The organism is Alteromonas sp. MB-3u-76 (assembly GCF_002831605.1).
Taxonomy (GTDB): domain Bacteria; phylum Pseudomonadota; class Gammaproteobacteria; order Enterobacterales; family Alteromonadaceae; genus Alteromonas; species Alteromonas hispanica.
This window is the reverse complement of sequence record NZ_CP025115.1, coordinates 3,344,258-3,401,928: the sequence shown is the minus strand read 5'-3', so window position 1 is coordinate 3,401,928 and position 57,671 is coordinate 3,344,258. Positions and strand designations below refer to the sequence as shown.

Below are 57,671 nucleotides of genomic sequence, written 5' to 3'. Positions count from 1 at the left end.
ACTACCGCAATGAAGAAGGGCAGTTTGCAGGCTGTAACCGTATTGCCGAGTTAATGACAGGTAAGACTGAGCAAGAGCTGCTTGGGCTAACCCCAGAAGATGTCTACGAAGAAGAGTTAGCACGACAAATTGTTGCTAGTGATAACGAAGTACTTGAGACAAATGCCAGTATTACCGAAGAATTGTGGCTTAAATTTGCCGATGGCAGACGTCGTTACTTCGAAATGAAGCGCGTTCCTTTCTTCGACAAAGAAGGTAACAGACTGGGTTTGCTATCGTTTGGTCGAGATATGACCGAGCGCAAACAAGCGGAAAATGCAGCAGCAAAAGCCAACACAGATAAAACTCGCTTTATTGCCACCATCAGTCATGAGCTACGAACGCCGCTTAACGGCATTGTGGGCTTAAGCCGCATGCTTCGCGATACCGAACTCTCGGAAGAACAATTTAGCTGGGTAAGTACTATTTACGCTAGCGCTATAACATTGGGTAACATTTTCAACGATATTATCGACTTAGACAAACTTGGTAGAGACAAACTAGAGCTGAGTTTGAAAACCATATCGTTAAAAGACTTCACCGAAGAGCTCAGCAGTATTATTCGATTACTTGCTGGAGATAAACAGCTCGAGTTGAAAACGACTATAAAAGAGCCATTGCCTCGTTTAGTTGAAATAGACGGCACGCGACTGCGCCAAATATTGTGGAATATCCTTTTCAATGCGGTGAAGTTTACTCAAAAAGGCCATGTAAGCCTGTCGGTTTCTGCCACCAAGCCTGAAAATGACAAAGCCTTTGTTACCTTTATTATTGAAGATACCGGCGTGGGTATTCCTGAAAGTGAAATAGACAAAATTTTTGCCATGTATTATCAGGTTGATCACCCAGATCACCAATCGGCTACCGGTACCGGAATAGGGTTGGCAATCTGTAAGCAGATGGTCGATTTGATGAGCGGTGAAATTAACGTTACCAGTACCGTAGGTAAGGGCACGCGCTTTGAAATTATTCTTCCGGTTCAAATTTCTAATAGCCCGATGAAAGTGGCAGAGCTTGAAGTAACAGGCTTAAACATATTACTGGTAGAAGATATTGAGCTGAATGTGATGGTAGCTAAAGCGCTGCTTGAAAAGCTCGGCCAGCGAGTTGACGTGGCCATGACCGGCCAAGAAGCCTTAGATAAAGCCAGAGAAACACAGTACGACCTAATCTTGCTCGATATTCAGCTGCCCGATATGACAGGGTTCGATGTAGCCAGCACGCTGATTGAAGAAGACCTGGTGATGCAAACGCCCATAGTTGCACTAACCGCTAACGTAATTAAAAAGCGTGATGAGTATTTAGAAAACGGTATGGACGACGTTATTGCCAAGCCTATTAAAAAGTCTCGAGTGATTGAGGTATTTAATGATCTATTCCACGCTCCGCCAGCGCCGTTAGAAATAGAGGGGCAGGTTGAGCGCGCGCCCAACAAAACATTAAGTAACATTTTAGATATGGACTTGTTGGAGATGTTAGTAGATACCATAGGGGATGACATGGTTCGGGCGAGTGTAAAAGTTTTCCAAGAGAAAATGCCTGAATACATGGAAATACTGCAGTTGAGTTTAACCGCTGACGAAAAGTCAGAAGTATGTTCTCAAGCCCATAAAATTAAAGGGGCTGCGGGCTCGGTAGGCTTAGCTAGAGTGCAGCGTATTGCTAATCAAATTCAACAGGGCGATCACCCTACGTGGTGGGAAAACGTTCACGACTGGGTTGAAGAGTTGCAGATGGCGGTACAGCACGATATGAAAGGGTTGAATAGCTGGCTAAACGAGCAGCAGTTTGACGACTAGCGCTTTGAGCCTGCATTGCAAAATTCACTCTACAAGGAATAGGTAAATGTTTTCAGCCTCAAACACAGGAGGGTTTTCTAACGAACCCTTATCTCAGGATGACCTTCCGGCGTTAGAGGCTTTACCACTAACTCCCGTTTCAAAAAAATATCGCCTTATAAATTTAGGTGTAAGCGCCACTATTACGCTACTTATACTTAGCGTTATTACTACAGGGCGATACCAAACATTCTTCAGCATACCCGATGAGTTGAAGCGAATATTTCCCTACGTCTTTGCTGTTGTAGCAATTTTAGGGGTGTTGTGGTTTACCTATCATTTCTTTGCCGATAAAAAAATCAAGTTTGCGGTAAGAGAGCAGGATATCAGCAAGCAATCGGGATTGGTGTTTCGTCAGTTATCCTGTCAGCCCATACTTCGTGTGCAGCACGTTGAGCTAAAACGCGGCCCTCTTGCGCGCTGGGCCGGGCTTGCATCGCTGCAGGTGTTTTCAGCTGGTGGCGAGATGCATACGTTTGAAATACCTGGTTTGGAAGTGGATGACGCAAACCGAATAAGGCAGTTCATACTGGATCATAAAGATGTGAGTGCGCGCTAGTGGACACCAAATCTGTTGAAGAAATAAAAGCTGATGCAGAGGTAAAAGCTGGCGTTGAAGTAGAGACCGGTGATGCTTGGCAGAGGCTCGCTTTAATTGCCATACTGTATTTTTCAGTGCGAAATATAAAAAATTCTGCTCAAGGCCTTATTTACATTATCCCCGCTTTGGCCATTGGTTCTAACATTCTCAGTAATTTAAATTCACCAGAGGCGTACATAACCATAGGTGTATTGGTTAGCACAGCGGTGATAAGTGGTTTAATCAGCTTCTTTATGTATACGTTTCGAATACACAACCAGCATGTAGAAATTCATACTGGCGTGTTTCAGCGTCGCTACACCAATTTACCCTTCTGGCGTATACAAAACGTAAAAATAGAACATCCTTTTTATTATCGTCCCTTTGGTTATGCTCTGGTGGTGCTAGATACAGCAGGAAGTGGCAAAGAAGAAGCCAATATTGTCGCTGTACCTTTAGCGTATGCAAATGCATTACGTAAGCAGGTATTGGCAGAAAAAACAAAAGACGATGGCGGTAATCATCACCAAGCTCCTGTAAGCGATAGCGAAATTAATGAAGCAGATAATGCCGGGTCTTATCAAAATAACACTAACGAGCACGACGAAGAGGTGCTTAACACCCGTTCGATTGGCGATATTGTTATTCACGGCATTACCAACAATCGAGTATGGATAATACTTGGTGCTGCGGCACCCTTTTACGACGATGCTATTGGCTTAGTCTCGGAATGGCTGGCCGACAAAGGACTTCAACTCAATCAGTTGGTGGGTGAGCAGACTGTGGCATGGTGGCAGTTCGGGCTTTACGCCTTTGTAATTCTTATGATGCTTATGGCCGCTATGGCACTGCTCAGTGTGGGTGGAGCACTATTTACTTTTTATGGCTATACCTTATCTCGTAGTGACGACCGGTATATTCGCCGCAGCGGGTTGCTTAATAAACAAGAAGTCAGCATGCGAGCCTCCCGTATTCAAATGATCACCGCTAAGCAAGACTGGCTGGATAAAGTACTCAAACGAGTCAACTTGTACTTTGAACAAAACTCCACGGCAGGTCAACAAGTTCAAGAGCTCATGTCGCCAAATAAGCTTATTGTGCCATCGGTTACAGAGCAAGAAGCGGTTGCACTTAGTCAAGAAGTGATGCCGAACTGCCAGCTACATCGAAGCGATTACCTTGGTATCAGTAAGCGATTTATTCTTCATTGGTTACTTACGGCGTGGAGTATCCCAGTCTCAATATTATTGCTCATTGGCACTGTATCCGCGGAGCTCGATATTTTGCTCACGTCTTTAGGATTGTTGATATTGGCAAGCTTGCTTCTAACGCTGCGATGGTGGCGTTGGGGGATCGCTTCTGATAGCCAATATGTTTACATAAGACGCGGTCGAATTGGTGTTGATTACCTGTGCTTTGAGCCTTACAAAATACAGCAGGTTATTGTTAAGCAGAGCGTGTTTATGCGAAGACGAAAACTGGCTTCAATCAAGTTCGTTTTGGCTTCAGGCTCGGTTACAGTGCCTTTTTTACCAGAGGATTATGTAAAAACACTCGCCAATAATGTGCTATTGGAGGTTGAGTCTACGCGGAAGTCTTGGATGTAACACCGGGCTCTTCCGCTTTTTCACTATGTGAATAAAAAGAACAGCATATGAATTTTTTAGATTATTTTGTGGTCATCGGTTACCTAGGTATTCTGCTTTACATGGGTTTCGCCATGCGCGTTCAAGAGAATAAAGGTGACTATTTTCTTGGCGGAAGGTCATTAGGTTGGAAGCCCCTTGCATTATCCGTCATGGCCACCCAGCTATCTGCAATCAGTTTTATATCTGCCCCTGCTTTTGTTGGTCTTCGCGACGGTGGCGGGATGATTTGGTTATCTTACGAGCTGGGTATTCCCATCGCGATGATTTTATTATTAGGAACAATCCTTCCTACCCTATACAAATCTGGCGTAGTGAGCATTTATGACTTTCTAGAGCAGCGATTTGGACGCTCTACACGCCTTCTAATCAGTATCGTTTTTCAGTTTAGTCGCGCCTTCGCCACCGGTATTATGATTTATGCTGTGTCGATTATTTTGCAAGGCACTATGGGAATAGAGGCATGGCAAGCAGTAGTGCTCACCGGCATTATTACCGTGCTTTATTCGCTACAAGGCGGTATGAAGGCGGTTGTCTACGCGGACGCGATACAAATGGTCATCATTATATTAGGTACTATTGCTTGTATTGCCATTGGGCTGCATGCATTAGGCGGTCTAGGTGTGCTTGTTGAGCAAGCCCCTAAAGAGCGACTAACCGCAGTCGATTTTTCTTCATTCGGGTTTAGCGGTGATGGTTTTGGCTTTTTGCCCATGCTATTTGGTGGAATTGTGCTGTATGCGTCGTACTATGGATGTGATCAGACCCAAGCTCAGAGAGCTTTGTCTGCGCAAAATGAAGGCGACTTGCGGAAAATGATTGTGGCAAACGGTATTATTCGTTTTCCAATTACGCTGCTGTACTGTTTTTCGGGGCTTATTGTTGGCACGCTAGCCCTCACCAACGCTGAGTTCTTTAACAAAATCCCATCGGACAACCCAGACTGGTTAATGCCGACCTTTATTCTTAATTACTTGCCTCATGGTTTGATTGGCCTGTTAATCGTGGCAATTCTCTCGGCGGCAATGTCATCGCTAAGTTCAGCGATTAACTCCTTATCTGCGGTAACAATAGAAGACTACTGTCGCGTTACCAATAAAGAGTTGGAGCACGAAAGTTATTTAAAAATGGCGAAGGTGATTGGCTTAGTATGGGGCGGTATTACATTAATACTCTCTCTTTTTGCTGGAAATATTGCACCTACTATCATTGAAGCAATCAATAAGGTCGGTTCTGTATTTTACGGACCAATTCTCGCGTTGTTTTTACTCGCAGTCGCAAGCAAGGCGTTAAGCGGAAAACACGTCAATATTGGTTTAATTGCCGGCGTAGGTACCAACATCGTTGTTTGGCTTTTTATTCCCGATGTTTTCTGGTTCTGGTGGAACGTGATCGGCTTTGCAGTAACTTGTTGCGTGGCGTTAATAGCGCGTATTACTTGGCCAAATAATTCACGCGTACCAGAGCTAGAAAAGCTGAATTTTCATTCAATACTCACAGTAAAAGATGTCAGTATTCTTGTCGGCTTTTTCATTTTCATGCTAACGGTGTGTTTATTATTGCCTTCTCTTTTTGCATAGAGCGCTCAGCATGAAGCTTTGTAGCTCAAGCGCTTTTGCTTAAGAAACTTTTTGTGAAATATCTTGAGTGATGATTCGGTTCTTCCCTGTATTTTTTGCGGTATAAAGTCGGGCGTCTGCTGTTTCCAACTGAGCCTCTAGACTGGGGTGAGTTTCAGAGCTAACGCCTATACTGCAGGTAATATTTAGCTTATGCGGCGTGAAAACTGTTTGACGCACCGTATTCATAAACTCATATAGAGCCGAGTAATATTTTTCAGAGGGTTGCGTTGAAACTATCGTAAACTCTTCCCCACCGTAACGTACAACGAGATCGTTTGAAAAATATTTTTTAAGAAGAGATGCGAATTCCTGAAGGAAATCATCGCCTGCCTTGTGACCATATGTATCATTAACCTGCTTAAAATTGTCGGCATCAATCATAGACACAATGATATTGCTGCTGCGTTTTTTGTCGGCGTAAAGCTCGTCTGCGCGTTTGTGTAAATAACGTCGGTTATAGACCTTTGTAAGTGCATCAAGATTGGCTGAATCTTTGATGGTTTGGATCATGTCTTGTGAATCGAGGTTATGCATTATTCGGGAGAAAAACTCCTCGTGATGAAGTGGCTTGCCCAGAAAGTCATTAGCGCCACTCTTAATAAATTTAGATGTAAGAACGCTGTCTTTTGTTGCTGACAGCCCTATAAAAATAACATCCTGCATACCGCGTTCATGGCGTATTGTCTTGACCAGCTTGTAACCGTCCATAGATGGCAAATTATGAGCAGAAATTATCAGTTTTATATCGTTATGAATATCTAACTGATTGAGAGCATCTTCACTGCTGTACGCTTCGTTTACCTTAAATTGAAATTTTCTTAGCAGACTACAAATGTGGTCTCGGCTATCCTGCGAGTCATCAACCACCAGCACAGAAACAGAAATGTTCTTTCTAATTCTGTCTATGAGATTAGCTACTTGAACATAGGAGTAGGGCGATTCTTTTGTGATGTAATCGAGAATGCCCTTTTCTAAAAGTTGGTTGCGGGTAGATTCATCGAAATTCCCAGACAACACAATGGCGGGAACATTGTGGGAAAGTACCAGATCTACGCTTTCTCCGTTAGGTGCATCGGGTAGATTCAAATCAACAACAGCCACTAAGTACTCTGTGCTTTTACTCAATGCCCGCTGTGCCTCCGCATAGTTCTTACATAACTCGCAGGTAAAGTGCGGGTTATCTTCAATCAGTTTTTTGACGATCATGCGAACCGTTACGCTATCTTCAATTACCAGTATTTTATACATCGATGCAGCTTTTTTATTAGATACTAATAAATATACGCAGAGAATGTAAAAAAAGCCCTCTTGAAAAGGGCTTTCTAAACTAATGTATGAGAAAAAGCGTTGGGTATAAGGAAGCGTTATACCTGCGAGGGGGGAACTCTTACAGTGCCTTCCATAAGTACACGTGCACTTCTGCTCATGGTGGCTTGCTCTATGTGCCAGCCGCCATCTACAAATTGCGCTTTGGCACCAACTCGTAATGTGCCAGATGGGTGACCGAATACCACTGCTTCTCTGTCTACGCCACCAGCACTCAAATTAACAAGTGTTCCAGGAATAGCTGCTGCAGCAGCAATGGCAACCGCAGCTGTACCCATCATGGCGTGGTGTAATTTACCCATCGACATAGCTCTCACTAGAACGTCAACATCAGAGCCTAAAATATCCTTTCCGCTTGATGCTTTATAACCAGATGGAGGCGCAACCATGGCGACTTTTGGAGTGTGCTGACGATTTGCGGCTTCACCAACATCGTTGATCAAACCCATTTGAACGGCACCATAGGCTCTTATAGCCTCAAACTTGTTTAGAGCCTGCGGGTCGCTATTGATATCGTCTTGCAGTTCTGTGCCCGTATACCCAATGTCTTCAGCATTTATAAAAATAGTGGGAATACCGGCATTGATCATAGTGGCATGTAACGAACCAACACCTGGCACTTCAAGAGTATCCACCAGTCTTCCCGTAGGAAAAATAGCGCCCTCACCATCGGCAGGATCCACAAAAGCAACTTCTACCTCTGCGGCAGGAAAGGTTACGCCATCGAGTTCAAAGTCACCGGTTTCCTGAACCTCACCATTGGTAATTGGAACGTTAGCAATAATGGCTTTGTTGATGTTGACCTGCCAAATATGCACTACAGCGATGCCGTTGTCTGGAATTTTACTTTTATCGACCAAGCCATTGTTTATGGCAAACGCGCCCACTGCTGCGGTTAAGTTACCGCAGTTGCCACTCCAATCGACGAAGGGTTTATCGATGGCAACTTGACCGAAAAGGTAGTCAACGTCGTAACCTTCTTGTTCACTCCTGCTAATAATCACGGTTTTACTGGTACTTGATGTGGCTCCACCCATACCGTCGGTATGTTTACCGTAAGGATCTGGGCTTCCAATCACGCGCAGCAACAGGGCGTCTCTCTCGGCGCCAGGCTTTTGTGCAGCCTCTGGCAAATCCGTTAAATTAAAAAATACACCTTTACTTGTACCGCCACGCATATAGGTAGCGGGTACTCGAAGCTGTGGCGCATACTGTGTCATGTTTATTCCTTTTTCTTTTGAGTAAGGGAAAGTTTGATTGCGGTTTGAAACACGCGGTGAATACATCCATGTACGCTCCCCAGCCGCATCCATGCGGCTGGAGGGTTTCAAACCGAAATCAAACTCCCTCTAAAATAATTAAACATCGTTAGAGGAGAGAGGGTTTCAAATCGCAGCCAAACTCCGCGCAAAAACTACAGCCTCCATTAAAGAAGGCTAGTGAGTTAGGTTCAGGGCCCTCAATTCGCATGGATGCGAATTGGGAGCCTACAGGGACGTATTTACGGCGTGCCCTGCACCTAACTCACTTGCCTTCCTATCATGACGGCTGATTTGACCCGGCTTAGTGCTTTCTACCCAGTCAGCCAAATGTTAAGACCACTTAGCCAACCTCGGCTTCTAAGAAGTCTTTTGCAAAGCGTTGTAAAACACCGCCGGCGCTGTAAATAGAAACTTCTTCCATGGTGTCTAATCGACAGGTAACCGGTACTTCAAGTTGCTCACCGTTAGCACGATTTACCACGAGGGTAAGGGTAGCGCCTGGTGAAGGCTCACCTTTAACATCGTAGGTTTCAGTGCCATCTAGCTCGAGTGTTTTGCGGGTGGAGCCCGGTTTGAACTCTAGCGGAAGTACACCCATTCCGATTAAGTTGGTGCGATGAATACGCTCAAAACCTTCCGCCGCAATCACTTCAACACCTGCTAAACGAACGCCTTTTGCCGCCCAGTCTCGTGACGAGCCTTGGCCATAATCAGCACCGGCAACAATAATCAAAGGCTGTCTGCGGGTCATGTAGGTTTCAATTGCCTCCCACATGCGCACAACTTTGCCTTCGGGTTCAATACGCGCCAGCGAGCCTTGTTTCACTTCGCCATTTTCTTGCACCATTTCGTTATACACTTTTGGGTTGGCAAGCGTGGCACGCTGAGCAGTTAAATGGTCGCCTCGGTGGGTTGCATAAGAGTTAAAGTCTTCTTCAGGCAATCCCATCTTGGCTAAATACTCACCGGCTGCACTATTTGCCATAATCGCATTTGAAGGTGATAAATGATCAGTCGTGATGTTATCGCCTAAAATGGCAAGGGGGCGCATGCCTGTCATGGTGCGCTCTGCGTCCATAGCGCCTTCCCAATAAGGCGGGCGGCGAATGTAGGTGCTTTGCTCTCGCCATTCGTAAAGTGGGTCGATATGGCTGCCATAATCTACGCTTAAGTCGAACATTGGCTCGTACACTTTTCTAAAGTGCTCGGGCTTAACGCTCTCTGCCACAATGGCATCAATTTCTTCGTCACTTGGCCAAATGTCTTTTAACGTTACAGGGTTGCCGTCGTTATCAATACCCAATACATCTTTTTCGATATCAAAGCGGACCGTACCTGCAATGGCGTAAGCAACAACCAAAGGCGGCGATGCTAAGAACGCTTGTTTGGCATAAGGATGAATACGACCATCAAAATTTCGGTTGCCCGATAGTACTGCGGTGGCATATAGATCGCGGTCTATGATTTCCTGTTGAATCTTAGGGTCAAGTGCGCCACTCATTCCGTTACAAGTAGTACAGGCAAACGCCACGATACCAAAGCCTAAAGTTTCAAGCTCACTCAGCAAATTAGCCTCTTCAAGATAAAGCTTTACCGCTTTTGAGCCAGGCGCTAATGAGCTTTTCACCCACGGTTTACGGGTAAGGCCGCGCTGATTGGCGTTACGAGCAATAAGACCTGCAGCAATTACGTTTCGCGGGTTAGAGGTATTGGTACAGCTTGTAATGGCAGCGATGATTACTGCGCCGTCAGGCATTTTATCGTCTTCTTGTTCCCACTTAGCCGCAATACCGCGACTGGCAAGATCGCTTGTTGCCAAACGTGCGTGTGGATTAGACGGGCCTGCCATATTACGACCTACTGATGATAAGTCGAAGGTAAGCACACGCTCGTATTCAGCAGTTTTTAAATCATCAGCCCATAAACCCGTGTGCTTGGCGTAGTTCTCTACTAAGGCTATTTGTTTTTCTTCACGACCGGTAAGGCGCAAATAATCGATGGTTTGCTGGTCGATATAGAACATAGCCGCAGTAGCGCCGTATTCTGGTGTCATATTCGAAATGGTTGCACGATCGCCAAGGGTAAGGTGTGAAGCACCTTCCCCATAAAACTCTAAGAAGGCAGACACCACACGCTGCTTACGCAAGAATTCAGTTAGTGCCAAAACTACATCGGTAGCAGTAATACCCGGCTGTGGTTTACCGGTTAATTCTACACCCACAATGTCTGGCAAACGCATGTAGGATGCGCGACCAAGCATTACGCTTTCGGCTTCAAGGCCACCTACACCAATAGCGATAACACCAAGTGCATCTACATGAGGCGTATGGCTGTCTGTTCCTACTAAGGTGTCAGGAAACGCAACGCCATCGCGAGACTCAATAACTGGTGACATGCGCTCCAAATTGATTTGGTGCATGATGCCGTTTCCTGGGGGAATAACATCTACGTTTTTAAACGCCGTCTTTGTCCAATTGATAAAGTGAAAACGATCGTCGTTACGTCTGTCTTCAATGGCGCGATTTTTTTCAAAGGCGTCTTTTTCAAAACCTGCGTGCTCAACTGCTAAAGAGTGGTCGACAATTAGCTGGGTAGGAACCACTGGGTTCACTTTAGCAGGGTCACCGCCTTTTGCCGCTATCGCATCGCGCAAGCCTGCTAAATCAACCAGAGCAGTTTGGCCAAGAATATCATGGCATACAACACGAGCTGGAAACCAAGGAAAGTCGAGGTCGCGTTTGCGATAAATTAGCTGTTGTAGCGCTTTAGTTAGTTGCTCAGGTGGGCAACGGCGCACTAAGTTTTCAGCAAATACGCGAGAAGAGTAGGGCAGCTTTTCGTAAGCCCCAGACTCTATGGTATTTACCGCCTCGCGGGTATCGAAGTAATCGATACCCGCGTTTGGTAGGGGTTTTCGGTAATCAATATTCATAGCGTATTACCTTACGCTCGGTCAGCGATTGATGGCACTGGACGAAGCTCTTCACCGGTATAATCAGCCGATGGGCGAATAATACGGTTATCAGAACGCTGTTCCATCACATGTGCTGCCCAGCCTGTTAAGCGAGACATTACAAAAATTGGTGTGAAGAGTTTTGTAGGAATTCCCATGAAGTTATAAGCAGAGGCATGGAAAAAGTCTGCGTTACAGAACAGTTTCTTCTCGCGCCACATGACTTCTTCGCAGCGTACTGAAACTGGGTAAAGCACTGTATCACCCACATCGGCGGATAGCTTTTCAGACCACGCTTTTATAATGCCGTTACGAGGGTCTGAGTCGGCATAAACCGCGTGACCAAAGCCCATAATTTTTTCTTTGCGCTCTAACATGCCCATCATTTTTTCTTCTGCATCGTCGGCAGAGGTAAAGCCTTCAATCATTTCCATAGCGGCTTCATTTGCGCCACCGTGTAGTGGACCACGAAGTGAACCAATGGCACCAGTTACGCACGAGTGCATATCTGATAATGTTGATGCGCATACGCGAGCTGTGAAGGTTGAGGCGTTAAACTCATGCTCTGCATAAAGGATGAGCGAAACATGCATAACTTGCTCGTGAAGTTCGCGTGGCTTTTCGCCGTGAAGCATGTGAAGGAAGTGGCCGCCAATAGAATCATCATCGGTTTCAACTTCAACACGTACGCCGTCGTGAGAAAAGCGATACCAGTAGCAAATGATGCTAGGGAAACACGCGAGCATGCGATCAGTCACTTCTTGCTGCTCGTCAAAGCTCTTTTCCATTTCAAGATTACCTAACATGGAACAACCAGTGCGAAGCACGTCCATTGGGTGAGCATCTTTTGGAATACGCTCAAGAACTTCTTTAAGCGCGTCTGGTAAACCGCGCATGCCGCGAAGTTTTTCTTTATAGCTATCTAGCTCAGCCTGCGTTGGCAATTTACCTTTTAAGATAAGGTAAGCCACTTCTTCGAACTGGCATTTATTGGCCAGATCTTTTACGTCATAGCCGCGATACGTTAAACCTGAGCCTGATTTGCCTACGGTTGATAATGCTGTTTTACCTGCAACTTGGCCGCGTAATCCCGCGCCACTTAATTGTTTAGCCATCTTGTAATCTCCGGTCTTTTAAATTTGTAAGGTACGTTAGTAAAAAATCTATTATGAAAAAGGAACGGATTCCTTAGTCGCTGTTAAATGTAAACTTTTATAAGCGGGCTCAATGCATTGAAAAGTGGGGGCGGTACTTAGGTCGTTACCCCTGCGAGGCATGGAGGCCGAGCCGGAGCCCCCATGGATGGGTTCACGGCGTGGTAACGACCTAAGTACCGCTCCCGCTTCAATAGTACATTGCGTCCCAGTTACTGTTTAATGTGTTTAATTTAGTTTTTACCTTTAGCGAAAAGCTCATCTAGCTTTTGCTCGTAATCGTGGTAACCAAGGTAATCGTATAGTTCCATGCGGGTTTGCATGCTGTCGACAACAGCTTTTTGATCGCCATTCTCAAGAATAGACGTGTAAACCATTTCTGCAGCTTTGTTCATGGCTCTAAAGGCGCTTAATGGGTAAAGCACCATACTGGCTCCCCATTCACCAAGCTGTTCTTTGTTCCATAGTTCGGTTTGGCCAAATTCGGTAATATTGGCAAGAATAGGCACATCTAGTGCGTCGGCAAAGGCGCGGTAGTGTTCTTCGGTTTTTACTGCTTCAGCAAAAATGCCGTCTGCACCGGCTGCTACATAAGCTTTAGCGCGTTCAATCGCCTTTTCCAATCCTTCTTGAGCGAAGGCGTCGGTGCGAGCCATGATGAAAAAGTCAGGATCGGTTCGAGCATCTACCGCCGCTTTTATGCGGTCTACCATTTCTTCTGTGCTAACAATTTCTTTGTTAGGACGGTGTCCACAGCGTTTCTGTGCAACCTGGTCTTCCATGTGCACAGCAGCTGCTCCCGCTTTTTCCATATCGCGAATGGTTTTGGCTATATTGAAAGCTCCGCCCCAACCAGTGTCGATATCTACTAATAAAGGAAGATCGCATGCCGATGTAATACGCTGCACATCTACGATAACGTCGTTAAGCGAGGTCATACCTAAATCGGGAAGGCCGTAAGATGCATTCGCTACACCACCGCCAGAAAGATAAATAGCTTGGTGACCAATGGATTTTGCCATCATGGCCGAGTAGGCATTTATGGTGCCCACGATTTGAAGCGGTTTGTTTTTAGAAAGGGCGTCTCTAAATTTTTTTCCTGCACTCATTTTATTTACTCGCTTAACGTGAAGTAGGGTAGAGGTGAATGAAAGTTAAAAAAGCTTTATTACATTTATGCATTATGAAGCTTCTTCTCTATATTATTTTTTGAATAAAGAATGTGTCTGCGCATGAGTATTTCTGCTAACTCTTCATCTCGGTTAGCAATGGCGTTTACAATGTGTCTGTGTTCATCAAATGCCGTGGTTACCCGCGGGCCTGCCATGCCAAGCTGTACGCGATACATTCGTACTAAGTGATATAAGCCGTCTATCAATACGCTGATGAGATGGCTGTTTTTACTGCCAGTGACAATACGGTAATGAAAATCTACATCGCCCGCTTCTTGATAGTAGCTTTCGCCACCTTTTACTTTATTAAAGTGACTGTCTAGTAAACCTTGCATAGCAGCAATTTCTTCATCGCTCATGTAGCGAGCTGCAAGTCTAGCTGCCATGCCTTCTAAGGCTTCACGAACTTGATACAGTTGAACTAAGCCTTCAGGAGATAGTGCAACTACACGAGCGCCTACGTTGGCTTTTCGCTCAACAAGGTGACAAGTGGCAAGACGATTTATCGCTTCTCTTATTACTGCGCGCGACACTTCATATTTTGTCGACAACTCGGTTTCACTCAATTTACAGCCGGAAACGATCACGCCTTCGACAATGTCGTTTCTTAGCTGATAAAAGGTCTTATCTGCACTGGTAATAGGTTGTTCGTTATTGAGAGTCACTATGAAAAACTTATTTACTGATAATGTCGACAATATAGGCGTTTTAAAATTCAATATCAAATTTTAAAGGCTTAATTGTCGACAAAATAAGATTAAAGTCTTATGAGGAAGTCATTTAGGCGGGCTGTGGATTCAACTATTTGTTTTGGTTCAATGACTATGGAGGGGATAGAGAAATTACGAAGAAGCATGTTTTGGAAAAAATATTTCTTCTATTGGAAGACTGTAATGATTTAGCGATAGAGATGATGAGATAGAAATGGTCGTAAAAATCGCTATTTCCTGTCCACTTGGTCAGGTGGCTAAATTAATGTGGATGAGGTGTTTTTATGTTTTGATGCGTTTTGAGAGTGTAGTAATTTTTTGAATTTTAAGTTAAAAAAATGTTTTTCAAGTCGAGTTGGTTAGGTCTAATCAGTTAACCTATTGGTCTAGTTAGCGAATTTTAAATTTGGTGAAAAAATGATATTTATCTTTGCATGAAGCGCATAAGTCGGTATCATATCCGTCCAGTTTTGAGCCTGAATTTATCCTGAAATTTGGCGAAGACTGGTGTAAATATTTCTATTTACGTTCAGCTACTGCATGCATAGACATGCACGTCTTTGCCCCTTGTTATTTCAGCTCCAAATTTAAGTTCAATCGTTCCTTAGAAGAACGTTAAGCACCTGATTATACGCAGTTAATACCAAACACTCACGCAAAGGGGTTACACCACATGACGAATCGTACTGACGTGTCAAAGACACTCGCCAGTAAGCTTTCTCCTGTCGCTTTAGCAGTAGCGATGACCGTTCCAGCATTATCAAATTTTGCCGTTGCACAAGAAACACAAGATGTAGAAGCAACAGAAGAGCAAAAGTTTGAAGCGATCACAGTTACCGCAACAAAACGTCCACAAGTAATCTACGAAGTACCAATTGCCCTTAGCGCTTTTGATGGCGATAAGCTAGCTGCTCAAGGTATTACTGACTTAACTGATGTGGGTAAATTTGTACCTAACTTGAACGTTACTGGTTTCTCAGCAGGTCACACTTCATCAGTTAACCCGTTTATTCGTGGTATAGGTTTACAAGACCACCTTATTACCACTGATCCTGGCGTAAGTGTTTACGTTGACGGTGTCTACTTGGGGCGTCAGGTAGGTCAAAACTGGAGTCTGAACAACATACAGCGTATTGAAGTTTTGCGTGGTCCACAGGGTACACTTTACGGTCGTAACTCTATTGGTGGTGCTATCAACATCATTACTAAAGAGCCAGATCAAGGCGATGTGACCAAGGTCAATACAGAGTTTGGTACCCGCGGCCGTGTGAAAGCAGACTTGTTTGTTAACCACGCGCTTTCAGACACAGTAGCATTCAATGCAAACCTATCGTTTAACAAGCGTGATGGCTTAGGCGAATTTATTAACGTTCCAAATGCAGAATACGATGTAGGCGAGACAGAAGACGTATCTGGACGTGTATCAGTTAAGTGGGAACCATCAAACGATTTTCGTATGGTACTTACAGCTGACGCAAACAATGGCGACGGCGGCTTACGCCCTTACACTGTATTAATTGACGAAGTGGGCTCTGCTCGTTACTTCGGTGGTGGTAATGGATTAGGCGTTGAGCTACGTAACTCAGACGTTATTCCTGAAGGCACTGACCGTTACGACAACGCCACTGGCACAGAAGCGGTTACAGGTGTATCGAACGAAGCGCGCGGTATTGCACTTACCACCGAGTGGGACATTAATGAAGACTACACTGCTAAAGTTGTTGCTAGTCAGCGTACTTCAAAATACAAAGCTGGCCTAGACGATGACGGTACAGTTTTCTCACTAGACCAATTCCCTGAGCGTGGTGAAGCAGATCAAACATCTGTTGAATTCCAACTAAACGGGTACTTGAGCGAATACACAGATTTTGTTGCGGGTCTTTATTATTTCAACGAAGAAGGTAGCAACCGCCAAGGTGAAGACTCTAGCTTCGACGGTGGTGGTAACTTACTTGAGCTAGACCAAGAAACAACATCAAAAGCGGCTTACATTAACGTTCGCCACGACATCAATGATGAACTATCTGTATCGGGTGGTTTGCGTTACACCAAAGATGAGAAAGACGCTTCTGCAAACGTATTCTCAGCACTGGGCACTATTTTCGATTCCAACGACTGGAATGAATTAACGTGGGAATTAGCCACTAACTACACGTTCGAAAATGGTATGACGGGTTACGCGACTATTCAGTCAGGCTATCAATCTGGTCAATACCCAGCGCGTCCATACTGCCTAATTGGTCAGTTCTTTGGCGCTGGTGGCTTCGACGATATTGACGGTGCACAAGCTGCGGTTCGCGCTAACAACTGCTTTACTGCTTCTGACAATATTACGGCAACAAACTACGAAGTGGGTGTTAAAGGTCGTATCAATGAATATGTTGATATGAGCGTTGCGGTGTTTAACACTGAATTTGAAGATCTGCCTTATCAAGTAAGTCGTGTAAGTGAAGGTGGTTTCGACACAGCTAACTTAGTTGTTGAACAAACTTCTCGCGGTATTGAACTAGATACAACGCTTAACTTAGGCAATTTCAGCATGATGACCAGTATTGGTTATATGGATGTTGATGTGGAAGAGCAGGCAGGATTCAGACCTGTTGCACCACTTACTCCTGACCTAACGCTTGCTATTGGTCCGCAGTATACCTTCGAACTTGATGGCGGCGACTCAATTCGCGTGCGCGCTGACTACTCATACCGTTCAGAGATGTACGGCGAGCCAACATCAGCACCAGAGCGTATGACTGAATTAGATAGCCGAGAGCTGGTTAACTTTGATATTGCTTATACGCCAGCAAACGAAGCTTACACAGTAGCATTGTACGGTCGTAACATCTTTGATGAGCGTTATGATAATGCTCGTTTAAATACTGGCGATTATATTCTGCAAATACTTAGCAACGATGCGAGTGAGTTCGGTGTGAGATTTAGCACTGAGTTTTAATAAACGCTAGATTTTATCTGTGTGCTCGCGAAATGCGCTAGCGCCATAAAGACATTAGAAGCCGATCGTTTGATCGGCTTTTTTGTTTTTTTCGCTTTTTACTAGGTGTTTACACCGTTAAACATCTCATGGCACTTGATATATTAACCGCTTCTTATGATTAATTACGTTTATGAACTTGTTTTCATGTTCGTATTAGAATAGTTTTAAAGTATTACTAATGCGTAAGTAAATCTATTCTAAACGTGCAAATTAGCAGGCGCGCCGTGTAGATTTATTATTTTTGAATAAAAGGATTCGCAGGGTGGGGCTACTATCTAAGCTAAAGCGCTCGTGGACAGAGCGAAAATTTAAAAAGCACGACTGGCGAATCATTCAGAGCATTCCTTTTAACACTTTCGAAGAAACTATAGCCTCTCATGTTGATGATGGTTGGGAAATAGAAGAAGACTATTTGCCACTTAAAGCCTCTACAAAAAAGTGGAAATGTGAGCTAAAGAAAGGCACCAGTATTTTGGTGTGCACATGGTCTAGTGAGCACCAAGGTCAAATTGTGGGCCCTGAAAGGGTGGTAACAGGCCTGGCGTCTTCGCTCAATTTGCAGTCTTTCAATTCTCCCCAATAACAATTTTATTCTGTGATGTGCTTCAGCCAGCCTTTTTGCTGTGCTGCTCGAGCAGCATCAATGCGGTTTGTTGAGTTTAGCTTTGCAATAGCCTCTGAGAGATAATTTCTTACCGTACCTTAAGCTAAAAACTACGCGGTAGCGATATCGTGGGTTTTCATCCTCTGTGATGTAAGTTTAAACGCTGACATTTCTTTTTCAGAAAGTGGGCTGTTATCGTCTAACGCCATTAGCGCACATTCGGTAGAGATAACGACTTTTCCTAGATTCACCTCGAATACTTTATTGTAAGTCATAAAGGACGGGGATGCCCCAGCGCTGAGGTAAGTCACAAACATCTTCAATCTATAAAGCGAACAGGCAAGCAATGCCGAAGACGGCTTTGTAAACCAAATGGGCCTAGTTTCAGTATTCTACTGTCTTAGTAATACGCTTTTTAGTATCGTGTTACTTTGCCTGAGCGTGTTGGATGCACCAGAGAAAAATCACCAAGGCCTTTGTTAAGGTAATGAAAACTAGAAAGGAAAGTTTCATCTAATGAGCCTATTTTGGATCCCGATTTTATTACTCATCGGCACCCTTGTACCGAAAGCTACCGAAGGCCTCGGTAGAAGCGTATGCACTGCCATGACGATGCTCGCGCCCGCGGCATCATTGTCTATTATCGCGAGTTTTGCCCCCGCTATATTTGCTGGCGAAGTTATTACCGACTACATCGAATGGATCCCAGCGATAGGCCTTACACTGTCAATGAGGCTTAATGGCCTTGCACTGCTTTTTGCGTTTCTTATCCTAGGTATTGGCCTTTTAGTTATCTTTTACGCGCGCTACTACCTGTCTTCAAAAGAGCCCGTGGGGCGGTTTTATGGTTTTTTGATTTTATTTATGACCGCAATGCTCTCTATTGTGCTTGCAAATAATTTGCTGCAGCTTTGGATGGCGTGGGAAATAACCAGTATAAGCTCGTTTTTATTAATAGGGTTTTGGTCTGCTAAGTCGGAATCCCGGAAAGGGGCCCGTATGGCGCTTACCGTAACGGGTGCCGGTGGATTAGCTTTACTCGCAGGGTTTCTTTTAATAGGTGATATTGTAGGAACTTACGATATCGGTGTAATAATAGATAGCGCCAACACCATAAGAGAACACAGCCTCTATCCAGTGGTGTTGGTATTAGTGCTAATTGGTGCATTTACCAAGTCGGCACAATTTCCTTTTCATTTTTGGCTACCTCATGCCATGGCAGCACCTACACCAGTAAGCGCCTACTTGCATTCTGCCACCATGGTGAAAGCGGGGATATTCCTTTTAGCGCTGCTTTACCCCGTATTAGCGGGTACCGAACTATGGTTTTTATTAGTCAGTTTAGCGGGTCTTGCCACGTTTTTGCTAGGCGCTTACGTGGCTATGTTCAAACACGATTTAAAAGGCGTACTTGCCTATTCAACTATTAGTCACTTGGGGCTTATTACATTATTGCTAGGTTTAAATACCGAGTTAGCTGCGGTGGCAGCGCTTTTTCATATTATGAATCACGCGGTATTCAAAGCTTCGCTATTTATGGCTGCGGGTATCATCGACCATGAAACCGGTACGCGAGATATGCGAGAACTCAGCGGACTTTGGCGCTTTATGCCCTACACGGCCACATTAACAATGGTGTCTGCATTATCGATGGCGGGTATTCCTTTGTTCAACGGCTTCCTGTCGAAAGAAATGTTTTTTGCCGAAACCTTAGAGCAGGCTGTTTTTGGTTCGCTATCGTGGATGGTGCCTATATTCGCGACGGTAGGCGGAGTACTGTCGGTTGCTTACTCACTGCGCTTTATTCAAGACGTATTCTTTAAAGGTGAACCAGAGGCGCTGCCTAAAACGCCTAAAGAGCCTCCCATATTAATGATGCTGCCAATCGCGCTATTGGCTGTACTGTGTATTTTAGTCGGCGTTTTTCCTGGGTTTATGGCTGGTGATTTACTCGCTATTTCAGCATCTACGCTATTCCCTGCGTCATCTTTACCTTACTACAGCTTGTCGATATGGCACGGGCTCAATATTCCGCTGCTGATGAGCGTAATCGCTATTGTGGGTGGGGTAGTGCTTTATATCAACCGCCATCCTCTTTACCGTTTTCAGTTTCAGTTCAACGACCCAGATGCAAAGATGATATTTGAGCAGGCCATGCAGAAACTCGTATTGTATGCTCAGAAAATGCATAACACGCTAGACAATGAATCACTGCAGCGCTATGTAGGGTTGCTGTTCCTGTTAGTGATAGTGATGACCGCACCACCCTTGATAATGCTGAACAACGCCGCGGGAAGTTCACCACTTCAATCTGTAAACGGCATTGAAATTATACTGGCGGCAATACTGTGTATTGGCGCTATCGCAACTGCTATTTTGCATAAACAGCGTATGACTGCACTCATTGCAATTTCGGTAGTGGGGCTTGTGGTATCAATTACCTTTGCTCGTTTTTCGGCGCCGGATCTTGCGTTAACCCAGTTAGCGGTAGAAATTGTTACGGTTATTTTGTTGATGCTAGCACTGTTCTTTTTACCACAAAAAACCTCTGCCGATTCAGCGCCAAAGCGGGTGGTTCGCGACTTAAGCATTGCCGCCGTTATAGGTGGCATTGTGGCAACCATTAACTATGCAATAATCACTCGTCCCTTCGAGACTATCTCTGACTTTTTCGTGGAAAACAGTAAAACAGGCGGCGGTGGGACTAACGTTGTCAATGTGATTTTGGTGGATTTTCGTGGCTTCGATACCATGGGCGAAATTACTGTGTTAGGCATTGCCGCGCTGGGTATTTTTAAATTGTTGACGAGAATTCCCCTTGCCATGCCCTCGGCCGATGACAAGGGTATTCCATGGACTAAGGATATTCACCCGCCTATTTTAGTGATGATTTCTCAGTCTTTACTTCCCCTTGCGCTATTGGTGTCTGCCTATATTTTTGTTCGAGGTCATAATTTACCTGGCGGTGGTTTTATTGCTGGCCTTGTTACCTCCGTAGCGCTCATTCAGCAATACATTGCCCACGGTGTGAACTGGGTTACACCACGTATACCTGTTAATTATCAAAGCGTGATTGCATGGGGGGTATTACTGGCGGTACTCACCGGTGTGGGCAGCTGGGCGTTCGGAAAGCCATTTTTAACATCGTGGTTCGATTACCTCGATATTCCTTTCATCGGAAAGACAGAGTTGGCCAGCGCGCTTGTATTCGATTTAGGTGTTTATCTCACGGTAGTTGGGGCAACGTTATTAATCCTGGCAAACCTCGGTAAGTTAACCACCGAGCATCGCCCAACAATGGAGGAAAACTAATGGAATTATTGTATTCACTCTGTGTGGGCGTGATGACGTTTAGCGGCGTATTTCTATGCTTACGGGGCCGTACGTTCCCAGTGGTTTTGGGGCTGATGATGCTTGGTTATGCCGTTAATTTATTTCTATTTTCAACGGGGCGTCTTAGCTTAGATGGCGCGGCTATTTTAGGTAAATCAGAAGCCTACGCAGACCCCCTTCCTCAAGCCTTAGTATTAACGGCTATTGTAATTGGCTTCGCTATGACAGCCTTTGCCGTCATACTGTCGATGCGCGCACGGGCCGACCTTGGAAATGATTTCGTGGATGGCAAAGAGCCACCTGGCAGGCCAAAGCAGTCGGTGTCTCGCTGGAGCAGTAAGCAATGATGGACCATTTACCTATACTGCCAATTCTAGTGTCGTTGATTGGCGGGTTACTTTTACTACTACCTCCTTTTGCTGGTGTTGAGCGCTATGTGAATCGAAGAGTTGCAGCGGCATTTTTATGCGTGTTGCAAATTGCCATTGCAATAGCGCTAATGGCAAAAGTCATTGATGCTGGCCCTATCATGTATGCTTTGGGTAACTGGCAAGCGCCTTTTGGCATCATACTGTATGCAGATTCGATTGCTGCACTTTTAGTTCTTCTCACCGGGTTTCTGGGGTTAGCGTCAACGCTTTATTCATTTGCTGGCACCGACCGTGAAGGGCGTTATTTTCACCCCATAATGCAGTTTCAATTAATGGGGATAGCGGGAGCGTTTTTAACACACGACTTGTTTAACCTATTTGTATTTTTTGAAGTGTTATTGATTGCCTCTTATGTACTGCTTGTTCACGGTGGGGGTAAACAAAGAACCCAAGCCAACGTGCATTATGTGATATTGAACCTTGTGGGCTCCGCCATATTCTTAATTGCCTTAGGGACTTTGTATGGCATTACCGGAACACTCAATATTGCAGATATGTCGCTTAAGATAAGCGCTTTATCAGGGGGGGAGCTAGTGCTGGCCAAAGTAGGCGGCATGATGCTGTTGGTGGTGTTTGGACTGAAAGCCGCCATGTTGCCATTACATTTTTGGTTGCCCAATACCTACAGCGCTGCCACTGCGCCGGTTGCAGCGCTATTCGCTATTATGACAAAGGTGGGCATTTACAGCATATTTCGGGTGTTCACTGTCATCTTTGGTGATGGGGCGGGGGCGCTTAGCAATATGGTTTTGCCTTGGGTATGGCCGCTCGCTATGTTAACGGTAGCCGTTGGAACCATTGGCGTGTTAGCTAGCCCTAACTTGCGCAATATTGCGGCTAATACTGTGCTCATATCGGTAGGCACGTTACTTATGGCTTTTGCCATAAGAAGCCCGGAGGCCAGTGGAGCAGCGTTTTATTATGCCCTGCACAGCACATTGATTTCAGCGGTACTATTTATGCTTGCTAATATGATAGGGCAGCAGCGAGGCAAAGCTTTCGATCGCTTTGTCATCGCTAAAAAGGTTACTCAGCCAACGCTGCTTGGCTCGCTCTTTTTTGTGGCCGCCATGGTAGTGGTTGGCTTGCCTCCTTTTTCAGGTTTCATCGGTAAGGTAGTAGTTTTACAATCTGCCGCAACGGGATTAGATAAAGCTCTAGTGTGGTCTACGGTCCTTATCTCTACGCTACTCACTATTATTGCGCTAGCACGAGCCGGTACAACCCTATTTTGGCGGCATGCTGGCGAGAGCGCTAACTCAGAAGATGAGTCTGCATCTGTATGGCAGTTTGCGGGTGTTGTATTACTGTTGGTGGCGTCTCCAATAATGACCGTTTTTGCTGGGCCTATTACCGAATACACTGCAATGGCGGCTTCGCAACTTCATGACTTACGACTTCCTGTGAGTGTGTTGCAGTTAGAGGGAGGTCAGCAATGAGTTTGTTGTCACGCCTACTGCCTACGCCTGGTCGCAGCGCCATATTACTTGTTATTTGGCTTATGCTGAATGTGACCGTAAGCCTGGGCCACATTATTTTGGGGGCGGTGTTTGCCATTGCGATCCCCTTGTTGTGTGCACCTTTACAAATTTCGCAGCCGAGAATTAAAAAGCCTCTTAAAGTAGTTAAGTACTTTTTCATGGTATTAGGCGATGTGGTGGTGGCAAACGTGCAGGTGGCGATTTTAGTGCTTGGCCCAATGAGCAGAATAAAACCAGGTTTTGTTGCCGTGCCGTTAGATCTTAAAGAAATTCGCCCTATTACCATACTGGCAAGTACGGTAACTATGACACCAGGCACTGTAACCGCCGAGCTCTCAAAAGATAAGCGCTATTTGTATGTGCATGTGCTGCAAATGCCTGATGACGATCAGGAAATTATACGGCTCATCAAAGACCGATACGAGTCGGCGATTAAGGAGATGTTTCAATGTTAGCATTTACTCTGCTATGTGTAGGAATCATGATTTCTATAGGGTTAGTCCTTAATCTATGGCGCTTATTAGTCGGGCCAGATGTAGTAGACCGCATATTGGCACTCGATACTATGTTCATTAATAGCATTGCGTTAATCATGGTGTACGGCATACACAAAGGCACGTCACTGTATTTTGAGGCGGCACTGCTTATTGCCATGCTAGGTTTTGTGAGTAGCGTTGCATTCGGAAAATATATTCTTCGCGGCGATATTATTGAGTAAAGGCTGGTTTAAAGAATGGGTAGCCTAAAGAGTAGTAGAATGAATAGACGCTGGATAAGGACAAGTAATGAATTTTTGGCTTGAATTAACGGTGTCCGCCTTACTCATGATTGGCGGTATTTTTGTGCTTGTGGGCTCAATAGGGTTGTTTCGCTTGAAAGATGCTTACACACGCCTTCACGCACCAACTAAAGCGACCACAGTGGGCTTAGGAGGTATTTTACTGAGCTCGGTTATTTATATGTCTTACCTTCAAGGCTATGTAAATGTTCACGCGCTGTTGATCACGCTGTTTTTAGTTATTACTGCACCAGTAACCGCGCACATACTGGCCAAAGTTGCCATGCATCATAAAGTAAAAACTATGAAGTCTACACAAAACGAAGGGTTAGTTGATAAGGCGAGAGAGCAGAAGGGTGTGGATGATAAGGCTAGTGCTAAAAACAAAGGTAAGTAAAATATATTTCTGAGGATAGCCACACGCTAGGAAAAGCACACCCGGTTTCGTTTTGAGTTAGATAAATATTGCTAGTTAGATTTTAGAAGCGCTTAAGGCGCTTTATTTATGTTGCTGAGGCAGCAGAGATTGGTTAGTAGAGGAATGAAGGTCTGCTTGACAAACAACGGACGGTCAGGTTTCAAAGCTCATAGTGCCGCTTTGTGCCAATAGCCGACATCACATACTTTTGATGGCGAAACTGGTTGTAGAAGTTATACAAACAATCATTTATTGAAATGACAATTACTTAGGGTCCCCCCCCTAAAGTCGCTTAGCATGTGGAACAATCAGAACAGCCACAAGAGTAGAGGAATACAAGAGCCATGACTCATAACAAAATCACCCTGACCATCGCCGCTGTGTTAGCCCTAAGCGCATGTGCCGACAAAAATCCGCCAGCACCGACCTTAACTATCAAAGTGACACCACCGGCTGATTACTCTGCTAATGACACTATTCATCTGGTCGGTAATTTTAATGATTGGGCACTGGACGGTGACAAGGCTTACTCACTTATAAAAAATAACGAGGAGCTGAGCGTTACCATTCCGATCACCGAGAAAAATGTATTTTTTACCATGGTCAAAGACAAAAATTGGCAATGGATGCCCGCCAACGAAATGGCAAAAAGCCAATGTACCTATCTACATAAAGCAACGGGTGGCGATGCGGAAATGGCAGTTCATATTCCGCTCTGGACTGGCGATAAGCCTTTAAAAGCAGCCGAGCCGAGTTTAAGCGGCAGCATCGTACAGCATAAAAATATTACACTGCCCCAATTTGGCCGCAGCAGTGATATCTCCGTTTATCTGCCTAAGTCCTACCAACACAACACTGACAAAACCTACCCGGTTTTATATATGTTGGATGGCCAAAATATTTTTAACGCTCAAACGGCACACAGCGATGAATGGCGCATTGATGAGCTATTGGAGGAGCTGACCAGTGCTGGCAATCTGGATGAAATGATTGTGGTGGCGGTGCCCAATAGCGCTGAGCGATGGGTTGAATACAACCCCTGGGCATTTAAAAACCGCGATGGCAAAGCCACACAAGGCCAAGGAGAATTAACGATTCGCTCGATTAAAGATACTCTAAAACCCTTTATCGACAGCCGCTACCGAACCGATCCGCAGCCAGCCGGCACCGGTTTAGCGGGCAGCTCGCTGGGCGGCTTAATGGCCATTTATGCCGCGCTGAAGCATAGCGACACTTTTGGTTTTACAGCCGCATTTTCACCGGCTTTAGCGATTGAAAATATGGACGGAATAAATGTGTTATTCGAAGCCATTAAACAGCAGCAAACTATTGGCAATAGCAAAATATATTTTGATATAGGGCAGATGGAATATGGCAATTACGAGCAGATCGAACAATTAAATAGCCTGCTGCTTAAACAGGGATTTAAACCGGAAAATCTTAAGTTGGTGAAAGATGATGTTGGGCGGCACTGCGAAGTGGACTGGTCGCGCCGATTCCCTGCGGCGATGGAATGGTTGCAAGCAGGCATTTAATACATTTCGAAATATTCGTTGAAAACCACTCTGATTGTATGGATGTCCAAAAAAGCTGTTTTCTTTTTGGGGTCCCCGTAAAGTGAGCCGGTATTTTGGCCGGTTGTGAGGTTTTAAAAATGCGCGTGTCTGAGCGGTTCGACGGTAGCGAACCACGAGTTTGCGCATTTGCCTCAAAAATTGGCCAAAATACCGGGCTTTCGAACGATCCCGGGGTCGCCTTTTCTTTGGTTTCTTTCTTTTGGCGAAGCAAAAGAAAGAGACTCGCCTTTAGGCGAAACCCGCGCAACGCCGTTGCTTAAAACAACTATCGCCTGAAGGCCAAGGGTCTATGCCGAATGACCGCAATTCGCTCGTCCCTGACCTTGGCCTAACTATTTCCCAACGACCGCATTACGTACAGGCTGTGTGAAAACTATTGATCACCTTTTGGTCTAAGCAGACTTTTTATATGATCAATCGGTCTTAAGTATCGGTCCTCAATTGATATCTGAATTGGTACAATAAAACTATCAAAAAATTGATAGGTTTCAATCACATGTCGAGATTTATCGAAGGCCAAAGCCGAACACAAAGCACGCTGTTCCCCGAAGTTTTAGATGACTACATCCATGAAGATAATCCGATTCGTGCAGTCGATATGTTTATCAATTCATTAGATTTATCTGACTTGGGTTTTGCACGTTGCCAACCAGCCAAAACAGGTAGACCAAGCTATTCTCCGGCAACCATGCTCAAGATTTACCTTTATGGTTATCTTAATCGCATTCAATCAAGCAGACGTTTAGAAAAAGAAACGCAGCGTAATGTCGAGTTGATGTGGCTGGTTGAGCGTCTTACCCCAGATTTTAAAACGATTGCTGATTTCAGACGTGACAACGGCAACGCGATACAACAAGTCTGTAAGCGCTTTGTGTTGATATGCCGTGAACTCAATATGTTTGCGGATGCCATCGTGGCTATTGACGGCACTAAGTTCAAAGCGGTTAACAATATCGCTAAGAACTACTCACGTGGTTTGATAAAGACGTGTATCGAAACAACCGAAAAAGATATTGCCAATTATCTTATGGAGCTCGATAGAGCAGACCGCCAGTCCCGCACTGAAGACGCAGAAAAATTGAAAGGCAAGCTCGCTAAACTGCAAGCGCGTCTGGTAAGCGAGAAAACAATACAGCAAGAATTGGAAACCTTACCCGACAAACAAATCTCCTATACCGACCCCGACAGCAGGCGAATGGCACTTAAGCATAAAGGCGTATTAGTTGGCTATAATATTCAAGCGGCTGTCGACACCAAACATCACTTGATACTTGCCCATTACGTGACTAATAACCCAAGTGACAGACATCAGCTTGTCCCGATGAGCCAGCATGTGCAACAAGCGTTAGGTAAACAAGACATTACCATTCTTGCTGATAGAGGTTATGACGATAGCACGAGCTTTAAGACTCTTCATCAGGCAGGCGTTACTGCAATTGTTCCGAAGATCCGTACTTCGGCTAATCGAAAAAAAGGACTGTTTACCAAAGAAGACTTTGTCTATAACAAAGAAAAAGACGTTTATGAATGTCCTGCTGGCAAAGATATCCCGTTTAGCTTTGTTTCAACTGACAAAGGAAAACCGCTACGCGCTTACATGTCGGTCATGACCTGCAAAGGTTGTACTATGAAATCGCGGTGCACAACATCACCAGCAGGAAGACGGATCCGAAGACTCGATGATGAGGAGCATGTTGAACGCGTGGCACAAGCTTATAAAAACATGCCAAACGCAATGATATTGAGGCATCAAACCGTCGAGCATCCCTTTGGCACAATAAAGCAATGGGCAGGAGCGCAACAACTACTGACAAGAACATTAAAACATGTAAAAACAGAGGTAAGTTTGCAGGTCTTGGCATACAACTTCAAAAGAATGATGAATATCATGGGCGTTAGCGGTCTCATATCTGCAATGAAGACATGAGAGTTGTGGAAACACTCATTCAAAAACTATAGTGGACTTAGAATTTCTGTATTATTCAATTTAAAAACAGCAACCATAAATATGAGTTTTCACACGGTCTGTGTACTAAGCTGCCATACGTCGTAAAAATCATAATCGCAGCATTAGTACTTTTTTAACACTTTTAAATTAGTGTTAATGCGAGCAAGCGGCCCTTATTGGTAGAGTGAACATTAGAAATTCTTTCCACTGTTTATCTTCTATAGCTTCTTAAAATAAAGATTCCGTACCCGACCGTTAGATATTCTAAAGCCATTCACTGCGCCTCTATCATCGCGTTCAAACAAGATATCGCCAACCTGTGATCTGAAGAAGTCACCTTTGACTGGCGCAATATGATGATCGCTTAGTCGGTAGTGAGAAATTTTGAGCTGATCGTTGTCCGGCGAAAAGTGATAAGTAGAAGAGAGTTCAGGGCTGTAATAACTGCCTGCAAATTGAGATAACCAGGTTTCAGTCACTTCAACTGGTGTATAGGCAATCGACACATATGTGTCCATATTGTCTACTTTCACCGTCATTATGCTTTGCTCGCCATCTTCAGTAAACTCAACAAAGATTTCCCCCTCTACATTTAGCATTTTGAATGTGTTTTCATTCACGGCAGCGAGGGGGCTTACATCGTTTTTGCCTCGTGAATACATGAGTCTACCCTTGTCTAAATATATCTCTCTTGAGTAAGCGTCTGGCTCATTCCAGTAGTGACCTACATAAGCATCCAGTATGTCTTCACTTAACTCATTTTTGCTGAGATCAAAGGCGCTAGGTGTTTGTTTCGGTGACATTGACTCCATAAACGCATCAGCAATAGCGTTTTGAGGGGGAGGGGTATCTATTTCTAGAAAGCGTTCAGCAATTTGCAGTGCTAATTCCCAAGGTCTCGCATCCGCGCCGTTATTCAATATAGCAATTGCCAAATTCTGCTCAGGAAATCGGGCTAAATATGAACGAAAACCGGCATCTCCGCCGCTATGCTGAATATACTTGATGCCGTTGTAATGACTAATAAACTGTCCGTATGCACCGCCAAATGTGTCGCCGTTATTTAATGTGGCAAGCGTATTCATTTGTTTGATGATTGAAGGGCTACCTAAAGTCAGTTCGGTGAAGTTTTCCGACCATTTAAGAAGATCTTCTGCGGTAGTAAACAAACTGGTTGCGCCGACATTTGCATAGTTCAACACACTTTTTTGATAGCCGCTGTCAATTGGCTCGTAGGAATAAGCCCTGTTGCTAACGATTTTTTGATGATCGTCGTAAAACAAGGTGTTGCTCATATTTAAAGGCGTAAACAGTCTTTCTTGTGTGAATTGTGCAAATGACTTACCGCTAACTCGAGCAACAACCTCTGCTAATAGTGTGAACCCGGTATTCGAATAAAGGAATTCTTCTCCGGGTTTGAAGTTTAGTTCTTTTTGTTTCGCTACCATTTTTAATACATGTTCGGTAGTGATCACATCATCTAAACGCCACCCGGCCATACGCAACAAGTTCCACTGATCACGCAAGCCGCTGGTGTGCGATGCTAAGTGTCGTAAAGTTATGGTTTCGCCAAAATCTGGTACTTCGGGAATGTATTGGCGAATGTCATCGTCAAAATTTAACTTACCTTCTTCGGCGAGTAATAAAATGGCGAAAACGGTAAATTGCTTCGATACAGATGCAACGTGAAACATGGTGTCTGGCGTAACCGGTATATCGTATTCAAGGTTTGCACTGCCATAACCTTTTGAGAAGACAACCTCTCCATCTTGTAATACCGCAACCGAGGCTCCCGGTTTGTTAATATCATCAAATTGGACGAACAGTTTGTCTAACTCTATGGTTTGTTCTTCGACGGCGTTATCAGGAGCTGTAGACTTTGAAGATGGTTGGCAGGCGGATATACAGATGAGCAGTGATAAGCCAATAACGATATTAATAGCAAGATGAGACACAATAACGATTCCTTGTTAGCGCTTGTTTTTCAATGTTCTTTGACGACGAGCCTAGAAAAAGTGAAAACCGTTCAAAAGCAAATAGTAGAGTAAAACTGTTTTGGGCTATCGGCAATTTTATTTTTATGGACGTCTCACCTGTTGTACTCACTTTCCCAAAACTTCTGCGATCCACGGAAAAGTGTTAAGCAAAGCTCAATACGGGCCAGTTTTCAAAGTGATTTTTTGCGCTTGCGTTTATTTAACACTGCATCGCCGTCCTCTTTTGACAGTAAAATGCTGTCGGTAATGCTCACTAATGCCAGTATTGCCATAAATATCATGGCGATGGTGAAGGTTGTTAAATCGGGGGCATCGGCAGATTGACCGAGTATTAACGAAGCCACTGCTATGGCAAGTGCTGAAAGTGTTATCCCCAGCCCGCGATTCATCTGCATCAATATTGCCCCAAGGGTATTAGCATCGCGCATCTTATCTGGGGGAACGTCAGCAAAAGCGATGGTATTTAGCAACGTGAGGTGCATTGAACGTGTAATGCCGTTAATGAAAAGCAGCGCGGCAATAGTAAAGGACGAGGTGCTTTCATTAATCATTGCCAAGGCGACAAAGCCTAGCGCAATAAGTACTCCGTTAACAATCAATACCGGTTTAAAGCCAAAGGTATTCATTATCCATGTTGTGGCAGGTTTAATAGCAAGGTTACCTGCAAACAGCCACAGCAAGATGGAGCCTGCTTCTACAGGTGTATAGCCTAAGCCCAGTTGCAGCATCAGAGGAATAAGAAAAGGCGCGCTGCCTAGCGCGATACGCACGACAGAACCGCCATACACCGATAATCGAAAGGTACGATGTTGCATTGCATCAAATGAGAAAAGCGGATTTTTAGCTGTTTTTATGTGCCACATGGCAAGCAGCATACCCACAAAACCCAATGAAATAATGGTGGCACTTTCCATTATTCTTTCAGCGTTACTGGCAAGAAATTCAATGCCAGCCATAAAAAGCGCAAATCCAAAGCCGGTGAGCAGAAAGCCCTTTACATCGAATGTGCTTACTTCGCCTTTTGTATTCTGAAGTAAATATGCCGAGGCAATAATCGCAATTAAGCCCAAAGGAATATTCATATAGAATATCCATTGCCAGCTGAAATGGGTGGCAATATAGCCGCCTAGTACAGGGCCGAGTAAAGGAGCACTCAGCGCTGGCCAGGTAATTATGGCCACCGTTTTCACTAACTTTTCTTTGGGCAGGCCACGAAGTACCACTAACCGGCCAACGGGCACCATCATTGCCCCGCCAATTCCTTGCAATATTCTCGACAGGGTAAATTCAACCAAAGTGGTGCTTAAGCCACATAACACAGAGGCAAGGGTAAATACCCCAATGGCAGCAACAAATATGGTTCTAGCGCCAAAGCGGTCGGCCACATAGCCACTGAGAGGGATGAATAAGGTAACTGCAACAAGGTATGCCGATACACCAATTGAAAGATGCGCAGCGGGGATCCCAAAGTCTGCTGCAATTACTGGAAGCGCCGTGGTTATAACGGTCGCATCCAGTATTTCCATAAAGAGCGCTCCCGCCACAAGCAGGGCGGTAGCGGCTTCTTTACTGAGTAATTTCAAAGGCGCGCACAACTCTTGCAACGCCAGTAACGTTGCGGGCAATATCAACTGCTGCGTTCGCTTCAAGGCTGGTAAGTTTGCCCATTAAGAAAACTTCCGAGTCTTGCACCACTACTTTTACCTGCAACGCTGGAACGCGCTCGTCAGCGACGATTTTTGTTCGTACCTTTGACGCCAACCAAATGTCATTGGCTTGTGTTCCTGCTCCGACAGGAGAGCCAACACGTAGCTGGTTGTGAATCTTTTTCAAATAATCTACGCTTTGAGCACGTTGAACGGCCTCAGAGACTAACGCTTGAGAAGGCGCTTGGCCTGTAAGCAGAGCAACGCCGTTATAAACATCAACTTGTAAGTTAGCTTGCTCTTTCAGTGCTTCGCTTTTTGACCATTGATAAGCTACTGCACTACTCGCGTTTTGATCGTCTAGCTGTGTTCCTACGGTTCGACGATCGTTAGCCACCTTTGCCGCCATAGCACCAGCCGCTCCAACGGCAACAACGCACCCCTGTAGCCCCATGGTAAAAATAATGCACAGTATAGTAAGGCACTTAGTTACGTGTTTCATAAATGAATAATTACTCGTCACCGTGATCAGCTGGGAATAAGCTATCGTCAATGCACTCGCACAAATTATGAATAACAAGTAAATGTACTTCTTGAATACGTGCAGTGCGGTTTGAAGGAACGCGAATTTCTACATCATGCTCGCTTAGAAAACCCGCCATTTCGCCACCGTCTTTACCGGTTAACGCAACAATTGTCATATCTCGAGACAGGGCCGCTTCCATTGCCGCAATAACATTTCGCGAATTTCCGCTGGTAGAAATTGCGAAAAGAATGTCGCCGGGCTGGCCTAAGGCACGTACTTGTTTAGCGAAAATTTCATCATAGCTGTAGTCATTGGCGATAGAGGTAATGGTAGATGTATCTGTACTTAGCGCTATGGCAGGAAGGCTTGGACGGTCTCTTTCGTAACGGTTTAGCATTTCAGAAGAAAAGTGCTGTGCATCGCCAGCCGAACCGCCATTACCGCAGCTAAGCACTTTGTTACCGCGAATAAGTGCTTCAACCATCATGTTAGCGGCTTTTTCAATCGACTCCGGCAAAATCTCAGACGCAGCAATTTTAGTTTGAATACTTTCAGTAAAGTTAGCTTTAATTTGTTCAATCATACTTCTTCTCTTTTAGGGCAAGCTGCTGACGGGACATCTTCACAGCTGTTTAGCGCGGGTAATGCGCTATGAGTTTGAGACTGGAAAAATAAATTATAATTCCATTCAGCCAATATTTTTTAGCCATTGAAGGCGATGGCCGTCGATAGCAATAACGTCGATGCGCAACGGGGTAGACGTTGAATTGAGGTTATTATCTAACAAATAGAACTCGAACGCAGCCTGAATTCGCTGCAGTTTTTTCGCGGTTACAAATTCTATCGCACTGCCATATTGTGCGCTTTTACGATATTTAACCTCAACACACACAATGGTATCGCCATCTTGCATAACAATATCGAGCTCGCCTCGACGAGTGCGATAGTTTCTACAGCGAAGCGTAAGGCCCTGTTGAGTTAAAAAATCACAGGCCTTTTGCTCTGCAGCATTCCCTTGCACTAATGACATAGTTAACTATTACTCAGAGATTGATTCGACTTTTTCATTGCGAATGATAGCTGTAGGCTGCTTTCTTTCTACTTCGCCGTTTTCATTTAATGATAAAGCCCCCGTTAAGCCATTGTGATGCAGGTAATTTAGCGTGTTTAATATACCTAGCTTAGGCAGCAGCTCAAAAGCGTCGTAACCAAAAGCAAACAGACGCTTCTGCATGGTGTTTTGCCCATCGAATGCTTGTTCTACTGTTTGCGCGAGTGGCTTCCATTGATGTTGAGGCATCATCCATGGCATATCAATAAAGTGAATATTTTTGAGGTCTCGCCACTGATTTTTTCCGCTTTCGTAGTCCATAGACCTAGAGGTGGCATAAACTGGAATAGGTTTTCCACCAAGTGGGTTAAGGCTAGCTTCAATGATTGGGTTTAACAATTCAGTGTCTTGCGGAGAAGCGAAAGCGATAATTGCGTCGATATCTCGTCGGCTTCTAGGCATATTATAAACTTCGTCATTGGTCATATACTCAATCTGGTTAATACGCTCATTACTTTGCGCCACGTCTAATGCCGACGTAATACCTTCACGTAACGAGTTACTGTCGTTAAAGGTAACCGAGGTGATATTGGTTTTGTATTTACCTTCTGCTTTGTTGAGCGATTCCCAATGCGATTTAAACGTGTCGTCCATACGCTCATATAGCGAGCTTTGCTCTGTAATAACAATAGGCGCCCTAAACCCTTTGTTGAATATGAGTTCCGCCAGTTGTTTAGCTTCATCTTCGGGCGCTAAAGCAAAGAAGTTGGCAGCAATCGGACCATTTGCCGAACTCTGGGCTGATTCTAATGTATTGTCATCGCCGCGCTTTCCTTTGTCACCGTACTGGGCGTTGTTACTGTACTGGACATCGTTAAGAATAAGCTGTTGGCTATTGCTTGCTGATGTATTAAATGGCGTTTCAATTTGTGTAATATCGTCTGAGCGATTGAGGGCCAGCACATTCACCCCGACAGGCAGTGCAGGAATGATTCGTTCAACATTGCTTTTTAACAGCGGGCCTATAATAAATTTGGCGTCACCAATTTCTGCAATAATGTCGTTAACGTCTTTGTCTACTGTGTCAATGAAGTGAAGCGTAGGTAGATTGCGCTGATCTTGTCCAACCTCATTACCTTGCTTGTCTGCAATACTCTGGTAGTAAGCAGCCATAATTCCATTTTTTACAGTGCTTCCGGTAGTGGCAAGGCGACCAGATAGAGGAAGCAGTACGGTAATAGCGTTAATATTAGCGCGTTGAAGTTTTGTTGCGTTGAGAACGTCATCAGGGAAAGTGGCACCTAAACTATGCCCTGCATACACTTTTTGGAAGTTATTAAGATTTTCCGCAAGCTTCTCAGGCGAACTGCTATATTCTTCGGTTAATTTTCTGAGCGATACAAAAGGGGAAAGCGCAGAATACTGCTGAGCAATATCGTCTAGCGACGAGACAGGCATTGATGTTATCCACTTCCATACCTGTTCTACTTTTTGCTCGTCAGGTAGGTCCGTATTCAGAAGGCTATTTGCAGCGGCGCTGTAATTTCCATCTTTAGCAAATAACTGTGCTTGTAAATGCGCTTTTTCGATAAGAAGGTCTTTGTTACCTGACACTGGTTCCAGTAGTGACAATAATTCTTCGGCCGATACATCTGACTGGTTAGCGTATACTTTCGCCATTAACAAGGCATAAAAAGACTGATTTTCTGGAGAAACTCCATCTTGCTTTACTTCATAAAGAATTTGCTGCGCCATAATAGGTTTTTGTTGCAGCATATATAACTGTGCGGCTTCTAAAAGCAGACTGTCTCGTAACGCTTTATTTTGCATGTCGCTCCACACTTTTTTAGCTTCAACCAGCTTATGTTCGGGCGTGACTTCATTAACCAACGGAGTCTCTTTCACCGCGATAGGTCTACTCTTCGCCACGCTGACCGTTTTTTGTGCGGTGCTGCCACAGCCTGCTAGTAGTAATGGTGATAGCAATAATGAAGCTACCGCAGTACGGGTAATGTTTTTCCGAGAAAATCCGAGATGGCGCACAGTTTCATTCCTTTAACATCGATGAGCACTAAGTTTATCGTAACCTGTGTGAAAATCTATGCTTGGCAGCATAAACTGGACTAATGGCATGGTACACTTATCGCATTCATTAATTTTATTTCCGTGCTTTTACTATTTCTTATGACTAAACCAGCAACGTTGTACATTGTCCCCACGCCAATTGGGAACTTAAATGATATCAGTGCTCGCGCTATCGACGTACTCGGTGAAGTGAGTTGGATTGCAGCAGAAGATACTCGCCATAGTTCAAGGTTGCTACAGCACTTAAGCATTTCTACTAAAACACTGTCGCTGCACGATCATAACGAAGACAAGCGCGCAGCTATGTTATGTGAACGGTTAAAAGGTGGTGAGGCCGTAGCGTTAATTAGCGATGCAGGAACACCGCTAATAAGCGACCCTGGTTTTATTTTGGTACGACGCTGCCGCGAGCAGGGCATTCCGGTTTGCGCACTACCAGGACCGTGTGCAGCTATTACCGCTTTAAGCGCATCGGGGTTACCAACGGACAAATTTATATTCGAAGGTTTTTTGCCGGTAAAAGCGCAGGCAAGAGAAAGCGCGGTTTCTGCTTTATTAGATAGACCCTACACAAGTGTATTTTACGAAGCGCCACGCAGAATTTTAGACACAGTTACGCTTATTCAGCGGGTATTGGGCGAAAGGCACATTGTTATTGCAAAAGAGCTTACCAAAACCTTCGAAACCTATGTAAGCGGCAGCGCGCAAGATGTTATCAATTATCTTACGTCTGATGCTGCTCATCAAAAGGGTGAGTTTGTCGTAATGATAAGCCCAGCTCCAGTGAGTGAACAGGAAATTCCAAGTGAGGCAATGTCATTGCTAAACACGCTTTGTGAGCATATTCCACTTAAAAAGGCTGCGGCTGTAGTTGCCGGTCACTATGGGCTGAAGAAAAACGCCCTCTATCAAGCAGGTTTAGACGCAAAATAGTAAGCCTTTAGCGCGTTAGTAAACCTTTAGCGCATTGGTCAATAGTCCCTAGTTTCACGTTTTTCACTGATCTTAACTGTCTATTGGGAGTTACCAATAGATAGTTTTCATTAAGATAATTTGGACAACAGCAAATGGAGGCGTAAATGAAAAAAACACTGAAAATCACCATGCCAGAAGGTAAGTGGATGGTAGATGTTTTCTCAAAGGCTAATGATTCTGGAGAGTTCGATTTAGTGCACCCTAATACCAGTGCTGAAATTTCGTTTAATGAAGGCGAGATGTATGGTTTTCGCTATAGCGTAAGCGGAAAGCAAGGTACAAAATTTACTATTGAACTGGATGATACAGTGTTAGTAGAAGGTGAAATCGATAAAAGCGAGACTGCGAAAGGCAGCGGTGTTATTTAAGCGGCATCAACAGGTACTGCAAAAGTCGGCTAACGTAAGCCGACTTTTTATTACTCTTCTACAGTTACCAATAGGTGTGAGATGTAGCAATAAGTGTGCGTTGTCAAAGCCCCTTGATAAACTCGAGGGGAGTTGTCACAGAAAAACGTGACCAGATTTATCAGCTTAAGACAAGCGCCCTTTAAAGTCCTCATAAGTGAAGCTTCTTACCAATTCAAATTCGCCATTTGAGCGTAATATGCCAATGGACGGATGATCAACCCCATTGAAAAACGTGGTTTTTACCATGGTGTAATGCATCATATCTTCGAACTGAACACGGCTTCCCGCTACGAGAGGTTTATCGAATGAGTAGGTGTCTATTACATCGCCAGCAAGACATGAGTTGCCGCCAAGTTTGTAGTTGTGGGCTTTCTCATTAGGCAACGCCGCATTTAATACGGTAGGCCTGTAGGGCATTTCAAGCACATCTGGCATATGCGCAGTGGCAGAAATATCCAATATGGCAATATCACCTTCGTTATTTACTACATCCACTACTTCTGAAATTAAAGGGCCAGTTTGCCACGCTACTGCAGAGCCCGGCTCTAGAATTATATCAAGGTGAGGGTAGCGCTCTTTAAATGCCGACAGTGTGTTGATTAAGTGTTCAACATCGTAGCCTTCACTTGTCATTAAATGACCGCCGCCTAAATTCAGCCATTTCAACTGATGTAGCCACTTACCAAATCGCTTTTCAATGGCTTGCAATGTGCGCTCCGTTGCAAAAGAATCGCACTCGCATAAATTGTGGCAGTGAAAACCTTCAATTCCATCAAGACTTATACCCTCTAACTCATCCGCTCTTATCCCTAATCGCGAGCCGGGTGCAGCTGGGTCGTAAAGGGGCGTATCTGCTTCTTGATGCTCTGGGTTAATTCTCAGTCCAAGTGATACGTCTTTTAGCGCTTCACGATGGGTATGCCACTGGCTAAGGCTGTTAAACGATAAATGATGCACTAATGTGGCGAGTTCTTTTGCATCCTCAGCTTTGTAAGCAGGGGAATAGGCATGAACCTCTTTGCCCATTTCGGCTGCTAATTTTGCCTCCCATACTGAACTCGCGGTGGCTCCGTGAAGATATTGCTTTACGATATCGAAGCAAGACCACATGGAAAAGCCTTTAAGCGCTAAAATAATACGCACACCTGATTCGTCCTGAACCCGCTTCATCAGCGTTAGGTTGCGAATTAATTTTTCTTCCTCAAGGACATAGCAGGGAGAAGGAATATCAGTGCGTTGGGTAAGATCGGTCAAGGTAATCAAGCTCCGGTCAATAACGTAAAAAAGGGGCACTTAACATAGTGCCCCTCGTAAATATCTTATATTTGTTTAAAGCAATCTACTTAGTAAATGGGCTGCTATCGCACTCTAGTACATGCCACGGCAGTCCGTGTTCGTTAAGCATATCCATAAACGGGTCTGGATCAAACTGTTCCATGTTCCACACGCCGGCTTCTTTCCACGTGCCGTTTAGCATAAGTGCAGCACCAATCATCGCAGGAACGCCTGTGGTGTAAGATACCGCCTGAGCACCTACTTCCTCATTACACTTAGCGTGTTCGCAGTTATTGTAGATAAAGATGGTTTTTTCTTTGCCATCTTTTATACCTGTAATGTAAGTACCAATACAAGTCATCCCTACATAACCTTCTGCAAGGGAGCCTGGGTTAGGTAATACGGCTTTTAGAAACTCTAAAGGCACAACTTGTTGGCCTTGGAACTCTATTGGCTCAATACTTGTCATGCCGATACCTTCTAGCACACGTAGGTGGTTAAGGTAGGCATCACCGAATGTCATCCAGAAGCGAGCACGCTTTAGTGTTGGGAAATGTTTAACCAGTGACTCTAACTCTTCGTGGAACATAAGGTAAGACGCGCGTTCACCAATATTTTGATAATCCAAGTCTTCGCGCACACTAAGCGGATCGGTTTCTTTCCACTCACCGTTTTCCCAGAATTTACCACGCTGAGTAATTTCGCGGATATTAATTTCAGGGTTAAAGTTGGTAGCAAACGCTTGACCATGGTCGCCGCCATTACAATCAACAATATCTAGGTAATGGATTTCGTCAAAGTAATGTTTTGCTGCATAGGCGGTAAAAACGTTGGTTACGCCTGGATCAAAACCACTGCCAAGCAGAGCCATAATGCCCGCTTCTTTAAATTTGTCTTGGTAGGCCCACTGCCACGAATACTCGAATTTCGCTTCATCTTTTGGCTCGTAGTTAGCCGTATCTAAATAATGCGTATTTGTTGCTAGGCACGCATCCATGATAGGCAAGTCTTGGTAGGGAAGTGCCAAGTTAATGACGAGGTCGGGTTTAACGTCATTAATAAGTGCTTCTACTTCTTTTGCGTTGTCTGCATCGAGGGCAAAAACACCTTTTACACGATCTTCACCCACTTCTTTTTGCAGGGCTTCGCATTTAGATACAGTTCGGCTAGCTAAGTATATTTCGTCAAAGTGCTGTGGTAAACGAGCACATTTTTTGACTGTTACCGACGCAACGCCGCCAGCACCAATAATAAGAACGCGAGACATAATAAGTAATCCCTAAATTTTGCTAATAAATTTTTGCTGAATGCTAGCAGACACCGGCAATTTGGCAAGTAAAGTCAGTGTCTACCAAATTAAATAGTATAAAATTCTACGTGAAAGGTTCAAAACGTTATGAATGTTTTATTGTATGAGCAGTAAATAGCGCGACCATTTCGGCCGCGCTCATTCTCCGTTATAGCTTAAGTCCAAACTTAACACTACTTGCGGCCTCGTGTTTATGGGGCTGCCGTGCTAATTGGTGGTGAAATTACGATAGAGCCGTCTACTCTGTAGTAAGGATAAAGAAGCAGATGTTCACCTTGGTCTGGCGATGAGGTGACCACGGCAATAGCGTCCATATTCTTGCTATCTTGTGTATTGACGGTGGCGGCATAAACAAGAACGCTGTAGCTATTGCTACCTGTGGTCGCGTCAATTATGCGCCATTGCAACTGTTCTATAAGTTGCGACTCACGTTTACTTTCTTTTGTCTCGTCTGCAAACACACACCCTGTGCGACCATCTTTGTTTATGGCTGCGAAGGGGTAAAATACGTCGCTGATAGGAAGCATAACTTCACATATTTTAAGCGACTTGGAAATGAGTTCTTGCAAAGGGGTTGGCAATGTAACTGGTCGGTCGATCATGGTATATCTCCTTAGAGTTAGCGTTGCTTGCGATACCTAAAGTATCTTCACTGATAATTTTGAATAATGTTTACCTTTAACTTTTTCCGTATTTTTCTTTTGTACACGTTTACATTTGTCTTTACGTTTCTCGAACGTCTTTAGTTTAGTAACAGAAAAACTAATGCAAGTAAAATTGGTTTTGAATATTAGCTGCGCTAGGCCGCGTTGTTTTCATTGGAACTTATTTGTACTTATTCCCATAGCCTAAGACCTTGAGCCTTGCAGTCCTCCTGTATGCACTACCACTAGTGTACTTCCTTTTACAAATGCCCCTTGGCCCAGCATTTTCTTAAGCGCAAAGAATACCTTGCCCGAGTAAACAGGCTCTATGGCTATACCCGTTGCGCTTTTAAATTGGTGACAAAATTCAGTTAAATAAGCTGGAGCTTTAGCGTAACCACCGCAATGGTATTCGTGCTCTATGTGCCAGTTATGATTGTTTTTACTCAAAAATTTGGCAACCAGAGATTCTAAATAATCTTGCCCTTTTAGTACGCCAATGCCGACAACGTGTTGATGCTTTTCTACTGCGCTTACAATGCCTGCCATGGTTGCCCCACTCGCAACTGGCGTAATAATAGTGTGGTAATTGGTACCGATTTCGTTATCAATTTCTGTTACTAAATCTGAAACACCCGCTAATGCCTGAAGCTGACTTCCACCCTCAGGAACTATTGTCGCGTTGGGGTAGCGACGCTTTAACGTATCAAGATACTCTGATGTATCTCTCAGTTTGTACGTGGCTTTGTCTACGTATTCTATGTTTGCATTCCACGCGATAAGGTCATTTATCATGGGCGTTGGCGACGATGAATAGTTACCGCGAATAACAACGGTAAGCGGTATCGCTAGTTGATAACACACATAACCCAATGCATGCAGGTGGTTTGAAAAACCACCACCAAAACTGATGAGCCTGACAGAATCTTCAGTAGGTAAAGAGCCTTCAGCGGAAGCAGAGCCTTCAGCAGGTAAAGAGCCCTCAGCCCGCGACAAGCCACTTTGATCAACAAACTCTCGAATAAAATGTTTGAGTTTACGCCATTTATTGCCGGAGATGACGGGATGTATTTTGTCATCACGCTTTATATAAATAGTGACATCTGACGCACCAGGCCAATTAGGTGTAAATAACTCTAGAGGGGATGGCTGAACAAGTGTTTGTTCCAGCTGGGTTAACTTATTCACAAGGTCCGCTACCGTGATTGATCATTCGCTACAGGCACGCAGTATAACTATTACATTGGCAATTCAAAATAATGCCAATCCCAAGCAAAGGTAAAATGAGACAGCTGACGCAATTTACACAGCATGAGAGCATTGTAAAACGCTGTTTTGATTAATACGGACGTTTTTAAGGTAGAAATTATGAATTCAAAATTAGTGTCTGGTTACAAAAGAGCCAATCGTTTCAGTTCTATACTAATGAGTTTAATGTTTATGAGCGCATCATTCGCAGCCAGTGCATCTTTACCCAAAGAAGTTGCCAAAAATGTCCCAAACGCCGCAGTAGTGGGGCAGGACATGTTTACCTACTATTTCTTTGATGTTTATGAAGCAACGTTATTCGCTCCGCAAGGTAAATACGACAAAGACAAACCACTAGCCCTTACACTGAAATATCAAAGAAGTTTAGACGGTAAGAAAATTGCCGAGCGCTCGATAGATGAAATGCAAAAACAAGCCAGCTTAGATTCAGAAAAATCAAAGCGCTGGTTACAAGACATGATAAATATTTTCCCCGATGTAAGTGAGGGTGACGTCATTACGGGTGTGGCCACAGAAGAAGGGAATGCACTTTTTTTCTATAACGGGAAAGAGGCAGGGGAAGTAAAAGACCCAGAATTTACCCAGAAGTTTTTTGATATTTGGCTGAGTGAAGATACTTCAGAGCCAAAGTTTAGAAAGGCACTTTTAGGAAAAAATTGAGATAAGGGCTTTCATAAGCCTTAGTGCAGAAATGTATTTTCACATCACTATTTTTCACACAATATTTTTAAGATAACAGGTTAATTATGAATACAATTAAACGAGCAACTTACGCATTGGTTGGAGTTGGGGTTACCGCCTTTACATTAAGCGGTTGTTCAGTCTCGGTGGATGGCAAAGATTATACGGCTGTCGAGCCTGCGTTTAATATCGAGCAGTTTTTTGACGGCGACGTGAAGGCGTGGGGCATTGTACAAAACCGCTCTGGTGAAGTAGTACAGCGCTTCAAAGTAGATATCGACGGTTCTATTGACGGTGACACGTTAACGCTGGATGAAAGCTTTGTTTACGGCGTAGGCGAGGGGCCCACTCAACGCACTTGGAAGATTGTTAAGCAAGGTGACGGTACCTTTATCGGCAGAGCGGGTGATGTGAAAGGCCCGGCCACTGGCACGTCTTATGGCAACGCCTTTAATTTCCACTATGAAATGGATTTGCCAGTAGATGATACTACCTATTCAGTAACTTTTGATGATTGGTTTTGGGCGTTCGACGAAACTACTATGATGAACCGCTCGTATATTCGAAAGTTTGGCATAGTCATGGCTGAAGTCACCATATTCATGCAGAAGCAGTAAGCATAATCACATTGTCTTGAAAGGGCTTTTTGTATTAACATAGAGCCCTTCGTTGGGGAGTAGCCTGTTTCCATCTTATATGGAAAAGTTTGTATCAACATAATTGGTCACATTACCATGGTACAGACACCTTTCGGTTGGCGAGACCATCGATAATTCCATGCCCTAAGGTCAGGCGTGTGGTTTTATCGTGGACTCAATAATGCCTGACCGGAGTTAAAAAATATGACTATCTTCGCCCTCATTCTCCTTGCCTTTGCCATGTCTACTGATGCTTTTGCTGCTGCAATAGGCAAAGGTGTGAAAATAAAGCGCCCTCGTTTAAGCTATGCTATTAAGATTGGTTTTATATTTGGCGTAATAGAAGCGTCCACGCCCGTCATTGGATGGTTTATAGGGCGTGCTGCCGCATCTTTTGTAGAAGCTTGGGATCGTTGGATTGCATTAATCATTTTGTCTGGATTAGGCGTTTACATGATACTTGAAAGCCTTCAACCTGCTGATGATGAGGACGATCGTGGGCAAAAACAGTCATTACTTTTATTATGTTTTACTGCTTTAGGTACAAGTATTGATGCGATGGCAGTGGGGGTTGGCCTTGCTTTAGTTGACATCAATATCGCCCTTGCTTCGGCACTGATTGGTTCTGCAACGTTTTTGATGGTAACGGTGGGTATTATGCTAGGCAGCGCAATGGGCTCTTTGATAGGTAAACGGGCAGAAACATTCGGCGGGATAATTCTTATTGCCGTGGGCATTTGGATTTTCGCCAGTCACACGCTTTGACATTCTTTAATTCACTCAGTGCAGTGCTCACCTACGCTGTTATGTTATTCAGTTGTCCAGTTGTCTATATAAGGCGCTAACTGTGCATTGTTCGCGTAGTTAGTGCTTCAATAGCAAACAATAACGGGTTATGCCACAACTGATTAAAGCTCAAATCCCTACAGTACCACTAATTATTGCAGCGAAATGTGGGGCTCGACTAAGAAGTATTAACGTCTAAATCTTAAAGCTTAAAACAACGCCCAAACCCGAACCCTGCATCAGAGGGTCGTGAACAAACCACACTTTGCCGTCATGTAGTTTCACAATAGCGGAAACAAGAGACAGGCCTAATCCATTTCCTTTACTGGTTCTGCTGCCATCGGCGCGATAAAAGCGTCTTTCCAAGCTTTCAAGCTCATGCTCTCCCACACCCATACCAGCATCGTTAATTGAAATAACATGGTGGGTTTTGGTAGACGTGAGTTGAACCACCACACGACTGCCATCGGGTGAGTATTTTAATGCGTTATCAAGCACGTTAGCCACGGCTTGAAATAGCAAATTCGGATCGGCTGTCATAGAAACTGGATTTAGTGCGCTGGTGAGGGTGATCTTTCTGTCTTCAGCTAGAGGGTGATAGAGGTCGACAACATCTTCAACAATGGCGCGAACATCAGTTTCGCAAAACCCTTCTTTTTTATTGGTAGTTTCAAGGCCACTTATTCTCAATAAACTATTAAACATATTAAGCAGATTATCTGCTTCATGTGTAGTTTCTTCCCGTAACTTTTCGTCGTCGATTTGCTCTAATGTGTTACGCAAGCGCGCGAGTGGCGTTCGCAAATCGTGAGCAATACTGTCGGTAACCGTTTTAATGTTATTTACAGAGCTTTCAATGGTATCAAGCATGCGATTGAATACGGTAGATAGGCTGCTTAAATCATCCCAGTTGCTGTCTATCTCTAAGCGCTCCTCTAAGCTTCCTGTCTTGATAATTTTATCGGCAGTTTGAGACATTCGGTTAATACGATTGACCACGTAAACTGCAATGGCAAAGCTTAAAACACTTAACATAGACAGAAGAACAACAATGATCCAGCTAAAGGCTTTTCCAAACCACTGAGCGCTGTATAAATCGTCGATACCTCGTCCCACGGTTAGTGTGTGTTCGCCAAGTCTTACTTCACGAACCAACGCTTGTCTTAGCGTCTTACGATCTCCACTGTTTGGCAACGTGATAACTATTTCCGCGGTATTAAAATTAGCGCGTTCGTTCCTTTCTAATATAAGAGGAATGCCTGCGAGATTTCCGGCAATAAACTGCTCATTTTTGCTCAGCACGATAAAGGAACGAAGGGAACGTTCTGCCTCAATAGCATCTGCATTGTTTGCTTGAGAACCGTCGTTAAGGATAGGGTTTTGTGAAAACTGTCCGCTGTCAATTGCTTGCTTTACAGCATCGATCCCCAAAGTTTGATGGACCTGGGAAAGAGCGGCAATTTTTGCGTTAATTGCCGCAGTAGATTCGGTGATAAAAAGATCGCTGCTTGTTAATCGCCAAAAGTAAACAATAAGAACGATTGCAACACTGGCCAGCGTAGTAAGCAGCGCGCCAACACGAAAGCTTGAACTTCTCGTGAAGTCCCGTATCGCTATCATGTAGCGTTATCGGCGATGCGGTAGCCTGTGCCTCGCACTGTTTCAATTAATGGAACATTAAATGCCTTATCCACTTTTTGACGCAGACGGCTTATATGTACATCAATCACGTTGGTTTGAGGGTCGAAGTGATAATTCCACACCTGCTCAAGAAGCATACTACGTGTAACTACTTTGCCTTTGTGACGAAGTAAGCACTCTAGCAGTTGAAATTCCTTAGACTGCAACTCTATTTCTTGGTCGCCACACAGCACTTTGCGATTCACCAAGTCTAGCGTTAAGTCGCCAAGCTTAATGAGCGTTTTATCGTCACCTTCTTTTGCTCGGCCTGCCAAGCCTTCAATTCGCGCCAATAATTCTTCAAACGCAAATGGTTTGGTTAGGTAGTCGTTAGCACCAGTACGAAGACCGCGTACCTTATCCTCTACCTGGCTTTTAGCGCTTAGCAGTAGAACTGGGGTATGGTTATCTGCTTCTCTTAATTTTTCCAAAACAGTAAACCCGTCATACTCTGGAAGCATCACATCAAGAATAACAACGTCTAATTCGTTTGAAGTTGCTTCTTTATAGCCAGATGCTCCGTCACCCGCAGTAATACATTCATGACCTTCGCCTAACAGTCCATTTGCAATGTGCGAGGCAACCTTTGGATCATCTTCTACAAGTAACACTTTCATGATTACACTTCTACTTTTATGTTGAAACGTGGAGTAAGACCGCTATTGGCTTACGGTTTCTTTTACGTGTCAGGAGATAAAAAGCGATCACTTTTACACTACTGAGGCATTATTTCTGCTACAAGTTTTGTCAGTGTTAACTGCGCTTGAATCGCTTACTTTCTCCGTAAGGCGTAAAGTGCTGAACATCGCCACGCTGGCACTTAAGCTGAACGTTATGCCAGTACTCCGGCGTCATTAAGTCACCATGCAGCGACTTTAAAATATCTTTAAGTTTTCGTTTGCCAACAATGAAGTGTTCGAACTGCTCTGGAAATACATCGGTGGGACCAACGGAGAGTGTGTCGATTGCGTAGGGATCGTCAGATTTTGGAAGCGCGCGAAAATGTCGTTCGTTCATAAGGCAAATTTCGTCGTAGTCGTAAAAAATAACCCGCCCATGTCGTGTGATTCCGAAGTTTTTGTGCAGCATATCGCCCGGGAATATATTCGCCATGGCTATCTGTTTAATGCACATGCCGAGCTCATCTAGCGCGTTTGTTATTTTTTCTTCATCCGTTTCCTGTTGTAGGTATAAATTCAGCGGCGTCATTTTGCGCTCAATATACATGTGTTTAATGACTAACTCTGTTTCAGTAAACTCGAGACTTGACGCGCAAGTTGCCTGCAGCTCTTCAATAAGCTCGGGCGAGAGGCGGTCTAGAGGAAACCGGAAATTAACGTATTCGTGCGTGTCTGCCATTCTGCCGATACGATCTGACATTTTCACTAGCTTGTAGCATTCTTTAACGTGGTCTCGGGTTATTTTTTTACTCTCTGGAAACTCGTCCTTTATGATTTTAAAAACTACCCCGTAAGAAGGAAGGTGAAATACCATCATTACTAGGCCGCGAATGCCAGGGGCTGCTTCAAACTGATCGTCAGAGGTATCAAGATGTGCAAGAAAGTTACGATAGAAAACCGTTTTGCCATGCTTGTAATGACCCATGGCCATGTAAAGTTCGAAGTGTTTTTTGTTAGGCAACAGCTCTTGTAAAAATGCCGCTACTTCAGCCGGGTTTTGCGTGTCGGCCATAAAGTAGCTTCTCGCAAAGCCAAAAATAACGCTTAAATCTTTTCTATCGGTAAGCAGCGCATCGACAAACATGTTGGGTTCATTGTATCGACGCATAGCAATAACAAAAGGAAGGGTTTCATCTGGCATACAGATACGGCCAATCAAGTAGGCTGCTTTTCCTCTAAAGAAAGTAGGCTTTAATATTTCTACCGCATGCACGCTAGCAAGCTGAGCTGTTGTCAATCTCGCCCTTAGAGCGTCTTCCAAATTTTTTAAGTCTCGTTCGTAATCTTCAAAGGGAATGTTGTATCGATAAAGAGAGAAAATAGACTCGTACATCTCTCTTACCGTAGTGGTGGTATCAAAGCTATTAATCACTTTATGTCTGTCTTGGCCGGGCAGATAGCAACGGCTTGGCTGTACAAACATCATGTCGTTGTCTATTTTTCGGTGCTTAAATATTCGCCCGATAACCGAGTTGAAGAATGTTTCGGCAAGTTCAAACTGTGGGTGGCCTTCTAACTGCATTGCAAAGACTTTTTTGAGTTCGCGCCAGAATCCATCGTCTTTTTTGTGCACAGAGGTTAAATGATAAATTTCCGCCACTGCGTCAGATAAGCTCTGTTCGTAAATTGTGATGCGTTCTCTTGATGCTTGTTGGGTTTCCTTCCAATCACCTTTTTCAAAACGCTGTTGTGCACCACGAGTTATTCGTGTGAACCACCTGTAACTTTTGTCAAAATGAGATAACACCAAATAGGCCGCTTTTTTGGCTAGTGACGTTTCCTGTACAGACATGGTGCTTTGCATTGGAAGGTTCCTTTGTGCAGGTTCTAAGCATAATTCTACATTTTAGTTAACCTTCTATGTTTATCACAAAAAAAATACGTAGGCATGGCTAGACGCAGATTTTTTGCGCTAAGTCACCAATAATTAGCGACTTATTTTGTTTTATTATACTTTAGTTTAAGGTAGCTTATGGTTATGGAAATCAGCCGTAATGAGCCCCGATGAGTTTTAATGTGTTAATTTGTGACGATTCCGCGCTGGCGCGGAAAATGATGACACAAAGCCTTCCTGCTGGTTTTACAAATAATACCTTTGAGGTTACAAACGGGGTTGACGCCTTAGAAGTTCTTGCACATCACCCTATAGACCTGATGTTATTAGACCTTACTATGCCGGTACTGGGCGGGTTAAGCGTATTAAGTGAGATAAAACGAAGGGGATTAGAAACCTTTGTCATTGTTGTTTCAGGAAATATTCAGCCAATTAGTCACAGAAAAGTTGCTTCATTGGGAGCACTAGACTTTGTTCCCAAGCCCCTTGAAAGTAAACGGTTACACGAGGTGTTGAAAAAGTTTGGCTTTTTGGAACCTCAAAAAGAAGCTGATGCCCTGGCGATGTAGTGGCCGAGGGCATCAAAATTTTACTGTAGTCTTTCACCTCACCATTTAAGTGGGTGCTTGATCAAACCAGTGGCGAGTTTTGTTAGCAAACCAAACCAGGGAAAGCATGACAGGCACCTCCACTAGAACGCCCACTACCGTTGCTAATGCTGCGCCACTGTGCAAACCAAATAGCGATATCGCCACGGCTACGGCCAACTCAAAAAAGTTAGATGTGCCAATCATACAGGCAGGAGCCGCAATATTATGGGGCAGCTTTATTTTCTTCGCGGCAACGTAAGCAATAGCAAAAATACCATAGGTTTGTATGAGCAGCGGCACCGCTATTAGCACTATATCTTGAGGTTGCGCGAGTATAGTGTTGGCTTGTAATCCAAATAAAATAACGATGGTGAGCAAAAGCCCACAAATTGAAAAAGGCTTAAAGCTCTCTACTAATTTATTAACCGCATCAGAGCCTCTTTTCTCAATACGTTTACGAGTAACGAAACCTGCAATTAGCGGGAAAACCACATATAGCGCCACGGACAGAAGCAGCGTGTCCCAGGGTACAGTAATATCAGTAACACCAAGAAGAAGTGCCGTTAGTGGTGCGAATGCCACAACCATAATGAGGTCGTTAATCGACACTTGTACAAGGGTGTAGTTAGCGTCGCCTTTGGTAAGATGGCTCCATACGAACACCATTGCAGTGCAGGGTGCAACACCGAGTAAAATCATGCCCGCAATGTATTCAGTGGCGGTTTGGGGGTCTACCATGTCAGCAAAAATAACTTTAAAAAATAGCCAGCCCAACAGAGCCATGGTAAACGGTTTTATTAACCAGTTGATCACTAAGGTAAGCACCAAACCTTTGGGTTTTTTACCTACATCCTTAATTGAGCTGAAGTCAATCTGTACCATCATTGGATAAATCATTAACCAAATTAATACTGCAACTACTAAATTAACGTGGGCATATTCTAGTGCTGCAATAGACTCAAAAAGTTGCGGTGCTGCATAGCCAATACCTACGCCAATAGCTATACACAGTCCCACCCATACGGAAAGATATCGTTCAAAGAAGCCCATTTTTTGTACCTGTTAACGTTGTTTTGCTAGAGATAAATGATAAATACTGTCTATTTTTGATTAACACGTTTGCTTACCTCTTCAGCACTTTCAACTCGCTCTGAATAACGGTCGACTAAAAATGCGCTGTTGTCTCTTGTGAGTAGCGTAAATTTCACCAACTCTTCCACAACATCTACAATGCGGTTGTAATATGCGGAGGGTTTCATACGACCGTCTTCCTCAAATTCAAGGAAAGCCTTGGCAACGGAAGACTGATTGGGAATAGTCACCATGCGCATCCAACGGCCCAAGATTCGCATTTGGTTTACCGCATTAAAAGACTGTGAGCCGCCACTGACTTGCATAACTGCTAAGGTTTTACCTTGAGTCGGTCGAATGCCCCCCATGTTGAGAGGAACCCAGTCAATGATGCTTTTCATAATGCCCGTTATACTTCCATGACGTTCTGGAGAACACCAGATTTGACCTTCAGACCAAATCATAAGGTCGCGCAACTCTTTCACTTTCGGGTGGTCGGCATCTTCAGTATCAGGCTGCGGAAGCCCTTTGGGGTCGTACACTTTCGCTTCGGCGCCAAAATATTCTAAAAGTCTGGCCGCCTCTTCTATCACTAAACGGCTGTAAGAGCGTTCACGCAGCGAACCATAAAGCAAGAGAATGCGCGGTTTATGTGAGGAAAGCGAGGGCGAAAAGTCTTCCGCTTCTGGCTTGTGCATTTTATCTTTTTGAATATTTGCAGAGGGCAAGGTTTCATCTTGTAAAGCTGCTTTTGTCATTAGCTTGCCCCCAATGAAAGCAGTTCGTTTTTAAGTTGCTCTTGGGATAGGTTTTTCTCAGAGATCGCAGTTAAAGCCGAAACTCGCTGTTCAATAAGCTCAATAGTGTGATAAAACGCTTCGGCTTTATCTTGCTCGCTGCCCTCTAACTTAGATGGATCTTCTAATCCCCAGTGTACTTTTAATGATTTGCTAAAATAGAATGGGCAGCTTTCTCCCGCTGCAGAGTCGCACACGGTAATAACTAGATCGGGCTCGAAATCTTCAAATTCATCCCAAGACTGACTCTCTAGCCCCTCTACGTTATACTCTTTTTGCGCTAAGTATTTCAGTGAAAGGGGGTGTACCTCTCCAACGGGCTGACTTCCCGCACTTCTCGCCTGCAATTTACCTGAAGATGCATTTGAGATAGCTTCGCAAAGAATGCTTCGGCAACGGTTATGTGTGCAAATATAAAGAACTTTCATTGTAATCCTTTTTACCTAGTGAGTAGAGAGCTCATGCAGCACGCAATGGGCCGCAATGGTATTAAAAACACTGCTTCAACAAATAGACTGGCAGCAGTTCAGCTTTGATTTTGCTTCGCTTATATAATTAGGGTTTTCTTTTGCCGTCGAGGTAATCACTTCAAACGCCCATGCTGGTAATGCTGGGTTAATTTTGTAATAGACCCACTTTCCTCTGCGCTCATCGACGACGAGTTCACATCTGCGCAAATCCGCAAGGTGTCTAGATATCTTTGGCTGACTTAACTGCAAAGCTTCGGTTAAGTCGCATACGCAAAGCTCGTCTGCAAAACTTAGTAAAAGAAGTGTTTTTAGCCGAGTATCTTCAGACAGGCACTTAAAAAAACTCAGAGGAGACATAGCACAATTCATTTAGCAGTCACCGTTATATTACATATATGAAATATCGTATGTTTTAATGGTATACGGAAAACCATATGTGTCAAATCATATCTGAAATTTCATATGTTTTATTTTGAAACAGCTATTAATCTGAAAAAAGCAACACAGCCTGGGTATATTTTAAAAAGTAAGAGAAGAGAAATAGGTGTGATAAAAGAGGTATTAGCTAATTCCAACTTAAAAAAAGAAGCTTGAGCAACGCGCTCAAGCCTCTTTTTTCAAATGCTAAATGACTCTAGCTTGAAGGCTCAGGAATGTATGCATCGAAAGACATAGCCACTTGTGTGTCGTTTATGGCGTTATAGTGGGCAATTACATTATCCATAAACTGATACCAGGTTGGGTTTGGCTGCCAAATTGATAATAAATCTTTTTTCGCGATAGCTTCATCTTCGCCAAGCACATTCACTCGATATAAGTAGGTAAAAGATGCGCCGCGCCAGTTAAGCTTGCAATGAGTGAGAACTTTATCTGATTTTTGGTCAACGCCCTGCATAAAAGCTGCATAGTTTAAAAAGTCTGCAAGCGCAGGCTTTTCCCAATCAACCGGCACATTGAAATATGTTAGTCCTATTTCTGAAGCACTTACAATTTCTTGAGAGCGATCGCCAGGGATAAGGTCTACAACGTGAGAGACCCCCTGATTTTTCAACAGAGACAAATGTGTTTTTGCAGGCAAACCCGATGAGTACATAAAGTCGTTATTGGTTTGGAGGTTGGTAAGAGAGGCTAGGCTATCTATCTTTTGAGCGCTTAGCTTCTGCTCGTTTGAGGTTTCTTTCCCTGGCTCTTGAGAGACTGCGATAACAGAAAAGTTAACGACAAATAATGTGGTTGCCAAAAGAGAAGATTTTAATAAACGTCGTGACGGAGTTTTTCTTAATGCAAATGAATTCATAGAGCGACCTTAAGGGTTAATACATACGCAGGTACCCCATTAACACTATCGCATTATAAAGAACTAACAAGTTTTTCTGAGTGCTAAAGCAAAACAGCCCGTCACGTTTACTTGGCGGGCTGTCTTACTATATTTTTTGCTAGATTGTCTACTTGAAACTAGTTGCGGCTTCTATTGGAGAGCGCCGCTATTTATCCATGTGTACAACAGAGCGAATGCTTTCGCCTTTATGCATGAGGTCGAACGCGTCATTGATTTCGTCGAGGCCCATGGTGTGGGTAATAAACTCTTGCAGGCCAAATTCACCGTTTAAATACTGCTCTACAATACCTGGCAGCTGAGAGCGACCCTTCACGCCACCAAAAGCAGAACCGCGCCATACCCGTCCTGTGACTAACTGGAATGGGCGAGTAGAGATTTCTTGGCCAGCACCTGCTACACCAATAATAACCGACTCTCCCCAACCTTTATGACAGCACTCAAGAGCAGAGCGCATGACATCTACATTACCTATACACTCAAATGAGTAATCAACACCACCATCGGTGAGTTCCACAATAACGTCTTGAATGGGCTTGTCGTAATCTTTGGGATTGATTAAATCTGTTGCCCCTAGCTGTTTCGCTAGTTCAAACTTGCTTTCGTTTATATCGATACCAATAATGCGCTTTGCGCCAGCCATTCGTGCACCAATTATTGCAGATAAGCCAATGCCGCCTAGACCGAAAATAGCGACGGTATCGCCTTCTTGCACCTTCGCCGTATTCAATACTGCACCCATGCCGGTGGTAACGCCGCAACCTAACAAGCAAACTTCTTCAAGAGGTGCAGTTTTGTTTACTTTAGCCAGTGAAATTTCGGGTAAAACAGTAAACTCAGAAAAAGTAGAGCAACCCATGTAATGATAGATAGGCTCGCCGTCTTTAGAAAAGCGACTTGTGCCGTCTGGCATTAGCCCTTTTCCTTGAGTAGCTCGCACTGCTTGGCATAGGTTTGTTTTGCCCGAAGTACAAAACTTACACTCTCCGCATTCCGCTGTGTATAGTGGGATAACATGATCGCCAACCTCGACGCTAGTTACGCCCTCGCCAACCATTTCTACTACACCACCGCCTTCGTGACCGAGAACTGAAGGAAATACACCTTCAGGATCTTCGCCAGAAAGCGTAAATGCATCGGTATGACAAACGCCGGTTGCCTTGATGCGAACTAAAACTTCGCCTTTCTTCGGCAACTCAACATCTATTTCTTCCATCTTAAGCGGTTCGCCGGGTCCCCATGCTACCGCGGCTTTCGATTTAATATGGGTTTGACCTTCGCTTAATGAATCTTTGAACGAGCTCATACTGTTACTCCTATCATTACGGGTGGGTTGATGTTCGTGCTAGTAGAGCAAGTATAGGAGAGGAAGCCACACAGATATATACAGATTTAGTAAATCACTATTTCATATTTGTAATAATAAACCTATCATTACTACTTTAGGGCGTATTTTTGCGCATAGGGTGCAGGTGGCGAACGTAGGAGAGAAATGAAAAATTTAGACGGTATTGTTGAGTTTTGTAGCGTGGCTAGCGTAGGCAACTTTACTGGTGCCGCCAATAGATTGGACACCTCGGTGGCACAGGTGAGTAGAAAAGTAGCGACCTTAGAAAAGCGTTTAGGGGTGAAGTTGCTTCATCGCACCACGCGTAATGTCTCTCTAACAGAGGCGGGAAAGCTGTACTTTGAACAAACAAACCCTGCGCTATCTGTGTTAGAAAACGCGCAACTGTCTGTAAGCGCATTACAGCAATCGCCACAAGGACTAATAAAGCTAACCGCTCCTGTCGCCTTCGGTGAAGCGTTTATCGCGCCTTTGCTCAATCGCTTTCTTGAAACGTATTCTGGCATAAGCATACAGTGCGCATTTTCAAACGATACATTAGATATTGTGGAGCAAGGCTTAGATTTGGCAATACGTATTGGGAAACTGGAGGATTCTTCGCTCATCGCAAAAAAACTGGCTACCCGTCAACTTTATGTGTGTGGCAGCCGTGAATACCTTCAAAATAATTCAATACCCACGTCACTCGAAGATTTAAAACAGCACAGTTTACTTGTTGGCTCTCAGCCTTACTGGCGCTTTTTAATCAACAATGATGTTCAAACCGTTAGTGTTAGCGGCAGAGTACGATATAACAGTGGAAACGCCCTAAAGGCTGCGGCAATTAACGGACTAGGACTTACGCAATTACCTGGTTTTTATGTCAGAGATTCCATTGCACAAGGACAGCTTGTGGAGGTCTTACCAGATTACAAAGACAAGCAAGAGGCCATATGGACGGTATTTCCTTCTAATCGCAATGTGGCACCCAAAATTCGATTACTTGTTGATTTTTTGTCGGAAAACCTGACAGACGACAGATAAGGCATGGCAAAAATTCATGTTTTATACCTAAAAAGGAAATGATTTCACTTAAGTGTTGCACAAACTGAAATACAGTGTGGTGAAAACTGCGGTTGACAGATAGACGTCTATACGGCAAATTGAAGCTATGAAAAAGATTCTAGCGATTCGCACCACCATGATGTTTATTACCACCTTAAATAGGGCGGTCGGTGACTAGTGCAAATACGCAAAAGACAACGAAAGCCCGCCTCAAACAGAGCGGGCTTTTTTTTACACGTTTTAGCATGCGCAACCTTAAGGAGTAGCATATGAAAGTCTTAAAGTTTGGAGGGTCTTCTCTTGCCGATGCACCGCGTTATTTGCGGGTTACAGAGATTAGCATGGACACTCACCAAACCGACGGTGCTGCCGTAGTTCTCTCGGCCCCCAAAGGCGTAACCAACGCACTTTCTCTATTGTGCGAACAAGCAGCAGCGGGTGAAGACTTTCAGCCATTACTCGATAAGTTAAACGCGACAGTAACCGGTATCGCGAATAGTTTAAATGAAGAGTTAGATGGCTTTGAATACAACAGCGTTATTGCGTTTATTGACAGCCATTTAGCAGTATTGAAAAAACATTTGCAGGGCATCAATCTACTTGGTGTTGCACCTGACAATGTAGCAGCGGGCATATTGAGTATTGGCGAGTACATCTCTGTGACGCTATTCAGTGCCATACTTTCTGCCAAAGGTGTAAAAAATCGCATTATCGACCCAGTAACCTACATTCTTGCTGACGGTGAGTATCTAGACAGTATTGCCGACGTAGCATTGAGTAAAGCAAGATTTACCGATGTTCCAGTTGATGGCAGTGAATTTTTAATCATGCCTGGGTTTGTTGCGGCGAATGAAGAAGGCCAGAAAGTAACCTTGGGTCGCAACGGCTCAGACTATTCAGCCGCTATTTTGGCTGCGTGTATCGATGCAAGCTGCTGTGAAATTTGGACTGACGTAGATGGCGTCTACAATGCTGATCCTAACCAAGTTGAGGGCGCAGTTTTACTCGACAAGCTTACGTATCAGGAAGCCATGGAGCTTTCCTACTTCGGCGCAAAAGTGCTGCACCCTAAAACAATAGGCCCTATTGCTCAGCACCATATACCATGCCTTATTCGCAATACGCTAAATCCTGCTGCTCCTGGCACCTTAATCAGCAATGAGAAAAGTGAAAAATGGACATCGGTGAAAGGGATATCTCAGCTTGATAACGTCACCATGTTCAACGTTGCAGGCCCCGGTTTAAAAGGAATGGTGGGTATGGCAAGTCGCGTATTCGAAGTGATGTCGAATGCCAACATATCTATTAGTTTAATCACGCAGTCGTCGTCTGAGTACTCAATTAGTTTTTGTATTCAAAGCAAAGACGCCAACAAAGCGCTAAATTTATTAGAAGACGCGTTTGCACTAGAGTTACAAAATCAGTTGCTTGACCCTATTGAAGTACGTCACGACTTAGCCATAGTTACGCTTGTGGGTGATGGCATGCGCCAAACCAAAGGGCTTGCAGCGCGTTTCTTTAACTCTTTAGCTCAGGCGAGAGTGAATAACGTAGCAATAGCACAGGGGTCTTCAGAGCGCTCTATTTCTACGGTTATAGAAAGCAAACGGGCGAAAAAAGCGGTGAAAGTTATTCATCAAAATTTCTTCTCAGACAGACATACCATTGACGTCTTTCTTGTAGGATGCGGAAATGTAGGCAGTGAGTTGTTGGCGCAAATTGCCAAGCAGCAGCCAGCTTTATTAGCGCGAAACGTGCAGCTTCGTGTTTACGGCATGGCAAACAGCCGCAAGCTGCTGCTCAACAGTCAGGGTATTGATTTGAGCAGCGACTGGAAAGCGGCATTAGAAGCTGCTGGCGAAGGTTTAAGTGTTGAGCGTCTCTATCAATTTGTGAATGACAATAGTCTGGTAAACCCAGTTATTGTTGACTGCACTAGTCATGAAGCCATAGCTAACCAATACGTAGATATGATGGAAAGCGGATTCCACGTTGTTACGCCGAATAAAAAGGCCAACACATCAGCAATGGAATACTACCGCAAACTTCGTAAAACGGCACAAGCAACAAACCGTCAATATCTTTATGAAACAACGGTAGGCGCAGGCTTGCCAGTTATTGATAACCTGCAAAAATTATTTAGTGCGGGCGACGTATTACACAGATTCGAGGGCATATTGTCAGGTAGCCTTTCTTATGTTTTCGGTAAGCTAGAAGAAGGGATGACGCTGTCTCAAGCGACAGAAACAGCGAAGAAAAACGGCTTCACTGAACCAGACCCAAGAGATGACCTAAGTGGAATGGATGTGGCGCGTAAGTTATTAATAATGGCCCGTGAGGCCGATTTGGCACTTGAACTAAGTGATATAGAAATAGAGTCGGTGCTGCCATCTGGCTTCGCAGAATCCTGCTCAGTTGATGAGTTCATGGCTCAACTGCCAGAGCTAGACAGCGAATTTGCTAAGCGCGTTGAAAGTGCTAAGTCTGAAGGGAAGGTATTGCGCTACATTGGCAGTATCGAAGATGGGAAATGTAAGGTAAGTATTCAAGCTGTACCTGCAAGCAACCCGCTTTCACAAGTAAAAGACGGTGAGAACGCGCTCGCTATTAACAGCGATTACTATAATCCTATTCCCTATGTAATACGCGGCTATGGCGCTGGCGGTACAGTAACTGCCGCAGGTGTGTTTGCAGATATTCTGCGCACTATGCCGTGGAAACAAATGGCTTACTGAGTGTTTAAACGAAGCATTTAAACAAAGCTTTTAAAAAGAGTTTTTTAATATGAAAGTAATTCGCGCTTATGCGCCAGCTTCAATAGGCAACGTCAGTCTCGGTTTTGATGTTCTTGGCGCTGCCCTTGCACCCGTCAACGGCACTAAACTGGGTGATGAAGTAGAAATAGCATCTGCTGAGCAGTTTTCTCTTGAGACTGTTGGTGCGTTTGCGCACAAATTGCCCGGCGACGCAGGCAGTAATATTGTCACCAAGTGCTATTACTACTTCTGCGAAAAAATGGAGAGTGAGGGCCGTCAGTTAGCACCTGTTGCCATTACTTTGCACAAAAATCTTCCTATTGGCAGCGGGCTTGGCTCGAGTGCAAGCTCCATCGTCGCTGCTTTTGCGGGGCTTAATGCTTACTTTGATAGTCCATTTGACGACAACACTCTACTTACTATGATGGGGGAGTTAGAGGGGCAGATAAGCGGCAGCATTCATTATGACAACGTGGCGCCATGTTTTCTTGGCGGCATGACGCTGATGACGGGAGCTACCTCTCCGGTAACCCTGTCTTTACCCCTTAATGATGAATGGTATTATGCGATATGCTATTCAGGAATTAGTGTGTCGACCGCGGCGGCAAGAGATATTCTTCCCAAGCAGGTGGATATGTCAACTGCACTCACATTTGGCAGACAGCTTGGCGTATTTGTACATGCACTTCATGAAGGTGAGTTTTCACTTGCCGCATCGGTAATGAAAGATGTGATTGCAGAGCCGTATAGAAAATCTTTGCTTCCAGGGTTTGACGAAGCTAGAGCATATAGCGACAGTGAGGGAGCATTGGCGTTTGGTATTTCTGGCTCTGGGCCAACCGTATTCGCAGTTTGCAATAGTAAGGCGCAAGCTGAAAAAATTGCGGACTATTTGAGTTCAAATTACATACA

Annotated in this window: 49 protein-coding genes and 1 riboswitch (2 of these 50 running past the window's edge); of the genes, 23 read left to right on the top strand and 26 right to left on the bottom strand. The window is 44.3% G+C overall.

The features are described from left to right. The 4 genes in view from arcB to CW735_RS15095 are tightly spaced (at most 47 nt apart) and all read left to right on the top strand, a layout consistent with a single transcriptional unit that may run on beyond the window. A protein-coding gene (gene arcB, locus CW735_RS15110) for an aerobic respiration two-component sensor histidine kinase ArcB (RefSeq protein ID WP_100972834.1) crosses the window boundary here: on the top strand, nt 1–1,838 show its 3' portion. 514 nt of this gene lie to the left of the window's left edge; only the last 1,838 of its 2,352 coding nucleotides appear in the window; its start codon lies beyond the left edge, outside the window; its stop codon occupies nt 1,836–1,838. A 46-nt stretch (nt 1,839–1,884) separates the two neighbouring features. Continuing rightward, on the top strand, nt 1,885–2,436 hold the full coding sequence (locus CW735_RS15105) for a PH domain-containing protein (protein WP_100972833.1): 552 nt from the start codon (nt 1,885–1,887) through the stop codon (nt 2,434–2,436). After that, nucleotides 2,436–4,064: a PH domain-containing protein gene (locus tag CW735_RS15100; RefSeq protein WP_100972832.1), complete on the top strand. Its 1,629-nt coding sequence runs from the start codon at nt 2,436–2,438 to the stop codon at nt 4,062–4,064. The genes CW735_RS15105 and CW735_RS15100 overlap by 1 nt, the downstream gene beginning before the upstream one ends. 47 nt (nt 4,065–4,111) lie before the next feature. Further along, complete coding sequence (locus tag CW735_RS15095; protein ID WP_100972831.1) at nt 4,112–5,683, top strand: sodium:solute symporter; 1,572 nt, start codon at nt 4,112–4,114, stop codon at nt 5,681–5,683. A gap of 39 nt (nt 5,684–5,722) precedes the next feature. On the opposite strand, the gene CW735_RS15090 is transcribed toward CW735_RS15095, so the two are convergent. From CW735_RS15090 to CW735_RS15065, 6 genes are all read right to left on the bottom strand, one after another. Continuing rightward, on the bottom strand, nt 5,723–6,973 hold the full coding sequence (locus CW735_RS15090) for a diguanylate cyclase domain-containing protein (protein ID WP_071980460.1): 1,251 nt from the start codon (nt 6,971–6,973) through the stop codon (nt 5,723–5,725). Between the two features lie 116 nt (nt 6,974–7,089). Continuing rightward, nucleotides 7,090–8,271, bottom strand: coding sequence for a 2-methylaconitate cis-trans isomerase PrpF (prpF, locus tag CW735_RS15085; RefSeq protein WP_071980459.1), 1,182 nt, complete (start codon nt 8,269–8,271; stop codon nt 7,090–7,092). 382 nt (nt 8,272–8,653) lie between these two features. After that, the gene (gene acnD, locus CW735_RS15080) at nt 8,654–11,245 is read right to left on the bottom strand and encodes a Fe/S-dependent 2-methylisocitrate dehydratase AcnD (RefSeq protein WP_100972830.1); all 2,592 of its coding nucleotides are present in this window, start codon (nt 11,243–11,245) and stop codon (nt 8,654–8,656) included. Between the two features lie 11 nt (nt 11,246–11,256). Next, entirely contained in the window at nt 11,257–12,381 is a 1,125-nt protein-coding gene (gene prpC / locus CW735_RS15075) for a bifunctional 2-methylcitrate synthase/citrate synthase (RefSeq protein WP_071980457.1), read from the bottom strand. Between the two features lie 272 nt (nt 12,382–12,653). Continuing rightward, on the bottom strand, nt 12,654–13,529 hold the full coding sequence (gene prpB / locus CW735_RS15070) for a methylisocitrate lyase (RefSeq protein ID WP_071980456.1): 876 nt from the start codon (nt 13,527–13,529) through the stop codon (nt 12,654–12,656). 65 nt (nt 13,530–13,594) lie between these two features. Further along, on the bottom strand, nt 13,595–14,290 hold the full coding sequence (locus CW735_RS15065; protein WP_203565756.1) for a GntR family transcriptional regulator: 696 nt from the start codon (nt 14,288–14,290) through the stop codon (nt 13,595–13,597). 685 nt (nt 14,291–14,975) lie between these two features. On the opposite strand from CW735_RS15065, the gene CW735_RS15060 reads away from it, so the two are divergent. Both CW735_RS15060 and CW735_RS15055 read left to right on the top strand, forming a co-directional pair. Beyond that, nucleotides 14,976–17,249, top strand: a complete 2,274-nt coding sequence (locus CW735_RS15060) for a TonB-dependent receptor (protein ID WP_100972829.1) — start codon at nt 14,976–14,978, stop codon at nt 17,247–17,249. A 304-nt stretch (nt 17,250–17,553) separates the two neighbouring features. Beyond that, nucleotides 17,554–17,874: a hypothetical protein gene (locus tag CW735_RS15055; protein ID WP_100972828.1), complete on the top strand. Its 321-nt coding sequence runs from the start codon at nt 17,554–17,556 to the stop codon at nt 17,872–17,874. A gap of 131 nt (nt 17,875–18,005) precedes the next feature. Here CW735_RS15055 and CW735_RS15050 read toward each other — a convergent pair whose 3' ends face one another. Beyond that, on the bottom strand, nt 18,006–18,170 hold the full coding sequence (locus tag CW735_RS15050) for a hypothetical protein (protein WP_157812704.1): 165 nt from the start codon (nt 18,168–18,170) through the stop codon (nt 18,006–18,008). Between the two features lie 241 nt (nt 18,171–18,411). On the opposite strand from CW735_RS15050, the gene CW735_RS15045 reads away from it, so the two are divergent. The 8 genes from CW735_RS15045 to CW735_RS15010 all read left to right on the top strand — a co-directional run bounded on the left by CW735_RS15045 (nt 18,412) and on the right by CW735_RS15010 (nt 27,840). Next, nucleotides 18,412–21,207, top strand: a complete 2,796-nt coding sequence (locus CW735_RS15045) for a monovalent cation/H+ antiporter subunit A (RefSeq protein ID WP_100972827.1) — start codon at nt 18,412–18,414, stop codon at nt 21,205–21,207. Beyond that, complete coding sequence (locus tag CW735_RS15040; protein ID WP_100972826.1) at nt 21,207–21,575, top strand: Na+/H+ antiporter subunit C; 369 nt, start codon at nt 21,207–21,209, stop codon at nt 21,573–21,575. The genes CW735_RS15045 and CW735_RS15040 overlap by 1 nt, the downstream gene beginning before the upstream one ends. After that, nucleotides 21,572–23,098 (top strand): monovalent cation/H+ antiporter subunit D, encoded by a 1,527-nt coding sequence (locus CW735_RS15035; protein WP_100972825.1) that lies wholly within the window; start codon nt 21,572–21,574, stop codon nt 23,096–23,098. The genes CW735_RS15040 and CW735_RS15035 overlap by 4 nt, the downstream gene beginning before the upstream one ends. Then, a complete protein-coding gene (locus tag CW735_RS15030; protein WP_100972824.1) occupies nt 23,095–23,595 on the top strand; it encodes a Na+/H+ antiporter subunit E in 501 nt (166 codons plus the stop codon). Before CW735_RS15035 ends, CW735_RS15030 begins: the two co-directional genes overlap by 4 nt. After that, entirely contained in the window at nt 23,589–23,858 is a 270-nt protein-coding gene (locus CW735_RS15025; RefSeq protein WP_100972823.1) for a K+/H+ antiporter subunit F, read from the top strand. Before CW735_RS15030 ends, CW735_RS15025 begins: the two co-directional genes overlap by 7 nt. Before the next feature lie 67 nt (nt 23,859–23,925). Then, on the top strand, nt 23,926–24,315 hold the full coding sequence (locus CW735_RS15020) for a Na+/H+ antiporter subunit G (protein WP_100972822.1): 390 nt from the start codon (nt 23,926–23,928) through the stop codon (nt 24,313–24,315). 365 nt (nt 24,316–24,680) lie between these two features. After that, nucleotides 24,681–25,871, top strand: a complete 1,191-nt coding sequence (locus CW735_RS15015) for an alpha/beta hydrolase (RefSeq protein WP_100971920.1) — start codon at nt 24,681–24,683, stop codon at nt 25,869–25,871. Between the two features lie 538 nt (nt 25,872–26,409). Then, nucleotides 26,410–27,840 carry an IS1182 family transposase gene (locus tag CW735_RS15010; protein WP_071980446.1) on the top strand — a complete coding sequence of 477 codons (1,431 nt, stop codon included), beginning with the start codon at nt 26,410–26,412 and terminating at the stop codon, nt 27,838–27,840. A gap of 239 nt (nt 27,841–28,079) precedes the next feature. On the opposite strand, the gene CW735_RS15005 is transcribed toward CW735_RS15010, so the two are convergent. From CW735_RS15005 to CW735_RS14980, 6 genes are all read right to left on the bottom strand, one after another. Further along, nucleotides 28,080–29,816 carry a serine hydrolase domain-containing protein gene (locus CW735_RS15005; protein WP_100972821.1) on the bottom strand — a complete coding sequence of 579 codons (1,737 nt, stop codon included), beginning with the start codon at nt 29,814–29,816 and terminating at the stop codon, nt 28,080–28,082. A 212-nt stretch (nt 29,817–30,028) separates the two neighbouring features. Beyond that, nucleotides 30,029–31,384 (bottom strand): MFS transporter, encoded by a 1,356-nt coding sequence (locus tag CW735_RS15000; protein WP_100973286.1) that lies wholly within the window; start codon nt 31,382–31,384, stop codon nt 30,029–30,031. Nucleotides 31,385–31,424: 40 nt separating this feature from the next. Then, nucleotides 31,425–32,006 (bottom strand): BON domain-containing protein, encoded by a 582-nt coding sequence (locus tag CW735_RS14995; protein ID WP_071980444.1) that lies wholly within the window; start codon nt 32,004–32,006, stop codon nt 31,425–31,427. Between the two features lie 10 nt (nt 32,007–32,016). Next, complete coding sequence (locus CW735_RS14990; RefSeq protein ID WP_071980443.1) at nt 32,017–32,613, bottom strand: phosphoheptose isomerase; 597 nt, start codon at nt 32,611–32,613, stop codon at nt 32,017–32,019. 105 nt (nt 32,614–32,718) lie between these two features. Then, complete coding sequence (locus tag CW735_RS14985) at nt 32,719–33,060, bottom strand: YraN family protein (RefSeq protein WP_071980442.1); 342 nt, start codon at nt 33,058–33,060, stop codon at nt 32,719–32,721. A 9-nt stretch (nt 33,061–33,069) separates the two neighbouring features. Further along, a complete protein-coding gene (locus tag CW735_RS14980) occupies nt 33,070–35,124 on the bottom strand; it encodes a penicillin-binding protein activator (RefSeq protein WP_100972820.1) in 2,055 nt (684 codons plus the stop codon). Nucleotides 35,125–35,265: 141 nt separating this feature from the next. Here CW735_RS14980 and rsmI point away from each other — a divergent pair, with 141 nt between their 5' ends. Together rsmI and CW735_RS14970 are read left to right on the top strand one after the other, a co-directional pair. Then, complete coding sequence (gene rsmI, locus CW735_RS14975; protein WP_071981336.1) at nt 35,266–36,099, top strand: 16S rRNA (cytidine(1402)-2'-O)-methyltransferase; 834 nt, start codon at nt 35,266–35,268, stop codon at nt 36,097–36,099. Between the two features lie 146 nt (nt 36,100–36,245). Then, entirely contained in the window at nt 36,246–36,509 is a 264-nt protein-coding gene (locus tag CW735_RS14970) for a hypothetical protein (protein ID WP_071980440.1), read from the top strand. Between the two features lie 165 nt (nt 36,510–36,674). Here the strand turns inward: CW735_RS14970 and nspC are convergent, their stop codons facing one another. The 4 genes from nspC to CW735_RS14950 form a co-directional block, all read right to left on the bottom strand. Next, on the bottom strand, nt 36,675–37,805 hold the full coding sequence (nspC, locus tag CW735_RS14965) for a carboxynorspermidine decarboxylase (protein WP_071981335.1): 1,131 nt from the start codon (nt 37,803–37,805) through the stop codon (nt 36,675–36,677). 85 nt (nt 37,806–37,890) lie between these two features. Then, nucleotides 37,891–39,093, bottom strand: coding sequence for a saccharopine dehydrogenase family protein (locus tag CW735_RS14960; RefSeq protein WP_071980439.1), 1,203 nt, complete (start codon nt 39,091–39,093; stop codon nt 37,891–37,893). A 233-nt stretch (nt 39,094–39,326) separates the two neighbouring features. After that, nucleotides 39,327–39,737 (bottom strand): hypothetical protein, encoded by a 411-nt coding sequence (locus tag CW735_RS14955; protein WP_071980438.1) that lies wholly within the window; start codon nt 39,735–39,737, stop codon nt 39,327–39,329. A gap of 246 nt (nt 39,738–39,983) precedes the next feature. Continuing rightward, complete coding sequence (locus CW735_RS14950; RefSeq protein ID WP_071980437.1) at nt 39,984–40,967, bottom strand: 1-aminocyclopropane-1-carboxylate deaminase/D-cysteine desulfhydrase; 984 nt, start codon at nt 40,965–40,967, stop codon at nt 39,984–39,986. A gap of 252 nt (nt 40,968–41,219) precedes the next feature. Here CW735_RS14950 and CW735_RS14945 point away from each other — a divergent pair, with 252 nt between their 5' ends. The 3 genes from CW735_RS14945 (at nt 41,220) to CW735_RS14935 (ending at nt 43,132) form a co-directional block, all read left to right on the top strand. Then, nucleotides 41,220–41,708, top strand: a complete 489-nt coding sequence (locus CW735_RS14945; protein ID WP_083595405.1) for a chalcone isomerase family protein — start codon at nt 41,220–41,222, stop codon at nt 41,706–41,708. Nucleotides 41,709–41,794: 86 nt separating this feature from the next. Next, on the top strand, nt 41,795–42,346 hold the full coding sequence (locus CW735_RS14940; protein WP_071980436.1) for a DUF3833 domain-containing protein: 552 nt from the start codon (nt 41,795–41,797) through the stop codon (nt 42,344–42,346). A gap of 38 nt (nt 42,347–42,384) precedes the next feature. Further along, a riboswitch (yybP-ykoY riboswitch) is annotated at nt 42,385–42,531 on the top strand. Nucleotides 42,532–42,571: 40 nt separating this feature from the next. Beyond that, entirely contained in the window at nt 42,572–43,132 is a 561-nt protein-coding gene (locus CW735_RS14935; RefSeq protein WP_100972818.1) for a manganese efflux pump MntP, read from the top strand. Nucleotides 43,133–43,348: 216 nt separating this feature from the next. Here CW735_RS14935 and CW735_RS14930 read toward each other — a convergent pair whose 3' ends face one another. The 3 genes from CW735_RS14930 to aceK form a co-directional block, all read right to left on the bottom strand. Next, on the bottom strand, nt 43,349–44,773 hold the full coding sequence (locus tag CW735_RS14930) for a sensor histidine kinase (RefSeq protein WP_100972817.1): 1,425 nt from the start codon (nt 44,771–44,773) through the stop codon (nt 43,349–43,351). Continuing rightward, a complete protein-coding gene (locus CW735_RS14925) occupies nt 44,770–45,450 on the bottom strand; it encodes a response regulator transcription factor (protein WP_071980434.1) in 681 nt (226 codons plus the stop codon). Before CW735_RS14925 ends, CW735_RS14930 begins: the two co-directional genes overlap by 4 nt. Nucleotides 45,451–45,586: 136 nt before the next feature. After that, a complete protein-coding gene (gene aceK, locus CW735_RS14920) occupies nt 45,587–47,317 on the bottom strand; it encodes a bifunctional isocitrate dehydrogenase kinase/phosphatase (RefSeq protein ID WP_071980433.1) in 1,731 nt (576 codons plus the stop codon). 248 nt (nt 47,318–47,565) lie between these two features. Between aceK and CW735_RS14915 the strand changes: the two genes are divergently transcribed. After that, nucleotides 47,566–47,916, top strand: coding sequence for a response regulator (locus CW735_RS14915; protein ID WP_232368299.1), 351 nt, complete (start codon nt 47,566–47,568; stop codon nt 47,914–47,916). A 45-nt stretch (nt 47,917–47,961) separates the two neighbouring features. On the opposite strand, the gene arsB is transcribed toward CW735_RS14915, so the two are convergent. The 6 genes from arsB to CW735_RS14885 form a co-directional block, all read right to left on the bottom strand. Next, the gene (gene arsB, locus CW735_RS14910; protein ID WP_071980431.1) at nt 47,962–48,987 is read right to left on the bottom strand and encodes an ACR3 family arsenite efflux transporter; all 1,026 of its coding nucleotides are present in this window, start codon (nt 48,985–48,987) and stop codon (nt 47,962–47,964) included. Nucleotides 48,988–49,037: 50 nt separating this feature from the next. Further along, entirely contained in the window at nt 49,038–49,766 is a 729-nt protein-coding gene (arsH, locus tag CW735_RS14905) for an arsenical resistance protein ArsH (RefSeq protein ID WP_071980430.1), read from the bottom strand. Beyond that, nucleotides 49,766–50,233: an arsenate reductase ArsC gene (locus tag CW735_RS14900; RefSeq protein ID WP_071980429.1), complete on the bottom strand. Its 468-nt coding sequence runs from the start codon at nt 50,231–50,233 to the stop codon at nt 49,766–49,768. Before CW735_RS14900 ends, arsH begins: the two co-directional genes overlap by 1 nt. Nucleotides 50,234–50,308: 75 nt before the next feature. Beyond that, nucleotides 50,309–50,632 carry a metalloregulator ArsR/SmtB family transcription factor gene (locus tag CW735_RS14895; protein WP_100973285.1) on the bottom strand — a complete coding sequence of 108 codons (324 nt, stop codon included), beginning with the start codon at nt 50,630–50,632 and terminating at the stop codon, nt 50,309–50,311. Between the two features lie 277 nt (nt 50,633–50,909). After that, nucleotides 50,910–51,572 carry a hypothetical protein gene (locus CW735_RS14890; RefSeq protein WP_071980427.1) on the bottom strand — a complete coding sequence of 221 codons (663 nt, stop codon included), beginning with the start codon at nt 51,570–51,572 and terminating at the stop codon, nt 50,910–50,912. A gap of 187 nt (nt 51,573–51,759) precedes the next feature. Next, a complete protein-coding gene (locus CW735_RS14885) occupies nt 51,760–52,917 on the bottom strand; it encodes an S-(hydroxymethyl)glutathione dehydrogenase/class III alcohol dehydrogenase (protein WP_071980426.1) in 1,158 nt (385 codons plus the stop codon). A 186-nt stretch (nt 52,918–53,103) separates the two neighbouring features. On the opposite strand from CW735_RS14885, the gene CW735_RS14880 reads away from it, so the two are divergent. The 3 genes from CW735_RS14880 to thrB all read left to right on the top strand — a co-directional run. Then, on the top strand, nt 53,104–53,982 hold the full coding sequence (locus CW735_RS14880) for a LysR family transcriptional regulator (RefSeq protein ID WP_100972816.1): 879 nt from the start codon (nt 53,104–53,106) through the stop codon (nt 53,980–53,982). A gap of 290 nt (nt 53,983–54,272) precedes the next feature. After that, nucleotides 54,273–56,738 (top strand): bifunctional aspartate kinase/homoserine dehydrogenase I, encoded by a 2,466-nt coding sequence (gene thrA, locus CW735_RS14875; RefSeq protein ID WP_071980424.1) that lies wholly within the window; start codon nt 54,273–54,275, stop codon nt 56,736–56,738. Nucleotides 56,739–56,787: 49 nt separating this feature from the next. Next, nucleotides 56,788–57,671, top strand: partial view of a homoserine kinase gene (thrB, locus tag CW735_RS14870; RefSeq protein WP_071980423.1) — the 5' portion only. Its footprint extends 67 nt past the window's final position; only the first 884 of its 951 coding nucleotides appear in the window; its start codon is at nt 56,788–56,790; its stop codon lies off the right edge, out of view.

Coding starts and splice junctions, on each gene's coding strand:
- CW735_RS15000 (WP_100973286.1), bottom strand. CDS start 31,384: ATGGAAATACTGGATGCGACCGTTATAACCACGGCGCTTCCAGTAATT.
- CW735_RS15060 (WP_100972829.1), top strand. CDS start 14,976: ATGACGAATCGTACTGACGTGTCAAAGACACTCGCCAGTAAGCTTTCT.
- CW735_RS14925 (WP_071980434.1), bottom strand. CDS start 45,450: ATGAAAGTGTTACTTGTAGAAGATGATCCAAAGGTTGCCTCGCACATT.
- CW735_RS14985 (WP_071980442.1), bottom strand. CDS start 33,060: ATGTCATTAGTGCAAGGGAATGCTGCAGAGCAAAAGGCCTGTGATTTT.
- CW735_RS15105 (WP_100972833.1), top strand. CDS start 1,885: ATGTTTTCAGCCTCAAACACAGGAGGGTTTTCTAACGAACCCTTATCT.
- rsmI (WP_071981336.1), top strand. CDS start 35,266: ATGACTAAACCAGCAACGTTGTACATTGTCCCCACGCCAATTGGGAAC.
- prpC (WP_071980457.1), bottom strand. CDS start 12,381: ATGGCTAAACAATTAAGTGGCGCGGGATTACGCGGCCAAGTTGCAGGT.
- prpF (WP_071980459.1), bottom strand. CDS start 8,271: ATGACACAGTATGCGCCACAGCTTCGAGTACCCGCTACCTATATGCGT.
- CW735_RS15030 (WP_100972824.1), top strand. CDS start 23,095: ATGAGTTTGTTGTCACGCCTACTGCCTACGCCTGGTCGCAGCGCCATA.
- prpB (WP_071980456.1), bottom strand. CDS start 13,529: ATGAGTGCAGGAAAAAAATTTAGAGACGCCCTTTCTAAAAACAAACCG.
- CW735_RS14995 (WP_071980444.1), bottom strand. CDS start 32,006: ATGAAACACGTAACTAAGTGCCTTACTATACTGTGCATTATTTTTACC.
- CW735_RS15020 (WP_100972822.1), top strand. CDS start 23,926: ATGAATTTTTGGCTTGAATTAACGGTGTCCGCCTTACTCATGATTGGC.
- CW735_RS15040 (WP_100972826.1), top strand. CDS start 21,207: ATGGAATTATTGTATTCACTCTGTGTGGGCGTGATGACGTTTAGCGGC.
- CW735_RS15050 (WP_157812704.1), bottom strand. CDS start 18,170: ATGACTTACAATAAAGTATTCGAGGTGAATCTAGGAAAAGTCGTTATC.
- CW735_RS14930 (WP_100972817.1), bottom strand. CDS start 44,773: ATGATAGCGATACGGGACTTCACGAGAAGTTCAAGCTTTCGTGTTGGC.
- arsB (WP_071980431.1), bottom strand. CDS start 48,987: ATGGGCTTCTTTGAACGATATCTTTCCGTATGGGTGGGACTGTGTATA.
- arsH (WP_071980430.1), bottom strand. CDS start 49,766: ATGACAAAAGCAGCTTTACAAGATGAAACCTTGCCCTCTGCAAATATT.
- CW735_RS14915 (WP_232368299.1), top strand. CDS start 47,566: ATGATGACACAAAGCCTTCCTGCTGGTTTTACAAATAATACCTTTGAG.
- CW735_RS15090 (WP_071980460.1), bottom strand. CDS start 6,973: ATGTATAAAATACTGGTAATTGAAGATAGCGTAACGGTTCGCATGATC.
- CW735_RS14885 (WP_071980426.1), bottom strand. CDS start 52,917: ATGAGCTCGTTCAAAGATTCATTAAGCGAAGGTCAAACCCATATTAAA.
- CW735_RS15015 (WP_100971920.1), top strand. CDS start 24,681: ATGACTCATAACAAAATCACCCTGACCATCGCCGCTGTGTTAGCCCTA.
- CW735_RS14940 (WP_071980436.1), top strand. CDS start 41,795: ATGAATACAATTAAACGAGCAACTTACGCATTGGTTGGAGTTGGGGTT.
- acnD (WP_100972830.1), bottom strand. CDS start 11,245: ATGAATATTGATTACCGAAAACCCCTACCAAACGCGGGTATCGATTAC.
- CW735_RS14970 (WP_071980440.1), top strand. CDS start 36,246: ATGAAAAAAACACTGAAAATCACCATGCCAGAAGGTAAGTGGATGGTA.
- CW735_RS15025 (WP_100972823.1), top strand. CDS start 23,589: ATGTTAGCATTTACTCTGCTATGTGTAGGAATCATGATTTCTATAGGG.
- CW735_RS14900 (WP_071980429.1), bottom strand. CDS start 50,233: ATGAAAGTTCTTTATATTTGCACACATAACCGTTGCCGAAGCATTCTT.
- CW735_RS14880 (WP_100972816.1), top strand. CDS start 53,104: ATGAAAAATTTAGACGGTATTGTTGAGTTTTGTAGCGTGGCTAGCGTA.
- CW735_RS15035 (WP_100972825.1), top strand. CDS start 21,572: ATGATGGACCATTTACCTATACTGCCAATTCTAGTGTCGTTGATTGGC.
- CW735_RS14935 (WP_100972818.1), top strand. CDS start 42,572: ATGACTATCTTCGCCCTCATTCTCCTTGCCTTTGCCATGTCTACTGAT.
- CW735_RS15045 (WP_100972827.1), top strand. CDS start 18,412: ATGAGCCTATTTTGGATCCCGATTTTATTACTCATCGGCACCCTTGTA.
- CW735_RS14945 (WP_083595405.1), top strand. CDS start 41,220: ATGAGCGCATCATTCGCAGCCAGTGCATCTTTACCCAAAGAAGTTGCC.
- CW735_RS15095 (WP_100972831.1), top strand. CDS start 4,112: ATGAATTTTTTAGATTATTTTGTGGTCATCGGTTACCTAGGTATTCTG.
- CW735_RS14890 (WP_071980427.1), bottom strand. CDS start 51,572: ATGAATTCATTTGCATTAAGAAAAACTCCGTCACGACGTTTATTAAAA.
- CW735_RS14990 (WP_071980443.1), bottom strand. CDS start 32,613: ATGATTGAACAAATTAAAGCTAACTTTACTGAAAGTATTCAAACTAAA.
- CW735_RS14955 (WP_071980438.1), bottom strand. CDS start 39,737: ATGATCGACCGACCAGTTACATTGCCAACCCCTTTGCAAGAACTCATT.
- CW735_RS14895 (WP_100973285.1), bottom strand. CDS start 50,632: ATGTCTCCTCTGAGTTTTTTTAAGTGCCTGTCTGAAGATACTCGGCTA.
- CW735_RS15010 (WP_071980446.1), top strand. CDS start 26,410: ATGTCGAGATTTATCGAAGGCCAAAGCCGAACACAAAGCACGCTGTTC.
- aceK (WP_071980433.1), bottom strand. CDS start 47,317: ATGCAAAGCACCATGTCTGTACAGGAAACGTCACTAGCCAAAAAAGCG.
- CW735_RS14960 (WP_071980439.1), bottom strand. CDS start 39,093: ATGTCTCGCGTTCTTATTATTGGTGCTGGCGGCGTTGCGTCGGTAACA.
- thrA (WP_071980424.1), top strand. CDS start 54,273: ATGAAAGTCTTAAAGTTTGGAGGGTCTTCTCTTGCCGATGCACCGCGT.